The 57671-nt window shown below is 55.4% G+C and carries 48 protein-coding genes and 4 pseudogenes (2 of these 52 running past the window's edge); 21 read left to right on the top strand and 31 right to left on the bottom strand.

Features of this window, described 5'->3' with window-relative positions:
- The 3 genes in view from AC0T7J_RS10205 to AC0T7J_RS10195 are tightly spaced (at most 2 nt apart) and all read right to left on the bottom strand, a layout consistent with a single transcriptional unit that may run on beyond the window.
- Positions 1-1224, bottom strand: partial view of a sugar ABC transporter ATP-binding protein gene (locus AC0T7J_RS10205; RefSeq protein ID WP_473793863.1) — the 5' portion only. 291 nt of this gene lie to the left of the window's left edge; the window shows 1224 of its 1515 coding nt (coding positions 1-1224); it begins with the start codon at positions 1222-1224; the stop codon falls past the left edge of the window.
- Positions 1224-1823 carry a DUF2291 family protein gene (locus tag AC0T7J_RS10200; RefSeq protein WP_473793861.1) on the bottom strand — a complete coding sequence of 200 codons (600 nt, stop codon included), beginning with the start codon at positions 1821-1823 and terminating at the stop codon, positions 1224-1226. The genes AC0T7J_RS10205 and AC0T7J_RS10200 overlap by 1 nt, the downstream gene beginning before the upstream one ends.
- Before the next feature lie 2 nt (positions 1824-1825).
- Positions 1826-2767, bottom strand: coding sequence for a substrate-binding domain-containing protein (locus AC0T7J_RS10195; protein WP_473793859.1), 942 nt, complete (start codon positions 2765-2767; stop codon positions 1826-1828).
- A 183-nt stretch (positions 2768-2950) separates the two neighbouring features.
- On the opposite strand from AC0T7J_RS10195, the gene AC0T7J_RS10190 reads away from it, so the two are divergent.
- Positions 2951-3907: a sugar-binding transcriptional regulator gene (locus tag AC0T7J_RS10190; protein WP_031594568.1), complete on the top strand. Its 957-nt coding sequence runs from the start codon at positions 2951-2953 to the stop codon at positions 3905-3907.
- Between the two features lie 10 nt (positions 3908-3917).
- Here AC0T7J_RS10190 and emtA read toward each other — a convergent pair whose 3' ends face one another.
- Positions 3918-4547 (bottom strand): membrane-bound lytic murein transglycosylase EmtA, encoded by a 630-nt coding sequence (emtA, locus tag AC0T7J_RS10185; protein ID WP_010246204.1) that lies wholly within the window; start codon positions 4545-4547, stop codon positions 3918-3920.
- Between the two features lie 164 nt (positions 4548-4711).
- On the opposite strand from emtA, the gene ldcA reads away from it, so the two are divergent.
- Both ldcA and AC0T7J_RS10175 read left to right on the top strand, forming a co-directional pair.
- Positions 4712-5635: a muramoyltetrapeptide carboxypeptidase gene (gene ldcA, locus AC0T7J_RS10180; RefSeq protein ID WP_473793988.1), complete on the top strand. Its 924-nt coding sequence runs from the start codon at positions 4712-4714 to the stop codon at positions 5633-5635.
- A 22-nt stretch (positions 5636-5657) separates the two neighbouring features.
- Positions 5658-6320, top strand: coding sequence for an MBL fold metallo-hydrolase (locus AC0T7J_RS10175; RefSeq protein ID WP_010246210.1), 663 nt, complete (start codon positions 5658-5660; stop codon positions 6318-6320).
- Here AC0T7J_RS10175 and AC0T7J_RS10170 read toward each other — a convergent pair whose 3' ends face one another.
- The 3 genes from AC0T7J_RS10170 to AC0T7J_RS10160 form a co-directional block, all read right to left on the bottom strand.
- Positions 6321-6734, bottom strand: coding sequence for a GNAT family N-acetyltransferase (locus tag AC0T7J_RS10170; RefSeq protein ID WP_473793857.1), 414 nt, complete (start codon positions 6732-6734; stop codon positions 6321-6323).
- 20 nt (positions 6735-6754) lie between these two features.
- Entirely contained in the window at positions 6755-7138 is a 384-nt protein-coding gene (locus tag AC0T7J_RS10165; RefSeq protein WP_473793856.1) for a hypothetical protein, read from the bottom strand.
- A 184-nt stretch (positions 7139-7322) separates the two neighbouring features.
- On the bottom strand, positions 7323-7502 hold the full coding sequence (locus tag AC0T7J_RS10160; protein WP_473793986.1) for a hypothetical protein: 180 nt from the start codon (positions 7500-7502) through the stop codon (positions 7323-7325).
- A gap of 214 nt (positions 7503-7716) precedes the next feature.
- Here AC0T7J_RS10160 and AC0T7J_RS10155 point away from each other — a divergent pair, with 214 nt between their 5' ends.
- From AC0T7J_RS10155 to AC0T7J_RS10145, 3 genes are all read left to right on the top strand, one after another.
- Positions 7717-8046, top strand: a complete 330-nt coding sequence (locus AC0T7J_RS10155; RefSeq protein WP_473793855.1) for a hypothetical protein — start codon at positions 7717-7719, stop codon at positions 8044-8046.
- 61 nt (positions 8047-8107) lie between these two features.
- Complete coding sequence (locus tag AC0T7J_RS10150; RefSeq protein WP_191922528.1) at positions 8108-8665, top strand: hypothetical protein; 558 nt, start codon at positions 8108-8110, stop codon at positions 8663-8665.
- 23 nt (positions 8666-8688) lie between these two features.
- Positions 8689-9699, top strand: coding sequence for a Ppx/GppA phosphatase family protein (locus AC0T7J_RS10145; protein WP_473793852.1), 1011 nt, complete (start codon positions 8689-8691; stop codon positions 9697-9699).
- A gap of 20 nt (positions 9700-9719) precedes the next feature.
- Here the strand turns inward: AC0T7J_RS10145 and AC0T7J_RS10140 are convergent, their stop codons facing one another.
- A complete protein-coding gene (locus AC0T7J_RS10140; RefSeq protein WP_039391636.1) occupies positions 9720-9932 on the bottom strand; it encodes a DUF2767 family protein in 213 nt (70 codons plus the stop codon).
- Positions 9933-10150: 218 nt separating this feature from the next.
- Here AC0T7J_RS10140 and AC0T7J_RS10135 point away from each other — a divergent pair, with 218 nt between their 5' ends.
- From AC0T7J_RS10135 to AC0T7J_RS10120, 4 genes are all read left to right on the top strand, one after another.
- The gene (locus AC0T7J_RS10135) at positions 10151-10399 is read left to right on the top strand and encodes an ElaB/YgaM/YqjD family protein (RefSeq protein WP_010246235.1); all 249 of its coding nucleotides are present in this window, start codon (positions 10151-10153) and stop codon (positions 10397-10399) included.
- A 169-nt stretch (positions 10400-10568) separates the two neighbouring features.
- Positions 10569-10739, top strand: coding sequence for a hypothetical protein (locus tag AC0T7J_RS10130; protein ID WP_010246238.1), 171 nt, complete (start codon positions 10569-10571; stop codon positions 10737-10739).
- Positions 10740-11076: 337 nt separating this feature from the next.
- On the top strand, positions 11077-12138 hold the full coding sequence (locus AC0T7J_RS10125) for a glycosyltransferase family 9 protein (RefSeq protein ID WP_191922526.1): 1062 nt from the start codon (positions 11077-11079) through the stop codon (positions 12136-12138).
- Entirely contained in the window at positions 12138-12476 is a 339-nt protein-coding gene (locus AC0T7J_RS10120) for a DUF1493 family protein (RefSeq protein WP_137244640.1), read from the top strand. The genes AC0T7J_RS10125 and AC0T7J_RS10120 overlap by 1 nt, the downstream gene beginning before the upstream one ends.
- Here AC0T7J_RS10120 and AC0T7J_RS10115 read toward each other — a convergent pair.
- Positions 12470-13477, bottom strand: a complete 1008-nt coding sequence (locus AC0T7J_RS10115) for a glycosyltransferase family 9 protein (protein ID WP_473793848.1) — start codon at positions 13475-13477, stop codon at positions 12470-12472. The genes AC0T7J_RS10120 and AC0T7J_RS10115 overlap by 7 nt on opposite strands.
- A gap of 362 nt (positions 13478-13839) precedes the next feature.
- Here AC0T7J_RS10115 and AC0T7J_RS10110 point away from each other — a divergent pair, with 362 nt between their 5' ends.
- The gene (locus AC0T7J_RS10110; RefSeq protein WP_473793846.1) at positions 13840-14310 is read left to right on the top strand and encodes a hypothetical protein; all 471 of its coding nucleotides are present in this window, start codon (positions 13840-13842) and stop codon (positions 14308-14310) included.
- Between the two features lie 100 nt (positions 14311-14410).
- Here AC0T7J_RS10110 and AC0T7J_RS10105 read toward each other — a convergent pair whose 3' ends face one another.
- The 5 genes from AC0T7J_RS10105 to icd form a co-directional block, all read right to left on the bottom strand.
- Positions 14411-14590 (bottom strand): hypothetical protein, encoded by a 180-nt coding sequence (locus AC0T7J_RS10105; RefSeq protein WP_473793844.1) that lies wholly within the window; start codon positions 14588-14590, stop codon positions 14411-14413.
- Positions 14591-14604: 14 nt separating this feature from the next.
- Entirely contained in the window at positions 14605-15012 is a 408-nt protein-coding gene (locus AC0T7J_RS10100; RefSeq protein WP_473793842.1) for a hypothetical protein, read from the bottom strand.
- Between the two features lie 741 nt (positions 15013-15753).
- A complete protein-coding gene (locus tag AC0T7J_RS10095) occupies positions 15754-15945 on the bottom strand; it encodes a hypothetical protein (protein ID WP_473793840.1) in 192 nt (63 codons plus the stop codon).
- Positions 15946-16300: 355 nt separating this feature from the next.
- Positions 16301-17935: a hypothetical protein gene (locus AC0T7J_RS10090; protein ID WP_473793838.1), complete on the bottom strand. Its 1635-nt coding sequence runs from the start codon at positions 17933-17935 to the stop codon at positions 16301-16303.
- 1798 nt (positions 17936-19733) lie between these two features.
- Positions 19734-20984: an NADP-dependent isocitrate dehydrogenase gene (gene icd / locus AC0T7J_RS10085; protein ID WP_473793837.1), complete on the bottom strand. Its 1251-nt coding sequence runs from the start codon at positions 20982-20984 to the stop codon at positions 19734-19736.
- A 104-nt stretch (positions 20985-21088) separates the two neighbouring features.
- Between icd and rluE the strand changes: the two genes are divergently transcribed.
- The 8 genes from rluE (at position 21089) to AC0T7J_RS10045 (ending at position 28943) form a co-directional block, all read left to right on the top strand.
- A complete protein-coding gene (gene rluE, locus AC0T7J_RS10080) occupies positions 21089-21751 on the top strand; it encodes a 23S rRNA pseudouridine(2457) synthase RluE (protein ID WP_473793835.1) in 663 nt (220 codons plus the stop codon).
- Between the two features lie 43 nt (positions 21752-21794).
- A complete protein-coding gene (locus tag AC0T7J_RS10075) occupies positions 21795-22268 on the top strand; it encodes an NUDIX domain-containing protein (RefSeq protein WP_010246262.1) in 474 nt (157 codons plus the stop codon).
- 42 nt (positions 22269-22310) lie between these two features.
- A complete protein-coding gene (gene mnmA, locus AC0T7J_RS10070; RefSeq protein ID WP_473793832.1) occupies positions 22311-23423 on the top strand; it encodes a tRNA 2-thiouridine(34) synthase MnmA in 1113 nt (370 codons plus the stop codon).
- 42 nt (positions 23424-23465) lie between these two features.
- Complete coding sequence (gene hflD, locus AC0T7J_RS10065) at positions 23466-24107, top strand: high frequency lysogenization protein HflD (protein WP_473793830.1); 642 nt, start codon at positions 23466-23468, stop codon at positions 24105-24107.
- A 44-nt stretch (positions 24108-24151) separates the two neighbouring features.
- Complete coding sequence (gene purB, locus AC0T7J_RS10060) at positions 24152-25522, top strand: adenylosuccinate lyase (RefSeq protein ID WP_473793828.1); 1371 nt, start codon at positions 24152-24154, stop codon at positions 25520-25522.
- A 104-nt stretch (positions 25523-25626) separates the two neighbouring features.
- Entirely contained in the window at positions 25627-26295 is a 669-nt protein-coding gene (gene phoP / locus AC0T7J_RS10055) for a two-component system response regulator PhoP (RefSeq protein WP_010246270.1), read from the top strand.
- A gap of 2 nt (positions 26296-26297) precedes the next feature.
- A complete protein-coding gene (gene phoQ / locus AC0T7J_RS10050; RefSeq protein ID WP_473793826.1) occupies positions 26298-27758 on the top strand; it encodes a two-component system sensor histidine kinase PhoQ in 1461 nt (486 codons plus the stop codon).
- Between the two features lie 57 nt (positions 27759-27815).
- The gene (locus AC0T7J_RS10045) at positions 27816-28943 is read left to right on the top strand and encodes a ribosomal protein uL16 3-hydroxylase (RefSeq protein ID WP_473793823.1); all 1128 of its coding nucleotides are present in this window, start codon (positions 27816-27818) and stop codon (positions 28941-28943) included.
- An 80-nt stretch (positions 28944-29023) separates the two neighbouring features.
- Here the strand turns inward: AC0T7J_RS10045 and pepT are convergent, their stop codons facing one another.
- The 6 genes from pepT to lolC all read right to left on the bottom strand — a co-directional run bounded on the left by pepT (position 29024) and on the right by lolC (position 34610).
- Entirely contained in the window at positions 29024-30253 is a 1230-nt protein-coding gene (gene pepT / locus AC0T7J_RS10040; RefSeq protein WP_473793821.1) for a peptidase T, read from the bottom strand.
- Between the two features lie 29 nt (positions 30254-30282).
- Positions 30283-30477, bottom strand: coding sequence for a hypothetical protein (locus AC0T7J_RS10035; RefSeq protein ID WP_473793819.1), 195 nt, complete (start codon positions 30475-30477; stop codon positions 30283-30285).
- A 12-nt stretch (positions 30478-30489) separates the two neighbouring features.
- Positions 30490-31323 (bottom strand): Sir2 family NAD+-dependent deacetylase, encoded by an 834-nt coding sequence (cobB, locus tag AC0T7J_RS10030; protein WP_473793817.1) that lies wholly within the window; start codon positions 31321-31323, stop codon positions 30490-30492.
- Positions 31324-31469: 146 nt separating this feature from the next.
- The gene (gene lolE / locus AC0T7J_RS10025) at positions 31470-32714 is read right to left on the bottom strand and encodes a lipoprotein-releasing ABC transporter permease subunit LolE (protein ID WP_473793815.1); all 1245 of its coding nucleotides are present in this window, start codon (positions 32712-32714) and stop codon (positions 31470-31472) included.
- Positions 32714-33418, bottom strand: a complete 705-nt coding sequence (gene lolD, locus AC0T7J_RS10020; protein WP_473793813.1) for a lipoprotein-releasing ABC transporter ATP-binding protein LolD — start codon at positions 33416-33418, stop codon at positions 32714-32716. Before lolD ends, lolE begins: the two co-directional genes overlap by 1 nt.
- Positions 33411-34610, bottom strand: a complete 1200-nt coding sequence (gene lolC / locus AC0T7J_RS10015; protein ID WP_039392496.1) for a lipoprotein-releasing ABC transporter permease subunit LolC — start codon at positions 34608-34610, stop codon at positions 33411-33413. The genes lolD and lolC overlap by 8 nt, the downstream gene beginning before the upstream one ends.
- 248 nt (positions 34611-34858) lie before the next feature.
- On the opposite strand from lolC, the gene AC0T7J_RS10010 reads away from it, so the two are divergent.
- Entirely contained in the window at positions 34859-35068 is a 210-nt protein-coding gene (locus AC0T7J_RS10010; protein ID WP_473793811.1) for a hypothetical protein, read from the top strand.
- A 223-nt stretch (positions 35069-35291) separates the two neighbouring features.
- On the top strand, positions 35292-38735 hold the full coding sequence (gene mfd / locus AC0T7J_RS10005; RefSeq protein ID WP_052270916.1) for a transcription-repair coupling factor: 3444 nt from the start codon (positions 35292-35294) through the stop codon (positions 38733-38735).
- Positions 38736-38879: 144 nt separating this feature from the next.
- Here mfd and AC0T7J_RS10000 read toward each other — a convergent pair whose 3' ends face one another.
- The 11 genes and pseudogenes from AC0T7J_RS10000 to AC0T7J_RS09950 form a co-directional block, all read right to left on the bottom strand.
- Positions 38880-39422 (bottom strand): glycine zipper 2TM domain-containing protein, encoded by a 543-nt coding sequence (locus AC0T7J_RS10000; protein WP_473793809.1) that lies wholly within the window; start codon positions 39420-39422, stop codon positions 38880-38882.
- Between the two features lie 478 nt (positions 39423-39900).
- Positions 39901-40464, bottom strand: a complete 564-nt coding sequence (locus AC0T7J_RS09995) for an Ail/Lom family outer membrane beta-barrel protein (RefSeq protein WP_473793807.1) — start codon at positions 40462-40464, stop codon at positions 39901-39903.
- A 582-nt stretch (positions 40465-41046) separates the two neighbouring features.
- Positions 41047-41404: pseudogene (locus tag AC0T7J_RS09990) on the bottom strand (VENN motif pre-toxin domain-containing protein); the annotation flags it as partial.
- 179 nt (positions 41405-41583) lie between these two features.
- Positions 41584-42138, bottom strand: coding sequence for a hypothetical protein (locus AC0T7J_RS09985; RefSeq protein ID WP_473793805.1), 555 nt, complete (start codon positions 42136-42138; stop codon positions 41584-41586).
- A pseudogene (locus AC0T7J_RS09980) lies at positions 42125-43303 on the bottom strand (VENN motif pre-toxin domain-containing protein); the annotation flags it as partial. The pseudogene AC0T7J_RS09980 and the gene AC0T7J_RS09985, both read right to left, overlap by 14 nt.
- Positions 43304-43665: 362 nt before the next feature.
- A complete protein-coding gene (locus AC0T7J_RS09975) occupies positions 43666-44103 on the bottom strand; it encodes a hypothetical protein (protein WP_473793804.1) in 438 nt (145 codons plus the stop codon).
- A 3-nt stretch (positions 44104-44106) separates the two neighbouring features.
- A pseudogene (locus AC0T7J_RS09970) lies at positions 44107-44247 on the bottom strand (toxin C-terminal domain-containing protein); the annotation flags it as partial.
- Between the two features lie 543 nt (positions 44248-44790).
- A pseudogene (locus AC0T7J_RS09965) lies at positions 44791-49731 on the bottom strand (hemagglutinin repeat-containing protein); the annotation flags it as partial.
- A complete protein-coding gene (locus AC0T7J_RS09960; RefSeq protein ID WP_473793801.1) occupies positions 49661-54409 on the bottom strand; it encodes a two-partner secretion domain-containing protein in 4749 nt (1582 codons plus the stop codon). The pseudogene AC0T7J_RS09965 and the gene AC0T7J_RS09960, both read right to left, overlap by 71 nt.
- Positions 54410-54448: 39 nt before the next feature.
- The gene (locus AC0T7J_RS09955) at positions 54449-56167 is read right to left on the bottom strand and encodes a ShlB/FhaC/HecB family hemolysin secretion/activation protein (RefSeq protein WP_473793799.1); all 1719 of its coding nucleotides are present in this window, start codon (positions 56165-56167) and stop codon (positions 54449-54451) included.
- A 591-nt stretch (positions 56168-56758) separates the two neighbouring features.
- Positions 56759-57671, bottom strand: partial view of an NAD(P)/FAD-dependent oxidoreductase gene (locus AC0T7J_RS09950; RefSeq protein WP_074399296.1) — the 3' portion only. 392 nt of this gene lie beyond the right edge of the window; the window shows 913 of its 1305 coding nt (coding positions 393-1305); its start codon lies off the right edge, out of view; the stop codon is at positions 56759-56761.

Genomic DNA, 57671 nt, shown 5'->3' with positions numbered 1-57671 from the left:
GCCACCACTCAGTGCGCTAATGGCCACGTCCGGCGAGGAGATTTTGATCGCCAGGTTGCCCACCGTCTGGCTTACCGCCTGCTGCTCTGCCTGATGGGCAATGGCAAAGCGGTGCGACAGACGCCGCCACAGGCTGGCGATGGTGAGATTACTGGCAACCGATGAGACCGGAAAAATCCCGGCGCGTTTGCGATCTTCCGGCACCAGACTCATGCCCATGCGGATACGATCGGCGGTGGGCAGACGGGTCGGCAGCGGTTTGCTGTCGAGCCACAGCTTGCCCAGATAGTGGCGCTGACTGCCAAGCAGACACTCAAACAGCTCAGTGCGGCCTGCGCCCATCAGCCCGTAAATCCCGACAATTTCCCCGGCCCGCACCTGGAAACTGACGTCATCCACCAGGGTATTGCCGTTGGGGCTGACGCAGGTAATGTGCTGCGCCTCTAGCACCGGCGCGCCAAACTCACGCGCTTCCGGCAGGAAGGTGGTAACCGGTTCACTGCCCAGCATCTCACGCACGATCCACGGCACATCGATGCTGCTGACTGACGCTTCTGCCTGAAAGCGCCCGTCGCGCAGAATGGTGATCACGTCGCCAATCGCCATCAGCTCCTCCAGCCGGTGGGAGATGTAAATCACGGTAACGCCCTGCTGCGTCAGATCGCGGATCACCCGGAACAGGATCTCCACTTCGGTTTTGCTCAGCGCCGAGGTCGGCTCGTCGAGGATCAGGATGTCCGCATCTTCCGCCAGCGCTTTGGCAATCTCGACCAGCTGCTGCTGACCCACTTTGAGATTACCGACCCGCTCATGGGGGGAAATCGGCTGGTCGAGGCGCGCCATCAGCGCGGCGGTGCGGCGTGCCTGCTCCGCCTCGTTGATCGGGGCCAGGCCGCGCTGGATCTCCCGGCCCAGAAACAGGTTTTCAGCCACCGTCAGGTTCTCAAACAGATTCAGCTCCTGGTGCACCATGCCGATGCCGTGTCGGGCGGCGTCGCGGGTGCTGCTCAGCGTCAGCGGCTCGCCATTCAGTAACAGCGAACCGGCCGTGGGCTGCTGTACCCCGGCCAGAATTTTCATCAGGGTCGATTTTCCCGCCCCATTCTCACCGATGATGACGTTAACTTTGCCGCGCCAGACCCGATAGTCGACGCGATCCAGCGCCAGCGTGCCGGGAAACAGCATCGATATCTGTTCGGCCCGCAGAATGATCTCATCGTCCATCAGGGCGCCCCCCGCGTCAGTTCAACCGCCACCACATCATCAACGCTGTTCTGCCCGATGGTTACGGCCAGCAGCGCCTGCACCGGCTGGTTGACCCAGCGGGCATCCAGCGGTGGCAGTTGCTTCACCGCGTGACGGTTCAGCGCCCGGGTTAACTGGGCGTACTGCACCTGATTAGTAAACTCTTCGAAACGGAAACCGGCGGCATCCCGGATAGCGTTACTGCGCAGCACCGGTCCGACACTGACCGTCACCGGCTTGCCATTAATCATCAGCGTCAGCGTGCGTTCACGCGGGTTACTCTCATCAAAGGCGCTGGCTGTCCCCCCGGCTCGCACGAAGACGCTTTCGCGCCCGCCGGGTTTGACCATCTGACTTTTCGCCTCCATGTCGGCCCAGCTCAGCGCATGGCTGTTCGCGATGGTCATCACGCGCGGCTGCCAGGCCTCTTCCGCAATCTGCTGCGGTGTCTGGGTGGTATAGCTGGGTTTCGCGTGTGGATCCTTCGGCAGGATCGGCTTACCGTCCGCATCCAGATCCACCACGGTGCAGGCGCTGAGTAGCGCCATACCGGTCAATACCGCCAGCATCCGTTTCATGGTTATTTCGCCAGGTTGAAGTTTTTCAGCTTAGCGGCGTTGCTGTCGTCAATCAGCACGCAGTCCATCAGCTGCTTCTCCTGTTTCTGCGCTTTGCCGTTCTTCAGGTAGTAATCCGCCTGCGTGACCGCCATCTGCGCCTGATCCCAGCCCGGCTGCAGCACTGTCGCTTTAATATTGCCTTTGTTGAGGATCGAATCGCGGGTGTAGTCGCTGCCATCAAAGCCCACCACGATCACCGCAGTTTTCCCGGCGGCTTTCAGCGCGGCTTCAGCGCCCAGCGCCATGGTGTCGTTACCGGAGATGACGCCCACGATGTTGGGGTGTTTCTGCAGCAGGGTTTCCATGCGGCTGAAGGCTTCGGTCTGGCTCCAGTTGGCGCTCTGCTGAGCCACCATTTTCATGTCGCTGTAGTCATCCAGCACATCGTGATAGCCCTGCGACCGCACGCCCGCGTTGGTGTCAGACTCTTTGCCCAGCAGTTCAACATAGTCCCCTTTGCCGCCCAGCAATTTCGCAAATTTCTCCGCGCCCAGCTGCGCCCCCTGATAGTTGTTAGAGACGATCTGCGCCACCGCGATGCCGGTTTTGTTGATCTCCCGGTCAATCAGGAAGGTCGGGATCCCGGCATCTTTGGCTTTCTGCACCGGCCCGACGGTGGCATCGGCCCCGGCGTTATCCAGAATGATCGCTTTCGCTTTGCGCGCAATCGCGGTCTCAATCAGCTGGTTTTGCTTGTTTACGTCATCATCGTGCGACGCCACCAGCGTGGCGTAACCCAGCTCTTTGGCTTTCGCTAAGGCCCCTTCCGCCTCGGCTTTAAAGAACGGGTTGTCATGCGATGGGGTGATAATTGCCAGCAGGCCTTGCTCAGCCGCCAGCACCGTTGCAGAAAAAGCGATCATTGAAGCCAGCAGGCTCAGTTTAATCAGAGGACGAGTCATTATTTTTCTCCGCTTGAATATATATTCACACGCGATTTTATATGCATAATGACTATGCGCCCGCGCTGACGTGCCGTCCAATGCGCGATCGTTAAAAAGCGAAAACGATCACAAATTAGCCTGCGTTGTGATTTTGATCATCCTGGTTAACAATACCGGGCAGAATCAGAGAGGGAAAAACCGATGGCAAAACAGGATGAACAGCGACTGATGGTGAAGATTGCCACTCTTTACTATGTCGAAGGGTTGAAGCAGTCAGAGATTGCGCAGTCGCTGACCTTATCGCAGTCGTTTGTCTCACGCATTCTTAATCGCAGCGTGAAAGAAGGTGTGGTCAAGATCAGCGTGGTGCCACCAGCCAACGTCTACCCTGAGCTAGAAAAGGCCATTGAGCAGACCTATAACCTGCCGCAGGCGATTGTGGTGGATGTGCCGGATCAGGCATCGCCGCTGCAGATTAAGCAGGCGATTGGATCGGCGGCCGCTCACTATCTGGAGACCCGACTGCGAAACGATGAGCTGATTGGTATTTCGTCGTGGAGCGGCACAATCCGGGCGATGGTGGATGCGCTGCATCCGCTCAACAGTGCCTGCAAAGGGGTGATCCAGCTGCTGGGCGGCGTCGGGGCAAACGGCAATGTGCAGGCCACGATTCTGACGCAAAATCTGGCGGCGCTGCTGAACTGCCCCGCCTGGCTGCTGCCGTCGCAGTCGATTGAGCATTCGGTCAGCGATCGCCAGCGGCTCTCTGCTAACGCGGAGGTCGCCGAGGTGCTGAGTAAATTTGAGCAGGTCGATCTGGCGATTGTCGGCATTGGCGATCTGGAGCCGTCGGCGCTGTTACGTAATTCGGGCAATTACTACGATGGCAGAATGCTGCAAACGCTGGCAGCGCGCGGCGCGGTAGGCGATATCTGTCTGCACTATTTCGACGCCTGCGGACAGCCGGTACTGAAAGCAGAAGAAGATCCGGTGATTGGTATGGAGCTGGCACAGGTAAAACAGTGTCCACAGGTGGTCGGGCTGGCAGGCGGAAGAGAGAAAGCGCAGGCGATTCGCGGTGCGCTGCTGGGCGGCTATATCAAGGTGCTGATCATCGACTATCCCACGGCGCGGCTGCTGCTCACGCCGCAGGATTAATCATAATCGGTCAGATAGTGCGGTAGGCCGTTGTAACCTTCCAGAGATAGCGCGGGGCCTGCGCCGCCGGATGCTTGTTCTGCACATGCTGATAGAACTCATCCGGTGACATGGCATTAATCATCGCAATGGCCCGATCGCGATCGCTGGAGAAGGTCCGCAGTAACGCCCCTGCGCCGTTGGCATAAGAGACGATGGTGGCGTAGCGCAGCGTCAGCGGATCGCGGATGCCCGACAGCGCGGAGTTCTGCAGAATGCGGATATAGGCGGTGCCGATATCAATATTTTTGGCCGGATCGCGCAACTCGGCATTCGATGGCTGACCACGACGGCCCAGCGTGCGATAGACTTCGCGCCCGGCGGTCGAAGCTTTAATCTGCATCAGCCCCACCGCATTTGAACGGCTCACCACGCCCGGATTTCCACCCGACTCGACACTGATAATGGCGCTGATCAACTTCTCATCAACGCCATAATGACTGGCGGCATCTTCGGTAAACATCGCCCAGGTGCCATTGACGCTGGACGGCGGTGCCTGAGTTAACGGCGTGTTGCGCTGCTTAACGGCATGGTGCGGTGGCTCGCTGGCACAGCCGGTCAGGAGTAACGCTGAGAGTATAAGGTGTCGGATTTTCAGCAATTTTTCGTCTCGTAGCTGTTGTGGCGAATGCTATCATACCCAGGCAGCCTGAGAGCAAAATTACCGTTTATCCTAAATGCATGAAAATGCGGCGCGTACCGTGACTTCAGCGGCGCTTTTCGCCATCATCGCCGTGAGTCAGGCGCTAACAGCAGGAAAGTATGATGATTTCACGTTCAGTTCGTCTTATCTCCCCCTCCGGTTACTGTCACAATCAGCCTGCGGCGCTGCAGGGCATGGCACGACTGCGTGCGGCGGGCCATCAGGTAGAGAACGAGCAGGTGATCACCCGCCGTTTTCAGCGCTTCGCCGGAACGGACGCGGAGCGCCTGGCGGATATCAACCAGCTTGCCAGCCTCAGCACACTGCCCGATGTGGTGCTGGCGGTGCGTGGCGGTTATGGCGCCAGCCGGTTACTGGAGTCCATCGACTACATCGGCCTGCAACGCCGTCTGCTGAATCAGCCGCTGGCGCTGTGCGGCCACAGCGACTTCACTGCGATTCAGCTGGCGCTGCTGGCGCAGGTCGGCCTGATTACCTTCAGCGCACCGATGCTGGCCGGTAACTTCGGCGCCGCGACCTTATCTGAATTTACCCTTCACCACTTCTGGCAGGCACTGACTTCACCTACAGTAGAGGTGACATGGCAAAGCGAAACGCCTGATGAGGGCGAATGGCAGGGTACGCTGTGGGGCGGGAATCTGGCGATGATCTGCTCACTGATTGGCACGCCGTGGATGCCGCAGTTTGAGAACGGCATTCTGGTGATTGAGGATGTGAATGAGCATCCGTTCCGCATTGAACGCATGCTGATTCAGCTGCAGCAGAGCGGCATTCTGGCGCGACAGCGGGCGATCGTCACCGGTAGCTTCACCAGCACAGCCCTGACAGAATATGACAACGGGTTTGACTTCAGCACCGTCTGGCAGCGACTGCGTGACACCACCGGTCTGCCGCTGATTTGTGGATTAGATTTTGGTCATGCCGCTGACACCGTAACACTGCCTTTAGGCGCCAGCGCACGATTAGCGGTCAGCCAGGGCCACGCCCGTTTGCAGGCGACCGGGCATCCCGTCCTGCGGGAATAGCGTTTGTTTCAGGAGATCGACATTGAAGCCGTTGTATGACGATTTGTGGATCTCAACCCCGGAATTTCCGGTGGAAGATGCCGTTAATGACCTGATGATGCATGGCTTTATGCTGCGTCACCCGCGCGGCAATCTGTTGATTGGCCGCGTAGAAAATCCGCTCGATCATGAAGTCATGGCCGATACCGGCGGCGTGATCCGCCACTATCTTACCCACTGGCATGAATCCGCGCCTGGTGCGGCACTGATCCAGCAACGCTTCAGCAGCGCACTTTACTGCCATAGCCGATCGCTGGGGCCCATCAGCCGTTTTGCTGAGCCTGATGACACCTTTTCTCAGCAGGAGACGCACTTCGGGGATTTCCATCTGCTGCCTACGCCAGGACATACACCGGGCAGTTGCAGCTATCTCTACACTTCGCCGCTGGGGCTGACCTATCTGTTTGTTGGCGATACCGTGACGCGTTCGCATGATCGCTGGATCACGGTACTGGTGCCGGACAGTAATCCGGCTGAGCTGAGTCAGACGCTGGAGTTCTACCGCTCGCTGCGTCCCGATGTGGTGCTGATGAGTACCACGCGCGGGCATCTCTCGTGGAAAAAGGTTACGCTGCAGAGCTGGCTGGCCGCGATTGATGAAGCAGAACAGCATCCGCTGGATTTACGTCAGCAACCGCTGTTCTGATTACAGGGTTTTCGTCAGATAATGACGCTGATGATGCCGCGGATAGTTATCCAGGCTGAAGCGCAGCGTATAGCCGAGCTTTTCATAAAACGGTCGCGCCTGAAAACTGGCGGTATCCACCTGCGCAAAGCGACAGCCGCGATCCCGCGCCTCCTGCTCTGCCGCCTGAATCAGCTTGCTGCCCGCCCCCTGCCCGCGCAGCGCCTCACTGACCCACAACATATCGATCCGCAGCCAGTTTCCGGCCGTTGACCCGGTCAGTCCGGCCAGCTTTCTGCCCTGTTCATCACGAATAAACACGCCGATTGACCTGATCTCATCAACATTAATATATTTGCTGTTGAACGCAGTCAGACCCAGCCTGACTTCATCCAGATCCTGCGTCGTGACCTTGTCGGTAATCTCGGGTTGCATAGTGGCTCCAGGTGCAGGGGTTAAGTGTCGGAATGCTGACGATCGTCGTAGCGCTCCAGGCTCAACGCATCAACATCGCGTTTTTCGCTGCGGCTGCAGGGCAGCAGTGTATCGCTGTCACGGTAGACAAAAAAGGTCGCCTGGCTGCGCTGGTTCACAATCAGCTGATCGCCATTGCGAAAGCGGGTAATCGCCACCTTATCGCCCGCCTCCAGGCGGGTACGCTGCTGACCAGCGGCAATCTGGAAATGTCCCGACGGCCACATTAACGTCGTTAACCCATATTCGGCTCGCGAAACGGTCATGGTTGCCCGGCCGGGACAGTTAAGCTGAAATTCAGTCTCGCTCCAGGCGGGTGCGATGTGACAGGCCAGCAGGCCCAGGGCAATTAACACTGCCTTCATGCTGTGTCTCCGCTGATTTTATTAAGAATTTTAAGCTTAACACATCGCAGGACAGAGAAGAGGCGTGGGGTAAGCTGCAGCAAGACCAATGAAAGATAGAATCGGCGTGCGAAGAAATCTGAAAGTTGAGAAAAAATAAAGTAATCCGGCCAGCGTAACAGGCTGCCACACTGACCGGATATGATTATTCGGCTGCCACCTCGGCGGCCACTAACATCAGTGCCAGCCCGGCATTTTCGCTATCATAAGCCTGCATTACTGCACGAATATCCGCTGCACAAGCGATCACCTGTTGCTTCTTATCGGCTTCTGACTGGTCAATCGCATGGCGAATAATCATTAGACTTGCTTCTTCTTCGTTCATCATTTATCCCTGAATTTGCCTAAGTGGTGCGCAAAGGAGCCAAGAATAACGTTTATTGATAAGCAAAGTCACCCTTTTACATTCCTGTTGCTTAACGATTAAACAAATCTCAAACAGGAAGCGCAGCGTAAACTGCTATGATTGAGTAATCAGTGACGCAGCAGGATAGACTCTGCGCCACGAAACTCCCAGGGATTGAAGCAGGTAGAAAATCATGATGCGTCTCAGCATTTTTATCCTCATCGCGATGGTGACTGGATGTTCATCTGGCCCGAAAGGGGTGGAATGTCCGGGTGAGGTCTCGACTATTTATGGTCAGTCTTTGGGGCAGACCCGGGGCGAGATTTTTGATCTGGTTAATAGCTTCACCGTGACCCGGGATAAGGTCAGCATTAAGAGTGGCCCACTGCAGTCGCTTGATCGGTTTAAATATGTTCCCTCCGCCGTCACGCCTGAGGGTTACTACGCGCAGCGCCTGTCAGATAAGCAGTTCCGGCTGATCAACCCTTACCAGGACACCCAAATCACCTGGACCTGTCCATAAGGGATGAATCCTGCTGCCAGATAGTTTATTGTCAGGAAACGTCAAGCAGCAGGTCTCTTCGATGGAAAAGCGTCTGGATAACAACGGTTATATCGACTTCCCCTTCCCCGCCACCCGCAATGCGGATGGCTCAGTGAATCCCTGTGGCTTTGATCTGACCCTGGAAACCGGTCGCCTTGAAGAGATCGCGGTGCTGAACCATTCAGTGAATCTGCGGCGACTGGTCGAGGAGATCAATCTGCAGGAGGGGCTGTTTATGACGCTGGCCTGCGACTGGCAGCAGCAGGCAGATGCGGTCTGTGGCTTTATCGATGTGGCTTTTCGTCCCGACCTGCCGCAGCACGGCTTTGAGGAAGCGCTGCAGCTGGAAGCGAACTTTTATCGCTACCTGACCGGGCAGGAGCAGCAACATCAGATGCCCGCGGAGACGCTGGTCAATTATGCCCGTTCGGTACTCGACTGGAGCTGGTCGCCGCTGCGCCAGCGTCAGCGCGATTATGAAAAAATCACTATTCAGTTCTATTGCCCGCAGGCGGATGACGCCGAATGGTGTTTTGATCATCTGCGTCACTTCCTGGTGAGCGTCTACCCGGCCTGCGTCGCAGCCCGTTCACACTGATCCTTATTGTACCCGGAGTCGCTATGCGTTCTGCTGCGCTGTCTGCTGTCACGCTTTTCTGCTCACTGTTTTTTGCCGCTGCTGCCCAGGCCGATCGCTGCCAGCAAATCCGCGCCGGTCTTGATATCGGTTCCGGCACCACCAAAATTGCGGTAGCCCGCGTCAATGTCTGCCAGCTGCGCATCGAAAAGATGCTGTATCAGGATCAGCGCGCCGTGGCCTGGAACGAAGCCTTAGCGCACTCAACAGATAATCAGCTCAGCCCGGCGATGACCCATGAAGGTGCTGCTGCCCTGCACCAGCTTTTAACGCACGCACAACGCTTTCATCCACAGCGGATCAGCGGCGTTGCCACCGCAGTGTTTCGCAACGCCAGCAACGGTCAGGCGGTCATTGATCAGTTGCAGCGCCAGACCGGTGCGCAAATCAGCATCATCTCGCAGCAGCAGGAAGCGAAACTTGGGTTCCTCTCTGCCAAAGCCGCGCTTAACGATCCGGCGATCCGTGATGAGCAGTTGCTGGTCTGGGATATTGGTGGTGGCTCGATGCAGATGACCGCCTGGCGACAGCAGGCGGGTAAGCCGGTTGCGGATATCTATCAGGGCAAACTGGCCTCGGTAACGCTGAAAAACTTTATTCTGACGGTGCTGAAGAACAGCCCGGAGGCCAAATCCCCCAACCCGATTGGTTCCTGGCGGCAGTCGGTGCTGCGCTTTGTGCAATTTTATGCCACTAATGAGGTCAGCCCGCAGATTAAACAGGATGTGGCGAGCCGTCAGGTCATTGGCATCGGCGGCGTCCATGGTTTTTCTATCCGCAATCAGTTACCGGGCAAACCCCATCGCTACAGCCTGACGACATTAAGTCAGCTGTCGCAGCAGCAGGTCTGGAAAGGCGATAGTGAACTCCCGGGCGACTACCGGGCCACTGATGTCAGTAATCTGTTACTGGTTGAAGGTTATATGCAGGCGCTGAAAATTAATGAGGTCACGATTGTTGAGGCCAGTCTGATTCAGGGTGTGTTGCTGCAGTAGCGCAGCGTTTACGCACTATGCTACACCTCAGGCTTAACCAGCCGGATAGCATGATCCAGCATTCTCTGCTCATCGCGTTCACTGTGCGCGCGCTGCTGACGTATACGTTTAAGCAGGTCGTAGATTTCGCCACGGCGGGTGTCATGGCCGCGCTCCGACAGCACAATGACCGCATCGCCAATTACCCGGCAGACTTCGTCATAGTCGTCATCATTCAGTGCATCACGTTTCATTGCTTATCCTCCGGCTGTAGCTGTAGCTTTACCTATGGCTGTGGCAGCGCCTGAGTGCGCCTCTCTTTGCAAAGGCTAGACAGTAAATCCCTTACCCGCAAACGCAGCGCCATTAACAGCCAGAAATGATTTTTTAGCCCATTTTCCTCCGCTGGAGGAGCAGAATTCACTATCTTTGCTACGCTTTGAGGGTCTCACTCAAAACCAAGGAGCAATAAATGTCAGGAAAAATCGAAGATAAAGTAAAAGAAGCCGCTGGCGCAGTTCAGGAACAATGGGGTGCAGCAACCGGTTCATCTGAGCATCAGGCTAAAGGCGCAGCACGCCGTTACACCAACCAGGCAAGCTATGCTGCCCGCGATGCTGCTGACTGTATCAAGGATCAGGTTCAATCCAATCCTGTTGCAGGTCTGGCCGTTGCTGCAGGCGTTGGCGTATTTATCGGCTTCCTGCTGGGCCGCAAGTAATAGCGCTGAACGTCAACAGAACGGGAGCCACTGGCTTCCGTTTTTTTTTGCCTGGATGCTTTTCGCCGGCTGAGAAACATCTGAAAGATAAGCCTTTTCAGGTCGGATTGCGGTAAGTATCTATGCTTAGTCTGGTTTCGTCTCTTTCTGACAACATCAAGGTGACCTTATGAAAACAATTCCTGCCCTGCTGCTGGTTGCAGCGACCTTAACTTCTCTGGCGGGCTGCTCGCAGAAGAGCGACGCGATTAAAGATGATGGCCGCCCTCATGCACCCAGCGGTCAGTCGTCACCGGGCGGTACGCTGGGTTCAGGCCCGGTGGGTCAGCCACAGTCGTAATTCCCTGCCCCGGCACACGTGCCGGGTTTTTTTTATCGTGTATTTTGCAATACCTAGGGCTCATATAATAATTCTGCTAATAATTAACCTGCTATTAGTTTTCCATAGAATTACAAGCCGCAATGATTCATTAATAAAAGTGCACATAAAACACCTTCCAAATAACAAAAAATTAAAGTTCATTTTTATTTAAACCACAAAGCGAGCGTATCTCAAACAAAAACTCAATGACTGAAAAAAACATCCTGTCATAATGAACTTTCTCTGTAGCGTTAATCTCTAACACTCCATAATATTTCCCTGTTAATAGCATTGGTAAATTGAAGAGAATTCAGACGTGAAGAAAAAAAAGATTTATCTGATAGACCGACTTTTAACGCTCTATTCTCGATTTTCCAGCAGAACAAAACCGCAGGCCTTGCACGACCTGGCCCCACAAACAGTAGTGATTTACTCCACCACGGCACTGGGCGATTTTCTGATGAATACGCCGGCTATCTGGAGCCTGAAAAATCGCTTTCCCACCAGCAAGTTTATTCTGGTTTCCAGCAAGAAAAATAAAGACCTTGTCAGCCGTTATAACTGGTTTGATAAGATCTATATCTGGGATAATAAACTGGCGAATTTCCTGCCGCTCTTTTTCAAACTGCGCCGCCACAAACCTGACCTGTCAGTAACATTACACGCGCATTTCCCCTACGATATTATGAGCTCGGTTCTGACCGGCAGTAAGGTGATTGTGCGCGATCATTACGGCCGCGAGTCGCCTCTGCTAAATAAATATCTCGATCACTATTCAGGCTATTTTGATGACCATACCATCAAGCGTAAGCTGAAACTGATTGAAGTCCTGGGCGCAGAGACAGAGCAGACCCGGATGCACCTTCCAGAACTGAACAACAGTCCGACTGCAAAGGCTGACCATCGCCGTATCGGTTTTCAGTTAGGGGCATCAAAAGATATTCGCCGCTGGCCGCTGGCCTCCTTCAGCCAGCTGGCGACAGCCTTGCTTGAACGCTGGCCTGACACGGAAATTATCGTTACCGGCACCGCCGCTGAGCAGCCTCTTGAGCAGGAGTTTATTGAAAGCCTGCCACTGCACTGCCGTCAGCGTGTGACGCCGATGGCGGGGAAAACGAATCTCAGCGGCCTGATTAGCCTGATTCGCACGCTGGATGTGCTGGTTACCGGGGACACCGGTCCACTGCACATCGCCGTGGCCGCACAGACGCCGACGGTCAGCCTGTTCTCCACCGCCAATCCGCGCTATACCGGCCCCTGCCAGGACAGCGATCGCCACATCATTATTCACCGCCCGGATAAAACTGCCTCACAGCATCCGATGGCAACGATCAAGGCCGATGAGGTCGTGCAGGCCGTGGCGAAGCTGGTGGGGTAATGAACGACCTTTCTCAAGCTATCATTGCGTTGATTGAGTACCACAATCAGCCAACCGCGCTGGGCGGGTTCCGCAAAGTGGAGCGTGCAGGTTTTCATCTGCAGCAGTTACCGCTGAGTGAGGTGGATTTTGCCATTCTGATGAGTGATTTTTTTATCACTTTCGGCGTCTGTTCAGAACACTATGATGACGCCCGCTATTTTCCGGAGCCGCGCCGACGTCGCTTTGCAGTTGCAAGCTGGTTTACTGCGGGCACAGCACGGCCTTATCGTCCACTGACGGTCGCCATGCTGTGTGAAGCGGCCAGACTGGGACGCTGGCCTGAAGAGGATTACTGAGTAAGGGTATGGGCGAAGGCCTCATAGACCTCGCTGCTGCTCAGCGCATTGACCTCACGTGACGCCGGTTGCAGCACCTGATAGTTAACCTGCCACGGATGCCAGCACGCCGGATCGCTGTCGCCAAACAGCGCGACGACCGGCAATCCCAGCGCCGCACCAATGTGCATTGCCCCGCCATCACTGCTCACCAGCCCCTGACACAGCGACATTGCTGCAATTAACTGCGGCAGGCTGGTGGTTGCCACCGCCTTGATCGGCAGATGCGGGCAGAGCGCCATAATTTCACGCGCTTTTTCATCATCTCCCGGATGACGCGGATTATCACGGCTGCCGGGTGACCAGAGCAGCATAATCTGGCAGGGATGACGCGCCGCGATTTTTTCAGCCAGCCCGGCAAACCGCGCGGCTTCCCACTGCTGACTCGGCTTGCGGGCGCTGATTTGCAATGCATAGACCGGAACAGCGGGATCAATCGCACAGGTGTCACGCAGGCTGGCCGCGATTGCCGCATCCGGCAGCAGCGTCAGTTTGCCTGGCGCTGTGGCGCTGAGATTGAAAGGCCGCCCCAGGCTAAACAGGGTTTCACTGATATGACACGGCGACTGGCTGGGTGGCGGCAACAGATCGGTAATCAGCGGATGGGGATGACCCAGTGCGATCACTCTGGCGGGACGCACTGTTTTAACCCACTTCAGGCCATGCTGATCCCAGCGGCTTTTTGCCAGAATCACCACATCGTAACGCTGTTTTTTCAGCGTCAGCATCAGCTTCAGTCGCTGTAAGAGACAGGCCAGCCGTCCCTGCCCTGCCTCACGGTGATGCAGTTTGGTGTAATAGAAGAGCTGCCGGATATCGGGATTATGCTGCAAAACTGGCGCAGCGTAATTGTTGGTCAGCACATCGACCTGATGCTGGCCCGACTGCGCCAGCGCACTGATCAGCGGCGTGGTCAGTAAGGTGTCGCCAATATTATCCCGACAAATAATTAAAATCCGCATGTCTGACATCCTCTGCGCACTGGCTAAACATGAAACTCATCACGGGGTTTCCCGCTGATGGGATAAACGCGACGGCATACGTCAGCCATTAGTCAGCGTAGATTGCGGATGGTTCCCTCACGGGAATAGCAGAAATAGATCAGGCTGGGGAGAGAGAAGACAGGCGGCAGAACTGACAGAACAAGAAAAGAAGCATGCCCCATCCGGCGCTTATCTCCGGCACTCGCAATGGCTTAGCTCTTGAAGGGGCGTAAGAATCATCTCATTATGCGGCACGGCGGACTTAACAATAATTGCTGCTGTGACTATTAATCTGCAAAGCAGTTTACATCAGGTTGCCTGGTCGACAATCGCTGGGCCTCGTGTCAGGAAGCGGCTTTTACGCTTTGGTTGATATCGTATTTAGCGGCAGCCTGTCATCATCCGCGCTCGGTAAAAAACTGCGCCAGATAGAAGGAGACCCGGTGCCTTATAAGTATTTTATTTATATCATCTCCACACTGGCGATCTTGCTGAGTTATCTGACCTTACCGGGTATCCTCGATCAGGTAAGAAACAATCCGCAAATTGCCTATCTGACTGCACATCCCGACACCGCGTTTACACTGTTCAGTCAGTGTCAGCGTAAAGTGACTGATGTGGCCCGTTGTTACAATGCCTACAGCGCCGCGGTAGCGCTTGCAGACAGGCATAACTGTTCTGATGACGGTCTGAAACTCAGGTTCAGATTCAAACGGCTGACCGAACATGCCGCAGACGACGTGATTAAAGCTGAATTGAAAAAAGACTGTCCAGACCGTGACAGGTCTGATTCACGTTTCCCTGCTCCGTAACGTCAGAGATAGAAAAAATGGCACACTGTGAGGGAACCCTTCTCCTTCCGGTGTCAAAGAGTAGCGGGTTCCCTTAAAACCGGTTTAACTGACTTTTATGTCAGTGAGTGCCCGTCCAGCGCAGGCATTCGACCAGAACAATAGCGACCGCAACTAAAGCAAGCGTGACAAAGATTTGTTTCCACACCCCTACCTGCAGAAAAAACACTTCACGTTCATCACGAATCTGTTTCTCCATGGCCTGCATTGTTTCCTGATGCAGTTGGCAAATAAGTTTCAAATCTTCATCCTGTCTCACTTCATCCAGCCCTCAAATTGGCCATTTTGCATTAATGCGACTTTACCGTTTTTGTAAAAAATTACATTACTGATACCTGTCGCAAAGACCTGATTCCCTTTATTTTCTTCAGTCATTACGGCCGGTTTACCGTCTATGCTCACAATGCCCAGCTTATCGCGGGAGACGACCACGTCTTTATAGCGCCACGTTTTAGCAGCAGACTTGTGCGCTTCCTGGGCGAACTGTGCATTTTCCAGGGCCTGTTTCTCGGCTACGCCCACCATCGTAACGTGCCGGTTCTGTTCAGCCAGATAGCACGCATCACGGGTTACGCCCTGTGCTTCGCACTCGGCCATACGAGAAGCGGAAGACGAGCAACCGGTCAGCGCAAGTAGTGCACCTGCAATCAACAATTTTTTCATGTTACAGCCCTATTTTGGTTCAAACGTTAATGAAATTTCGTCAGGCATGCCCGCAGGTAATGGCAAGAGGTAATCATGCTTGTTTCACATGTTCAACAGACATTTCATCGTTCGTTTTCGTATAGCTGACACAGCCAGCAATAGGCGCGAAAACCCCGGTTTTCCGGGCGGGTTTACACAGTACGATACCGCCATAGCAATCGAAACGGCTGCAGGTCTGTTCATTCTGAACATTGCAGGGCCATAATATGCTGCTATTCAGCAGGCAAATCCCATTCGCGCCTGAGTGTGCCTTTAAGCTGCACTCAGTGAAGCCTTGCACGTTCAGCAATAGTGTGAGGGACGCCGGCCGCAACAGCCACAGCGCGGCGTTCAGTACAAACAGGACACTCGCATGGTTCCCCCCTGCGCAGGACGCTGGACGCTGCCGCAGCCATTGCCGCCACGGCTATCGCCTGGAAATCGTCGGCGACCTTCACATTAACCTTCATCGCTTCACCCTCGTCTTGCTGTGTGCAGTTCAGTACTTCAACAGCGCGCCCTTCAGCGTCAGTTGCTGTAATAACGATTTGAACGGACATCCCCTTACTCATAATCATTTGGAACCTCTGATATCAGGTGAACAGATGGCGTCAACCTATGTCGAAATAGACTTGATCATTTTTTCCGCCGCTACCCATGGAATGGCGTATTTATGCAAGCCATTTCCCCCACTCACGGTGGTGACGTTCGCAGATCACTTTACTCTGCTGGCGCCTTACTCCGGCCCAGGGTTCGCAGGTTCACCACATGACTTCCTGCTGTAGGTATCAATGGGTAAACCGTCCAGAATTTAAGTTGCGCAACTGTGAGCGCATGCTTTTTGTGCTGTGTGACTAACTCAGTGCCATTTGCATGCACCATCAACCACGCTTTTACTTTTTCAGTATTCATCACATCTCTACCTCAATTGCTTGGATAATGTCACGACGCTCAAAAAAATGAATAAACCCAGCATGAAAACAGTACATGCTGCCAGAAGAGCCCTCTCACTCCAGCGCATTAACCGTGCGCTATTAATCAATCCATGACCCTGATGAAAAATGAAAACCTGACAAACCCCTAAAGTTCTTAATAGCGAATCCTTGCGCAATAAACGATAACGTTGTTGCCAGACAGAGCGCCAGAAGCCGAATAAACCTAACCAATTATTACAGCGCCAATAAACCGGAATTAGCCCCTGATGTTCATATTCCACTTGCTCACGCTGGCAGCACCGATTAAAACAGCCCGCCGAAGCGGGCTATTTTCAGAAATCGCCGTGTATACCAGCGCCTGCCATCCAGCCACCGTAAGAATTGGTAGAAGCCTGGAAGGAGACGGCAGCGTGTTCGGTTACACCTTTCTGAATACCTGCCGCGAAGCCTGCACCTTCGCCGTTTGCAGTGCCGGTAGAAAGCGCCCAGCTGTCATGATTCGCATCAAAATGCAGTGAAGACATAGCAGCGGCATTATCGCCAATTTGCTTGATCTTCTTGCTGTTTTCATCGATACGATCGGCGTTGTGCTTGATGTTTTTCTCAGCACTATTAAGACGTGCGCTATTTTGATCAATACGAGTGCTGTTGTGCTGGATATTTTCTCGGTTTGTACTGATGCCTTGTCCATTGGTATCAATACGAGCGGCATTGTTCTGGATGCTTTCGCGGTTGGTATTAATATTTTGCCCATCAGCATCAATGCGGGCTGCATTGTTCTGGATGCTTTCGCGGTTGGTATTAATATTTTGCCCGTCAGCATCAATGCGGGCTGCATTGTTCTGAATAGCTTCGTCAGTAACTAAGCGGTTGGCTTCAACAGCCGATGTCTGTAATGGTGTTTGGGTGGCTGCTTGATCACGAGGAGGCGTGGCCTGCACAACCTGCTGCGCAGCGACAGGCACCGTCCGGGCGACCGGCACGGACTGCGGACGCGGCGGCGTGGCCTGCGGGATCAGCTGCGGTGCGACAGGCACCTTCTGGGCAACCGGCACGGACTGCGGACGCGGCGGCGTGGCCTGCGGAACCTGCTGCGGGGCGACAGGCACCTTCTGGGCGACCGGCACGGACTGCGGACGCGGCGGCGTGGCCTGCGGAACCTGCTGCGGGGCGACAGGCACCTTCTGGGCGACCGGCACGGACTGCGGACGCGGCGGCGTGGCCTGCGGGATCAGCTGTGGTGCCACAGGCACCGTCCGGGCAACCGGCACGGACTGCGGACGCGGCGGCGTGGCCTGCGGGATCAGCTGCGGTGCCACAGGCACCGTCCGGGCAACCGGCACGGACTGCGGACGCGGCGGCGTGGCCTGCGGAACCAGCTGCGGTGCCACAGGCACCTTCCGGGCGACCGGCACGGACTGCGGACGCGGCGGCGTGGCCTGCGGGATCAGCTGCGGGGCGACAGGCACCTTCCGGGCGACCGGCACGGACTGCGGACGCGGCGGCGTGGCCTGCGGGATCAGCTGTGGTGCGACAGGCACCGTCCGGGCGACCGGCACGGACTGCGGACGCGGCGGCGTGGCCTGCGGGATCAGCTGTGGTGCCACAGGCACCGTCCGGGCGACCGGCACGGACTGCGGGATCAGCTGCGGTGCCACAGGCACCGTCCGGGCGACCGGCACGGACTGCGGACGCGGCGGCGTGGCCTGCGGAACCAGCTGCGGTTGCGGTTTGGCTATTGGTGTAGCCTGCGGGATCGCCATTGGGGCAACAGAATTATTTAAATCAAAGGAATAATTCATATTTCGGCTGGCTTCAATATGTTTGAATTCCGCCTGCTGTTCAGCATTCATTGTCGTCCAGACATTGCGAGCTACATCATAATCCATCTGCCCGTCAGCAATCGTGTTATACAGGCTTTGTACTGAACCCGAAAAAAAAGCGTTCGCATTTGCATCGTTTGCCATGAATCCGCTGCAGATCGCACAAATAGCCACAGCCATAATTGATTTATTCATTAATATGAACTCGCTAAAGTTGATTTATGTCAAGATTGGTAAATCACAAATGGATATCTGTCTTCTGGCCCGCCAGCCATTTGGTCAGAATCCCTGGAAGGCCTCGTCTTAACCGACGAGGCCTTTTTACATAGAGTTGAAAACGTTTTATTAAGTCTCTGAATTTCGCCTTATAAAATTTTCATTACCGCCGGTTTTAATTTTAAAGACCTGATTTAATTTGCCTAAAGTCTGATCATCCCTTCCAGCTCACCGATTATTCAGATGAACCACAGGTTGTATCCTGACGACGGTTAAATCTTTGTACGTCATGGAAGAGAATCCTTTCCTGAGAGGCCCGACTCCGCAAGTAAAAACAGTATGTGCCTCACTTTGTAGAGCAATTCGCCCATGCTTTGATTGACGACGAGAAGCTCACTACAAATAACTGCCTCTCTGTTTTGATTTCGCTATGCTGCCCAAAAAAAGCGGAAGAATAAATATCGTCACCTTTGTTCGGCGTGAGAATAAATAAGCTAAATAATAAAGCTGTAGCGGTTTTGTAATCGATTACAGTGATATTAACAACGTGACTTCAGCAATGAAAATGTTGCATTAACTCAGTGACAGCTCTTAAAAGCTGAATAAATGATGTATGCGCCTGGCTTTTTTTTCGCTGCATCGTAAAGTGGCCAGGAAACAGCTAAATCATGTATACCGGACTGATGAATTAAGGCCAACAATGAAAAGTGTGAAAGCGATTACACATGACATCTTAGCAGCGCCGTGCAACTCATAGCGGGCAATCTACCCCTCAAGATGCCAATGAAACATGATCCCGATCAATCTTTTATATCGACCAAATGAATGCGATTACACGCATGTTTTAATCACTTGTTTTGTAAAGAGAAATATAATGCAAAAAGTGCTATTTGACACTCTTTGTTGCCATATCATAAATATCGGGTGGCACCTGTTTTATCGCTAACACGACAACACGGGTAAAGTATGGCGAGTAAAAACAGAGAGTGCAGACCTGACCATTTCTGTGCTTTTCCATTGTTTCGGAACAGTAACCTGACCTTCTCTGCATTACTGCTACGCATACGGTAACGGTAACGGTAACGGTAACGGTAACGGTAACGGTAACGGTAACGGTAACGGTAACGGTAACGGGAAATCATCACGGACAAATCCGCTTTTTTATAATCTATTCAATTATTTCAATTGGATAGATCCTATCCTGTTGTCAGTAACCACTCTCCATCACAACAGCCAGGCTTATCCTGAGGGGCGGCTCGCATCAATAATCTATGGAGCCATTGTCAACGGCTGAGAAACGCGTCGGACATATCATCGCAGAGATCTGGCATGGAGAGCGTTGAGCTCTGAAATAAGGAACTCTCAAACTGTTGCTAATAACGTGCGGCGTTAATCCATTACGGTTGTTCCAGGCACAATGACAATGATGAAAAGGTGAGATCATTACGGCGTTTCGAGGCCGGGGTCAGAGATACAGCACTGCACCTACAGCGATGCTTATCTGAACGTCCTTATTACCATCAAAGCCAGGTGCCCAAAACTGCTGGGTCACGAATCGCAGAAAATGACTGCCGGGAACAACGTTAAGCGCGGAAAGACCGGATGGTAGAAGCCGTTTAGCGTTTATTTTTAAACAGATTCAGGGGGGTTTTGGGGAAACAAGGCGTGAAATAAAAAGCCAACACGATTTTTACATTCGTGTTGGCTGTATGTTACGTAATACGGATTACATATTTTCGATGATCGCGTCACCAAACTCTGAACATTTCAGCAGTTTAGCGCCATCCATCAGGCGTTCGAAATCGTAAGTCACGGTCTTGTTAGCGATAGCGCCTTCAACACCTTTAACAATCAGGTCAGCCGCTTCGAACCACTCCATGTGACGCAGCATCATTTCTGCTGACAGAATCACTGAACCTGGGTTCACTTTATCCTGACCTGCATACTTAGGTGCTGTGCCGTGGGTCGCTTCGAACAGCGCACACTCGTCACCGATGTTGGCGCCGGGTGCGATACCAATACCGCCAACCTGCGCAGCCAGGGCGTCAGAGATGTAGTCACCGTTCAGGTTCATACAGGCGATAACGTCATACTCAGCCGGACGCAGCAGGATCTGTTGCAGGAACGCATCAGCGATCACATCTTTAACGATGATCTCTTTGCCGGTGTTCGGGTTTTTGAACTTCATCCACGGGCCGCCGTCGATCAGTTCGCCGCCGAACTCTTCTTTCACTAACTGGTATCCCCAGTCTTTGAAAGAGCCTTCGGTGAACTTCATGATGTTGCCTTTGTGAACCAGGGTCAGTGAATCACGATCGTTGGTGATGGTGTATTCCACTGCCGCGCGCACCAGACGTTTGGTGCCCGCTTCTGAACACGGCTTAACGCCAATACCACACTGCTCAGGGAAGCGAATTTTCTTCACGCCCATCTCTTCGCGCAGGAACTTGATCACTTTGTCCGCTTCGGCAGAGCCCGCTTTCCACTCGATACCGGCATAGATATCTTCGGAGTTTTCACGGAAGATCACCATGTCGGTATCTTCAGGACGTTTAACCGGGCTTGGCGTGCCTTTGTAGTAACGTACCGGACGCAGGCAGACGTAGAGGTCAAGCTCCTGACGCAGGGCCACGTTCAGTGAACGAATACCGCCGCCGACCGGGGTGGTCAGTGGGCCTTTAATGGCCACGCGATATTCTTTGATTAAGTCGAGAGTTTCCTGTGGCAGCCAGACGTCCTGGCCGTAGAGTTCAACTGACTTCTCACCGGTGTAAATCTCCATCCAGGAGATCTTACGTTCGCCGTTGTAGGCTTTCTTTACCGCCGCATCGACGACTTTCAGCATTACCGGGGAAACATCAACACCGATACCGTCACCCTCAATGTAAGGAATGACCGGATTGTTTGGCACTGTGAGCTTGCCCTGATTCAGGGTGATTTTCTGACCTTCCGCCGGAACAACTACTTTGCTTTCCATTAACCTCTCCTGGGCGTTTGTTAATGATTTGTAAGATGCGCGTCAATACTACTTGAATATTTCCGCCACGCCAATCACCGCAATTTCACGTTATAATGCGCCGAATGTTTCTGACTGCAAAGCCCATGCGAAAAACTTCTCAACGAATTCACCAGGATAAACGATTCAGCCGCCCGACGCGTGATGCGCGGCATTCCCCTGCCCGCCCTGCGGCTCCGCGCCGGGTGATTCTGTTTAACAAACCGTTTGACGTGTTGCCGCAGTTCACCGACGAAGCGGGCCGCCGTACCCTGAAGGATTTTGTCAGCGTCGCCGAGGTCTATGCCGCCGGTCGCCTTGACCGCGACAGCGAAGGATTGATGGTGCTGACCAACGACGGCGCGCTGCAGGCTGCGCTGACTCAGCCCGGCAAACGCACAGGTAAGATCTATTATGTGCAGGTGGAAGGCGAGCCACAGGAGACGGATCTGCAGCCTTTACGGGATGGGGTTAATCTGAAAGATGGGTTGACGCTGCCTGCTGGGGTAGAAAAAGTGGCTGAGCCGGAGTGGCTCTGGCCACGTCAGCCCCCCATTCGCGAACGTAAAAACATCCCGACGCAGTGGCTGAAAATCACGCTGTATGAAGGCCGTAATCGTCAGGTTCGCCGGATGACCGCCCATATTGGCTTTCCCACATTGCGACTGATTCGGTTCGCGATGGGGAGTTATTCGCTCGACGATCTGGCTCCAGGCGTGTGGCGCGAGCTCAGTGAAAGTCCCCTCTGAAAACCGGTTTTTATAACCTCAGGTTAACAATTGCGGAGAAGTGATGTTTAAACCTCATGTTACTGTCGCCTGTCTGGTTCAGGCAGAAGGTGAATTACTGGTGGTGGAAGAGACGATCAACGGTCGCCCCACCTGGAACCAGCCTGCCGGGCATCTTGAAGCGGATGAAACGCTGCTGGAAGCCGCAGAGCGCGAACTCTATGAAGAGACCGGCATCGCCACACCGATGCACTATTTTATCGCGATAAACCAGTGGATCGCGCCCGACAGTACGCCTTTTGTGCGTTTTCTGTTTGGCGTGGATCTGGCGGAAAAAGCGCCAACCCAGCCGCAGGACAGCGACATTGATTGCTGCTGGTGGTTGCCGCCAGCGCAGATTCTCACTGCCTCTAACCTGCGTTCGCCGCTGGTCGCGGAAAGCGTACGTTTATGGCAACAGGGCACGCGCTACCCGTTACATCTGGTCAGCCCGTTCCGGTGGCCGTTTCACGAGGGTGCGCGCCTGCCTTCTGCATGATAGAATGCGCCGCCTGTTTTTTTATCGTAATGCGAGCGTGTCATGTCTGACAACAGCCAGAAAAAAGTGATCGTCGGTATGTCCGGCGGCGTCGATTCTTCCGTTTCCGCCTGGTTACTGCAACAGCAGGGTTACCAGGTTGAAGGCCTGTTCATGAAGAACTGGGAGGAGGACGATGGCGAGGAGTATTGTACCGCCGCGGACGATCTGGCAGATGCGCAAGCAGTGTGCGACAAGCTGGGTATGAAGCTGCACAAAGTTAACTTTGCCGCTGAATACTGGGATAACGTCTTTGAGCATTTCCTCGAAGAGTACAAAGCGGGCCGCACGCCTAACCCCGATATCCTCTGCAACAAAGAGATCAAATTCAAAGCATTCCTGGAGTTCGCAGCTGAGGATCTCGGCGCAGATTTCATCGCTACGGGTCACTACGTGCGTCGTCAGGACGTGGCCGGCCAGAGCCAGCTATTGCGCGGTCTGGATGGCAACAAAGATCAGAGCTACTTCCTCTATACCCTGAGCCACCAGCAGATCGCCCAAAGTCTGTTCCCGGTTGGCGAGCTGGAAAAGCCGGAAGTGCGACGCATTGCCGAACAACTCGACCTTATCACCGCGAAGAAGAAAGATTCGACCGGCATCTGCTTTATCGGTGAGCGCAAATTCCGCGACTTCCTGGCACGCTATCTCCCGGCTCAGCCTGGCGAAATTGAAACTACCGAAGGCCAGATCGTCGGTGAACATCAGGGGCTGATGTACCATACTCTGGGACAGCGTAAAGGCCTGGGGATTGGCGGCCTGAAAGAGAGCAAAGATGATCCCTGGTATGTGGTCGACAAAGATGTGGCGCGTAACCGCCTGATTGTCGCCCAGGGCGGCGATCATCCGCGTCTGATGTCCATTGGCCTGATTGCACAGCAGCTGCACTGGGTTGATCGCCAGCCGATTATCGCCCCGCTTCGCTGCACCGTGAAAACCCGCTATCGTCAGACCGATATCCCCTGTGAGATTATTCCCCACGGCGACGATCGGATTGAAGTGCGTTTCGACGAGCCGGTTGCAGCGGTGACGCCAGGTCAGTCTGCGGTGTTTTACCTTGGCGAGGTTTGCCTCGGTGGCGGTATTATCGAACAGCGCCTGCCGTTAGTGGCGGAGTAAGCGGGCTCAGCCCGCATTGATGACGCGTAAACAGGAGTAACCGTGGCGAAAAATTATCAGGAAATTACGCTGGCGCTGGCAGGCATCTGTCAGTCGGCCCATCTGGTGCAGCAGCTGGCTCAGCAGGGTCACTGTCAGCCGGAGGCGCTGACCGTATCGCTGCGCAGCGTGCTTGACCTCAATCCTGGCTCAACGCTGGCGGTGTTTGGCAACAATGAAGCCAATCTGCGTCTCGGACTTGAAACGCTGATGGCGGTGCTGAACAGCAGCAGTCGCCAGGGTGCAGGTGTAGAGCTGACACGTTACACCCTGAGCATGATGGTGCTGGAGCGCAAGCTCAGCGCCAGTAAAACGGCGATGGCAACGCTGGCCCAGCGCATCAATCAGCTCGATCGTCAGCTGGCGCATTATGAACTGGAGTCAGACACCATTCTCAGCGCGATGGCTGCCATCTATGTGGATGTGATCAGCTCGCTTGGCCCGCGTATTCAGGTTACCGGTTCGCCTGCGGTGCTGCAGAATACCCAGGTACAGAGTAAAGTGCGCGCCACCCTGTTAGCCGGTATCCGTGCTGCCGTATTGTGGCAGCAGGTCGGTGGTGGCCGACTGCAACTGATGTTCTCGCGTCAGCGTTTGCTGCGTGAAGCGAAAACCCTCTTATCCCGGCTGCCACTGACTTACTAAGTCGGTGCGGCAAAACACTGCTAAATGATTCAGGAGTTGCACTGATGGAATTATCCTCTCTGACCGCCGTCTCACCTGTCGATGGTCGTTACGGCGATAAAGTCAGCCCGCTGCGTGCGATTTTCAGCGAATTCGGTTTGCTGAAATTCCGCGTTGAGGTTGAAGTTCGCTGGTTACAAAAACTGGCCGCGACCGCAGAGATCAAGGAAGTTCCTGCATTTGATGCCGACGCAAACGCTTTCCTTGATGCGATTGTCGCTGGTTTTTCCGAACAAGATGCCGCGCGCATCAAAACTATTGAGCGCACCACCAACCACGACGTCAAAGCGGTTGAGTATTTCCTGAAAGAGAAAGTTGCCGACGTTCCTGCCCTGCATGCCGTTTCTGAATTTATCCACTTCGCCTGTACCTCTGAAGATATCAACAACCTGTCGCACGCCCTGATGCTGGAAACAGCCCGCCGTGACGTGATCCTGCATTACTGGCAGCAGCTGATTACCGCTGTGAAGGATCTTGCCAGCGAATATCGTGACATTCCGCTGCTCTCCCGCACCCACGGCCAGCCGGCTACACCGTCGACGATGGGTAAAGAGATGGCGAACGTCGCTTACCGTCTGGAGCGTCAGTTACGTCAGCTGAAACAGATTGAAGTACTGGGCAAAATCAACGGTGCTGTAGGGAATTACAACGCTCACATTGCCGCCTATCCCGAAGTGGACTGGCATGCGCTGAGCGAGAACTTCGTCACCTCGCTGGGGATCACCTGGAACCCCTACACCACCCAGATTGAGCCGCACGACTATATTGCCGAAATGTTCGACTGCATCGCCCGCTTTAACACCATCCTGATCGATTTCGATCGCGATATCTGGGGTTATGTGGCGCTGAACCATTTCAAACAGAAGACCATTGCGGGCGAGATTGGCTCGTCGACCATGCCGCACAAAGTGAACCCGATCGACTTCGAAAACTCTGAAGGCAATCTGGGCCTGGCGAACGCGGTAATGCAGCATCTGGCCAGCAAACTGCCGGTCTCACGCTGGCAGCGCGATCTGACCGACTCCACCGTGCTGCGTAACCTCGGCGTGGGCGTCGGTTATGCGCTGATCGCCTATCAGGCGACGCTGAAAGGCATCTCGAAACTGGAAGTGAACCGCGATCGTCTGCTGGATGAACTGGATCACAACTGGGAAGTGCTGGCAGAACCGATCCAGACGGTAATGCGTCGTTACGGCATTGAGAAGCCTTATGAAAAACTGAAGGAGCTGACGCGCGGTAAACGCGTCGATGCCGCCGGCATGCAGGCCTTTATCGACAGCCTGGCGCTGCCGGAAGAGGAAAAAGTGCGTCTGAAGCAGATGACGCCTGCAAACTATATTGGTCGCGCTATCCAGATGGTTGACGATCTGAAATAATGCCCGCCGCAGACCGGCTCAGTCCGGTCTGCGTTAACATCTTGTTTAATACACTTCGCGTATACTTTCTGCAGGTTGACTCAAACAGAGTGTAAGGAATTCCTATGCGTGTTCTGGTTGTTGAAGACAATGCCCTGCTGCGCCATCATCTCGCCGTCCAGTTACGTGACATGGGCCATCAGGTCGATGCCGCCGAAGACGCCAAAGAAGCTGACTATTTTCTTCGGGAACATCTGCCCGATATCGCGCTGGTGGATCTCGGCCTGCCGGATGAAGATGGGATGTCTCTGATTCGCCGCTGGCGCAGTGATGCCGTGCGCCAGCCGATTCTGGTGCTGACCGCCCGCGAAGGCTGGCAGGCCAAAGTTGAGGCGCTGGAAGCCGGTGCGGATGACTACGTTACCAAGCCGTTTCACATAGAAGAAGTCGCGGCACGCCTGCAGGCGCTGATGCGTCGTAACAGCGGTCATGCCTCGCAAATTATCGATATGGCCCCGTTTCAGGTTGATCTCTCTCGCCGCGAACTGACGGTCAATGAACAGCCGGTGAAGCTCACTGCGTTTGAGTACACCATTGTCGAAACGCTGATCCGTAACGCGGGCAAAGTGGTAAGCAAAGACTCGCTGATGCTGCAGCTCTATCCTGACGCAGAACTGCGCGAAAGCCACACCATCGACGTTCTTATGGGACGTCTGCGCAAAAAAATTCTGGCGTTGCATCCCACTGACGTTATCGCCACGGTGCGTGGCCAGGGTTACCGCTTTGATCTCTGACCATGTCCTGGTTTAATCGTTATCGCCCTATTTCGCTGCGCGCCCGCTTTCTTCTGGCCTCCGCAGCGATAGTCCTCTTCCTCTCACTCTCCTACGGCATGGTCGCGGTGATTGGCTATGTGGTGAGTTTCGATAAAAACACCTACCGCGTGATGCGCGGCGAGAGCAACCTGTTCTTTACGCTGGCGCAATGGCATGACAACAAACTCACTATCGCCCAGCCGGAACGGATGACGCTCAACTTCCCGACGCTGGTGTTTATTTACGATGAGCGCGGCAAATTGCTGTGGCAGCAGCGCGACGTGCCGGAGATCCGCAAAAAGATCCGCCGTGAATGGCTGCTGAAGCCTGACTTCTATGAGATTGATACCAGCAACCGTACCAGCATGGTGGCGATGGGCAATAACCTGAATGCTCAGCAACGACTCAACGACTGGGACAATGACAGCAACGATACCTTTACCCATTCGGTCGCCGTTAATCGTTACGATGCCACCACGAATCTGCCCGCGCTCACCATTGTGGTGGTCGACTCTATCCCGCAGGAGTTGCAGCACTCTGATGTGGTCTGGTCATGGTTCAGCTATGTGCTGGCGGCCAACCTGATACTGATTATTCCGTTGCTGTGGCTGGCGGCGCACTGGAGTCTGCGGCCGATTGGCGCGCTGACACAGCAGGTGCGCGAACTGGAGACCAGTCAGCGCGAAAATCTGGCGGATAATCCGCCGCAGGAGCTGCGCAGCCTGGTGCGTAACCTCAATCTGTTGCTGACCAATGAGCGGCAACGCTATACCCGCTATCGCACCACGCTTTCAGACCTGACCCACAGCCTGAAAACGCCGCTGGCCGTGTTGCAGAGCACCCTGCGCTCGCTGCGCAACGGCAAGGAGCTGACGGTGGAACAGGCTGAGCCGGTGATGCTGGAGCAGATTAGTCGTATCTCGCAGCAGGTCGGTTATTATCTGCATCGCGCCAGTATGCAGGCCGATCACAATCCGTTGCAGCGCGATCTGCATTCCGTTTCCGGTCTGCTTGATAAGCTCTGCTCGGCCCTGAATAAAGTCTATCAGCGTAAAGGCGTGGCGATTTCGCTGGATATCTCACCGGAGCTGACCTTTGTTGGCGACCAGAATGACTTTATGGAAGTGCTCGGCAACGTGCTCGATAACGCCTGCAAGTACTGCCTGGAATTTATCGAGATCAGCGCTTTTCAGAGCGAAAATGCACTCCATCTCTATATTGACGATGATGGTCCGGGCATTCCCGAGAGCAAGCGCGATTTAGTGTTTGTCCGGGGTCAGCGTGCCGATACCCTGCGTCCCGGTCAGGGACTGGGTCTGGCGGTGGTGCGCGATATTCTTGAACAATATGAGGGCAACGTCATCGCCTCCAGCAGCGCACTCGGCGGAACACGCATGGAAGTGGTCTTTCAGCGCCAGGAAGTCGAACATCGCCGCGAGTAGAAAACCCTCAGGGCTGTTATACTTGCTGGCATTTACAGCCCTAAGCGGAACCCTTTTATGGACTATCAGCTCGATATTAACTGGCCCGATTTTATTCAGCGTTACTGGCAGAAACGCCCGGTAGTGCTGAAGCGTGGTTTTAAAAACTTTGTCGATCCTCTTTCACCGGATGAACTGGCCGGTCTGGCGATGGAAAACGAGGTGGATAGCCGCCTGGTCAGCCATCAGGATGGCAAATGGCAGGTCAGCCACGGCCCGTTCGAGAGCTATGATCATCTGGGTGAGAACAACTGGTCGCTGCTGGTACAGGCGGTGAATCACTGGCATGAACCCTCAGCCGCACTGATGCGCCCTTTCCGTTTCCTGCCTGACTGGCGTGTTGATGACCTGATGGTGTCGTTTGCCGTGCCTGGCGGCGGCGTCGGTCCCCATTTCGATCAGTATGATGTCTTTATTATTCAGGGTGCCGGTCGCCGTCGCTGGCGCGTCGGTGAAAAGGTGCCGCTGAAGCAGCACTGCCCGCACCCGGATCTGCTGCAGGTTGAGCCATTCGACGCCATCATCGATGAAGAGATGGAGCCGGGTGATATTCTCTATATTCCGCCAGGGTTCCCGCATGAAGGCTACTCGCTGGAAAATGCCCTGAACTACTCCGTGGGTTTCCGTGCCCCCAGCGGACGCGAGTTAATCAGCGGCTTTGCGGATTACGCGCTGGCCAATGAGCTGGGCAGCCTGCGCTTCAGCGATCCGGATGTGCCTGCACGTGATTGCCCGTCGCAGATTCTGCCGCAGGAGATCGACGGCGTACGTCAGTTGATGCTGGATGTGGTCAATCAGCCGGAGCAGTTCGCTCAGTGGTTTGGCGAATTCATTTCCCAGTCACGTCACGAACTCGATGTCGCGCCGCCGGAACCGCCTTATCAGCCCGATGAAATTTATGATGCGCTGCAACAGGGCGATACCCTGAGCCGGTTAGGTGGCCTGCGTGTCCTGACGATTGGCGATGCGGTTTATGTCAACGGTGAGCGGGTTGAGTGTTCACGTCCCGACGTGATGGCGGTACTGGCGCGTCACTATCGCATCACACTGAACGATCTGGGCGATGCGCTGGATGACCCGGCCGTGCTGGCACAGATTGCCGATCTGGTGAATGCCGGTTACTGGTTCTTCGGCGACGACGAATAATCCGCAGCGCTTAATCGTGCGCTACTGTTGAATCAGGCTCTCTGGCCGCTGCTGGCAGAGAGCCTTTTTTTGCGTGCGATTTAGTTCTTCTTCTGCGCCGCCAGTTCTGACAGACGCACAATCACTTCCACCGATTTCGCCATGATATTCAGCGAAGCAAACTCATGCTTGCCGTGATAGTTATAGCCACCGGTAAAGATGTTCGGGCAAGGCAACCCTTTCCACGACAACGCCGATCCATCCGTACCGCCGCGAATCGGTTTCACTACCGGTTCAATGCCGCAGTCACGCATCGCCTGTAAAGCCAGTTCGATGATGTGCGGGAACGGCTCCACTTTTTCACGCATGTTGCGATAGCTATTGGTGATCTCGACGGTGACCGAACAGTCCGGGTGCAGGGTTTTGTTGATCTCTGCGGCAATCTGCAGCAGCGTCTGTTTACGCTGTTCAAAACTCTCCGTTTCGAAGTCACGAATGATATAGAGCATCTCGGCGTGTTCAACGCTCCCTTTAATCTGATGCAGATGATAGAAGCCCTGGTAGCCGTCAGTATATTGCGGTTTTTCGCTGGCCGGGACTGCGGTATGAAACTGGTTTGCCAGATCCAGCGCATTGACCATCACCCCTTTGGCGGAGCCAGGGTGCACGTTGTTACCAACGATTTTGACGGTGGCCGAAGCAGCATTGAAGTTCTCATATTCGAACTCCCCTAAATCACTGCCATCAATGGTGTAGGCCCAGTCAGCGGCAAAGCCTTCCACATCAAAGTGAGAAGTGCCGCGACCAATCTCTTCATCGGGCGTAAAGGCAACGCGGATCGCGCCGTGCGGCGTATCGCTCGCAGCCAGTTGCGCCATCGCCGTCATGATCTCCGCGATACCTGCTTTATCATCCGCGCCCAGCAGGGTTTTGCCATCGGTGGTAATGAGCGTATGCCCAATCAGCTTGTGGAGCACCGGGAACATCACCGGTGAGAGAATTTCGTTGCCGTTACCCAGCGCAATGTCTCCGCCGCGATAATTTTCAATGATCTGCGGATTCACATGTTTCGCCGTAAAGTCTGGCGAGGTATCCATGTGAGAGATAAAACCGATGACTGGCGTCGGCCAGTCAACATTGGCGGGCAGCGTGCCCATGACGCAGCAGTGATCGCTTAAGGAGACATCGACAAAACCCAGTGCCAGCAATTCCTCCTGCAACTGACGCGCCAGCGTCCACTGCCCCTCACTGCTGGGCACCTGGCGCGCCTGCGGCTTAGCCTGTGTCTCTACTGCCACATAACTTAAAAAGCGCTCAAGTAACTGTTCCATATCCCATCCTTTAAAATTGCCATCCGGTATTATTCACAGACCAGCCGGTTACAATGTTGCGTAAAATCATTTGCAGACAGGTTAGCGCTGTCAATGACCGTTGGGAAAGCAATAAGCCCGAAAAAAGCGATTGATGACGAGATTGTTGCGGCAAACCTCGCAATGTTGATAAACACCGGGCGGCTGGAATCAGCATGACGGGCAAAAAACGGCGAGGCGGCCATAGCCGCCCCTGCTTACTTATAAAGCGCGCGCAGCAGCTTATGTACGAACTCCGGCACCTCTTCGCTCGCCAGGCCGTAATGCCGCTCGGCAAATTCGTTGCCCACCTGGCTCGGCTCCAGATTCAGCTCAACAGTATGCGCGCCCTGCAGTTTGGCTTCATGGACAAAACCCGCAGCGGGATAGACATGGCCTGATGTGCCGATAGCGATAAAGTAATCGGCCTGTTCCAGTGCCTGATAAATCTGCTCCATGCCCAGCGGCATCTCACCAAACCACACCACGTGCGGCCGCAGCGGCGAGGGAAACTGACAGCAGGTGCAGCGATCGTCCGGTGTGATATCACCGGTCCACTCAATGACCTGACCGCTGGTGACACAGCGCACTTTTAGCAGCTCACCGTGCATATGCAGCACCCGGCTGTTTCCGGCTCGCTCATGCAGATTGTCAATGTTTTGCGTGACCAGTAAAAAGTTATCGCCTAATACCTGTTCCAGCTCCGCCAGCGCCAGATGGGCCGCGTTAGGCTGAATCTCTGCCTCCTGCAATTGCTGGCGGCGCGCATTGTAAAAGCGCTGCACCAGCGCAGGATCGCGTTGAAATCCTTCGGGCGTCGCAACATCGTCAACGTGGTGTTCTTCCCACAGACCGTCAGCCGCGCGGAAGGTCCGGATGCCAGACTCCGCTGAGATGCCTGCGCCGGTCAGCACGACAACATGCGGCTGAGGATGGGCGGCCAGTTCGGCCTGACGATCGCGCTCAAAAATGCGCTGGCGAAAGCGCTGATGCACTTTTCTCCGGGTTTTCTTCAGGCGGGCAAGTCGTATGCGGCGACGTGGTGTACGCATAAAATCTCCTGGCACAGCAGCTGCGGCGAGCCGCAATAAACAGATTCCGGGTTAACATCACCCGATAGTAACGGTTGCTGAGGGCAGCGCCCAACAGCAAAGGTCTTAAACAGATGCGGCGCGAAAAAGATTCGCGCCGCATTTTATCACTGACCGCTTAATACCCGAGCCGGGTCAATACGGCTGGCACGTCTGGCGGGATACCAGCTCGCCAGCAGGCTCAGCAGAATCGCGGTAATCAGGACTGAAAACACATCAATCCAGTGCAGTTCCGACGGCAGGAAATCAATAAAGTAGATATCACCCGCCAGCAGATGATGACCGGTAATCGACTCTAGCCCGCGCACCAGTGAGGTCAGATTCAACGATACCAGCACGCCCGCGACCACGCCGCTGACGCTGCCCAGCAGGCCCGCCAGCAAACCGTACCAGATAAAGATGGCGCGGATCAGCCGGTCTTTAGCACCGAGGGTACGGAGCACCGCAATATCACTGCTCTTATCCTTCACCGCCATCACCAGCGTTGAGACGATGTTAAAGCAGGCGACGCCAATCACCAGCACCATCGCCAGATACATGATGGCGCGGATCATCTGAATGTCGCGGTACATATAGCCGTAGGTGCCAATCCAGCTCTTGATGTAGACGTAGGAGCGGGTCGCTTCACCGGCATCCCGCACCAGTTTGACCGCCTGGAACGGGTCGGTCATTTTCAGGGCGATGCCGGACACGCTGTCACCCATCTCCAGATAGTGCTGCGCATCGGCGAGTGGCACCAGCGCCAGGCTGTGATCGAGCATGCCGCTCAGTTGCAGAATACCGCTGACCTGAAGCCGGATACGTTTTGGCTGAAGCAGTTTGTTATCACCATCGTTGTTGGGGATCATGATGGTGATCCAGTCGCCCTGTTTCACATTCAGCGATTTAGCAATGCCGCCGCCCAGAATGATCTGCTGATTACCGGCGGCAAAGGAGGACCAGCCGTTATCTGCCACAAACTGTGGCAAGGCGCTGAGGCGCGGCTCCTGTACCGGATCAACGCCCTTCACCTGCAGCGCTTCCAGCCGGGCGCCGCTCTCAATCAGGCCGGTGAAGTTAACATAAGGCGCCGCCGCCGCGATGCCGGGCACCTTTTCAATCGGGGCAATCATCGATTGCCAGTGCTGGAACGGCTGATTGACCGCCTCGATCTCGCCGTGCGGCACCACCGCCAGAATGCGGTTGTTCAGCTCACGCTCAAAACCGTTCATGGCGCTCAGACCGATAATCAGCACCGCCACGCCCAGCGCAATACCGATGGTAGAGATCACCGAAATCAGCGACACCATGCCGCCACGACGACGGCCACGGCTAAAACGCAGGCCCAGCAACAGGGATAACGACGAACCCATTACAGCGCTCCTGCCATGGTGAGCTGATCGCTTAACTGACCATCACGCATCTCCATCTGACGCGTCATCCGTTTTGCCAGCGTCAGATCGTGAGTCACCACCAGAAACGCGGTGCCCTGACGGACATTCAGTTCGCCCAGTAATTCAAAAATGGCGTCGGCGTTGCGCGCATCCAGGTTACCGGTTGGCTCATCCGCCATCACCAGCCGTGGACGGTTCACCAGCGCTCGGGCAATGGCCACGCGCTGGCGTTCGCCGCCTGACAGTTCAGAAGGCCGGTGGGCGGCGCGATGGTCCAGCCCGACCGCGGCCAGCATCTCACGGGCGCGATCCTGTGCTTCCGTTTTAGCCGTTTTGCCAATCAGCAGCGGCATCGCCACGTTCTCCAGTGCGCTGAAGTCCGGCAGCAGATGGTGGAACTGATAGATAAAGCCCAGCTCGCGGTTACGCAGCTCCGCTTTGGCCGACGAGGACATCGCATTCAGTGACTGGCCATCAAACACCACGTCGCCCGATGTCGGTGCATCCAGGCCGCCGAGCAGATGCAGCAGCGTACTTTTACCGGAACCGGAGCTGCCGACAATCGCTGTCAGTTCACCGGGCTGAAGGCTGAAAGCCACATTGCGCAGCACATCGGTCTGCACGCTGCCTTCCTGATAGCGTTTGCACAGGTCGCGGCACTGCAACAAAGGAGTGTTACTCATAACGTAAAGCCTCAGCAGGTTGAACGGCGGCAGCGCGCCACGAAGGATAGAGCGTAGACAACAGCGCCACAATCATGGCGCTGAGGGCGATGGTGACCACCTGCCACACATTAATATCAACCGGCAATGCGGCACCATCAAGGAACAGGCCAATCACCGGCATTAAGTTGTTGAGCTGGCTGGCCAGCAAGACACCGAGCAGCGTGCCGAGCAGCGTGCCAATAATCCCGGCGCTGGCTCCCTGCACCATGAAGACCGCCACAATCTGCCGGCGCGTCAGGCCCTGGGTTTGCAGGATCGCCACTTCGCCCTGCTTCTCCATGATCAGCAGGCCTAACGAAGTAATGATGTTAAAGGCAGCCACGGCGATGATCAGGCTCAGCAACAGGCCCATCATGTTCTTCTCCATACGCACTGCCTGGAAGAGATCGCCTTTGCGCTCACGCCAGTCTTTCCAGACCAGGCCCGCAGGCAGTGTCTGCTGACTCAGACTGTCGACCGACAGCGGTTTATCCAGCCACAGTCGCCAGCCGGTAATGTTACCGGCCGGATAGCGCATCACGCGCGACGCATCCTGAAGATTAACCAGAATCTGATAACCATCGACTTCGCTGTTGGCGGCATAGGTGCCCGCTACGGTAAACAGACGCTGACTTGGCACACGTCCCATCGGGGTGAACTGGCTGACCGACGGCACCATCAGACGCAGCTGATCACCACGTTTTACGCCAAGCTGGGATGCCAGCTGCTCGCCGAGGATGACGTTGTACTGCCCGGCCTGCAGCACGCTCTGCCGGGTATTGACCAGGAAAGGCGTCAGCGGATCTTTTTCATCCGGCTCAATGCCCAGCATCACGCCAACGGAGACGCTGTGCGGGCTTTGCAGCACCACATTGGCGGTGGTCAGCGGCGCGATACGGCTGACACCCTGCAGATTCAGGGAGGTGGCGGGTTGCTGTTGTGGATTGAGACTGCCTTTGTCGCTGGTGATCAGCGCCTGAGGCATCAGGCCAAGAATATTGCCTTCGAGTTCACGCTCAAAACCGTTCATCACCGATAACACGGTGACCATCGCCAGCACGCCGAGCGTAATGCCAATCGTTGAGAGCCAGGAGACAAAGCGACCGAAGCGATCCGATGCTCGTCCGCGCATATAACGCAGACCGATAAATAGCGCGACAGGTTGATACATGGAATCCAGTAAGCCGTTGCCTGAAAATAGGTAGTGGGATGATAAAGGAGCGGCTGGCTTTATGAAACCTCTAACCCTCTGAGTCGGCAGCAAAGTTGCATCCGGATGCGTCACATCCCGCGCCAAAGCCGTGGAATAGCCGATAAACCCGCCGCTTATTGGCTGATTATTCAGCGCTCAGGGGGGTAGACTACAATCAGTACCATGATAACGGGTGATTTATCGCCGGGCAGTATGAGGTAGCGACCATGTTGAAATTTCTCAAAGGCAGCATCGTTAAACATAAATCCGGGGAGATCAGAGGCGAAATCATCAACGTCTTTGAGCAGGGAAACGCACCAGCTGGCTACTACGTAAAGTGGGACGACGGTAACCTCAGCTATCATCCTGAGCAGGAGTTATCCTGGGCCAATATCGACCGCCCACGCATGCATTACACACAGCAATCCATAAAATAAAATGTCCGTTTAACCCCGTCGCTGCATGGCGACGGCGGTTTTTTCTGATCTCTTGCCAGACTCCGTCTATCCTCTCTTTATCCGCACGATTACCGACCCGATAATGGCTGACCGATCCCCTGGTTCAGCGCGGCGCGGCAGGAAAATTGTGCCGCAGAGATGATCCCCCTGACATAATATGGAATGATTACGTCCTGGAAAAATGGAGCAACCCCGAGATCCCATGCCCGAACAGACTCGTTATACCCTGCCCGTTAAATCCGGCGATCACCGTCAGCTCGGCCAGCTCATCGGCGCGGCGCACGCGGTGGAGTGTGCCAGCATTACCGAACGACATGCTGGTCCGGTGTTAATGATTACACCCGATACCCAGACCGCTCTGCGTCTGCTGGATGAAATCCGCCAGTTTACCGATCTGCCGGTGGCGCACCTTGCCGACTGGGAAACGCTGCCCTACGACAGTTTTTCGCCGCATCAGGATATTATCTCCGCCCGCCTGTCCACCCTCTACCAGTTGCCGGTGATGCAGCGCGGTATGCTGATCATGCCGGTCAACACCCTGATGCAACGCGTCTGCCCGCACAGTTTCCTGCACGGCCATGCGCTGGTGATGAAGCAGGGACAAAAACTGTCACGCGACCGGCTGCGCGACCAGCTTGAGCAGGCAGGTTACCGACATGTCGATCAGGTGATGGAGCACGGTGAATACGCCACGCGCGGCGCCCTGCTCGACCTGTTCCCGATGGGCAGCGATCAGCCCTACCGCATCGATTTTTTCGATGATGAGATCGACAGCCTACGCCTGTTCGATGTCGACAGTCAGCGCACGCTGGAAGCGGTCCCCGAAATTAACCTGCTGCCTGCGCATGAGTTTCCCAGCGACAAAGCCGCCATCGAGCTGTTCCGCAGCCGCTGGCGCGAAACATTTGATGTACGCCGTGAGTCGGAGCATGTCTATCAGCAGGTCAGCAAAGGCACGCTGCCAGCGGGCATCGAATACTGGCAGCCGTTGTTTTTTGAGCAGCCGTTACCCAGCCTGTTCAGCTATCTGCCCGACAATACCCTGATTGTGAACTGTGGCGATCTTGAAGGCAGCGCCAGCCGCTTCTGGCAGGATGCCGAGGCGCGTTATGAAAACCGCCGCGTTGATCCGATGCGTCCACTGCTGGAGCCGGTCACCCTGTGGCTGCGTCCGGATGCATTAATGGGAGAGCTGAAAGCCTGGCCGCGCATCCAGATGACCAATGAGGTGCTGCCCGCCAAAGCCGCGAATACCAACCTCGGTTATACCCCGCTGCCTGATCTGACCGTTCAGGCGCAGGCTAAAGCGCCGCTCGATCATCTGCGTCAGTTTATTGAGACCTTCAGCGGCACCGTGGTCTTCTCGGTGGAAAGTGAAGGCCGCCGTGAGAGCCTGCAGGATCTGCTGGCCCGGATTAAACTGCGTCCTCAGCCGGTGCACCGTTTCGATGAGACCGGCGAAGAGCGTTTCCGACTGATGATCGGCGCCAGCGAGCGCGGTTTTATTGATACCCAGGGCAACCGGGCGCTGATTTGCGAAAGCGATTTGCTGGGCGAACGCGTCAGCCGTCGCCGTCAGGATACCCGTCGCACTATCAATCCGGACATTCTGATCCGTAACCTGGCGGAGCTGCATCCTGGCCAGCCGGTGGTGCATCTGGAACACGGTGTGGGTCGTTATATCGGCCTCACCACGCTGGAAGCCGGCGGCATTGAGGCGGAATACCTGATGCTCTCTTACGCCAACGACGCCAAACTTTATGTGCCGGTCTCATCGCTGCACCTGATCAGCCGCTACGCGGGCGGTGCTGACGATAATGCACCCCTGCACAAACTGGGCAGCGATGCCTGGTCGCGCGCACGGCAGAAAGCGGCTGAGAAAGTGCGTGATGTGGCGGCTGAACTGCTGGATATTTATGCTCAGCGCGCCGCCAAAACCGGCTTTGCCTTTAAGCATAATCGCGAGCAGTATCAGCTGTTCTGCGAAAGCTTCCCGTTTGAAACCACCCCGGACCAGGCGCAGGCGATCAACGCGGTGCTGAGTGATATGTGCGAGCCGCTGGCGATGGATCGTCTGGTGTGCGGTGACGTTGGTTTCGGTAAAACCGAAGTGGCCATGCGCGCGGCGTTTCTGGCGATTGAGAACCATAAACAGGTGGCCGTGCTGGTGCCGACCACCCTGCTGGCACAGCAGCATTACGATAACTTCCGCGATCGCTTCGCCAACTGGCCGGTTCGCATTGAGATGCTTTCCCGTTTCCGTACTGCCAAAGAGCAGGCGCAGGTGCTGGAACAGGCCAGCGATGGCAAGATCGACATCTTAATCGGCACCCATAAGCTGCTGATGAGCGATCTCAAATGGCACGATCTCGGTCTGCTGATTGTCGATGAAGAGCACCGTTTCGGCGTGCGTCACAAAGAGCGCATCAAGGCGATGCGCGCCGATGTGGACATTCTGACGCTGACCGCAACACCAATCCCTCGCACCCTGAATATGGCCATGAGCGGCATGCGCGATCTCTCGATCATCGCCACGCCGCCTGCCCGCCGTTTAGCGGTGAAAACCTTTGTCCGTGAATTTGACGATCTGGTGATCCGCGAAGCGATCCTGCGTGAGGTTCTGCGTGGCGGACAGGTCTACTACCTCTACAACGACGTAGAAAATATCGAGAAAGCGGCGCAGCGTCTCAGCGAACTGGTGCCGGAAGCGCGTGTCGCGATTGGCCATGGTCAGATGCGTGAGCGTGATCTGGAACGGGTGATGAACGATTTCCACCATCAGCGTTTCAACGTGCTGGTCTGTACCACCATTATCGAAACCGGTATCGACATTCCGACCGCCAATACCATCATCATCGAGCGGGCCGATCACTTTGGCCTGGCGCAGTTGCATCAGCTGCGTGGTCGCGTCGGGCGTTCGCATCATCAGGCTTATGCCTGGCTGTTAACGCCGCATCCGAAGTCGATGACCGCCGATGCGCATAAACGGCTGGAGGCGATCGCTTCACTGGAAGATCTGGGAGCCGGTTTTGCGCTGGCAACGCACGACCTGGAGATTCGCGGTGCCGGCGAACTGCTGGGTGATGAGCAGAGCGGGCAGATGGAGACGCTGGGCTTCACGCTTTATATGGAGCTGCTGGAGAATGCGGTCGATGCGCTGAAAGCGGGTCGCGAGCCGTCACTGGAAGATCTCACCAGCAACCAGACCGAGGTGGAGCTGCGGATGCCCGCCCTGCTGCCCGAGACCTTTATCCCGGATGTCAGTACCCGTCTTTCACTCTATAAACGCATCGCCAGCGCAGAGGCTGAAGAGGAGCTGCAGGAGCTGAAGGTTGAGATGATCGATCGCTTTGGCCTGCTGCCCGATCCGGCGCGTAACCTGCTGGATGTGGCGATTATCCGGCTGAAAGCCCGCGCTGTCGGTCTGCGTAAGATCGAAGCCAGCGACAAAGGCGGTTATTTCGATTTTGCGCCGAAGAACAATGTGGATCCGGCATGGCTGATAGGCCTGCTGCAGAAAGAGCCTCAGCAGTGGAAGCTGGATGGGCCGACGCGACTGCGGTTTACCCGTGAGCTATCGGAAAGAAAGGTACGACTTGAGTGGGTGCAGGGATTCGTTTCGCAACTGGCTCAACGGCAGGCGTAACACCCTGCCCGTGCGTTGCTGAGCTAACCGGTAAAGCGCCGGTTAGTTTGCCGCAAAAAAAGGCGCATCCTGAGATGCGCCTTTTTCATTACTGCTGTATTACGTTGTGCTGTGTGGCCGCGTGAGCGGCAAAGCTTTGCCCAATTACGCCTGATCGCCGTTGAGAACCAGCTGACCATTGCGATCCAGTGGAATACGCGTGCCGGGGTCATTTTCCATACGGATTTTACCCTGCTGATCGCCTATTTTATAGGTCACGTCATATCCCAGTTTTTTCTCTTGTTTATCATAAACAGTTTTGCAGCGCTGTTCGGTTGTGGTGTAGGTATCCCGATCCTGCAGTCCGCCCTGGACCTGATTACCGGCATAACCCCCCGCTACCGCACCTGCTACTGTCGCCACATCTCTGCCGCGACCGCCACCAAACTGGTGACCCAGCACTCCACCTGCCACTGCACCTAATACAGACCCGGCAAGACGGTTTTCATCCTGCACGGCCCGACGGTGAGTCAGAGTGACATTACGGCACTCCTGACGAGGCTGTTTAATGCTCTCTTTGATTGGCGTTGCAGACAGTACCTGAGCATATTGAGGACTGCGATCAAACACGTTCATGCCTGCTACGGCTGCAACACCCAGAGCTGCTGCCACACCAATACCGATACCCGCTAACATTGATTTATTCACAGGAAGTTCCTCCTGAAAAGTGTTACCGCGCAATCCTGCTGCTAAAGCATCCTCGTTAACTGAGGTATAACCGGCGTGCGCGACGCGCCGTGTTTGTTGAGATGAAGTTTTACAGATGGACCGAAAATGCAACATCAGATAAATGGAGGAAATTGGTCACTTTGCTATCAGGACCAGTTTTTAGGAGAGTTCTGAGGCTGGAAAAGCAGCAGCGATAACCCGGCTACAAAGAAGATAAAAACTTAAAAAACAGTCAGATAGTTGCCGCCACAATGCATTTCAGCAACTGAGGTGCGACAGGCTTATGATCGGGCTTGCCCCGTTTGCTTACCACATTTGCGGCATCGGGGAGCATGCGCCACGTATGCGGTTGTTACTGTAGGTAGGGGGGTACGGGGAGTTCGCGATTTTTTGTTGTCGGGATTGGCAAGCTAAGCATTCCGGTCAGTTAACCGGAATGCTTGAGCATCTCAACGGCTTAAAACCGATAACCTACAGCAATGTTAAAACCATTAATGGCAACATCTTCGTTATATTTTACGCGAGTACCTTCATAGCCAACACTCACAGAGAGGTTGCTGACAGGATTCACGACAACGCCAGCGCCATAGGCGAAAGAGGTTTTATTTTCGCTGTATTCTTCGGAATAGATTCCGGGATAAGTCACGTTCTCATCCACTTTGGTATGGGCAACACCAATTAATCCATAGAAGCTGACGTAGTCATTGATGCGATATGCCGGACCTGCCATCAGTGAGTAATATTTCACTTTGGTTTTTCCATCATATCCGCTGACATCGCCATAAAAATCTTCTCGTTCAGAAAAACTTTCATCGCCTTTCATGTAGCTGAATGAGCCAATCACACTGAGAGGAGACTCCCATTCATAGCGATACTGAACGTTGACGCCACGGATGTTTTTAAAATCTTCAACTTTGCTTTGTGCATATCCAACCGAGACGGTGTGATTATCAGCCAGCGCATTGCTGCCCACGAGCAGACCGCCACACAGTAATGCCAGCGTTGTCATTTTAGAGGTCATGTAATTAATTCCTTTTCATAATTTAACATTATTTCCCTGCGCTTAACGCAGGACTTCGTTCCCTGAATCACCAATACCCGACGGACAGGATAGAGTTTTTATCAATCCGTCTGTATCGGACAGGAATTTCATGTAGCGCTCCGCGCCTGATGTTCAGATCGGTCGGAGAGCATCTATTCATACCCGGATTTTTTTAAAACTGGCTGGCCTGAGTCAATGTAAAACTTAAACTCCAGCCATTATTAAATGGCACTTCGGCCATTTAATTTAGGTTAAGTAAAGAATTTAACCACAAGATTCATCCTGGCGGTTAGTTATCAATCAATTCTTAATGGCATTATTAGACCAAAAAGAATTATAGGTATCAAGACCGGGTTGCCATAAAAAAGCAAAAATCCCTGAAAACCATTATTGCGCCCACATCCAGAAAATTATCCTGCCTTATACAATCCATTAACGCAGATTATTAACTTGCCTGAAATGTTCCCAATTCTTTAAAAGACTAAGTTACAGTTCTATTTACCCCTTCCTGAATACAATGAAAATATTCGGAAAGATAACAGCTGTATTTTCCCAAAAAGCGTTATTTTCAAGCTGACTGCCAATACTGCAACCGGTGCTCATGCCCACGCTCTGGTGCTCGGTTTGTAGTCCGCGTGATTCTCAATGTTGCTGAAGCACAGCGTGTCGGTGTCGAGAAGTTCTTATCGGCGGTGGTGGTGGAACTGATGACCGCGTCGTTCAGCCGGGTGTGCCCGCCCGCCTTAACGTCAAAGCCGCCCTTCCCGGCAAAAATGCCGGTCTGTTCGGCCACGCTCTCCCAGTTGCTGTGCATCTTGTCCTGGCTGAGGTTGACGCTCGCGGAGCCGGTCATCGAGCCGAAGGTGAAGCTGCCGCGCGCGTTGGCGTTCTGCTGCTTGCTGTTGTAGCAATCGCTGTTAACTAAGTAACAAGTCTTTGTAAGGCAGCAACAGGGAGCACCTTTGCCACCCGGAGGTATTCCAAAAAATTCTCATCTATTGCATCAACGATGATTAAATAATATCAATAAGTTACAGGCAAATGTATATTAAGAGCAACTATTTATAAAAAAAACGGAACCTTGACATGAATTAAAAGTTATAAATCATCTTCTGAAATCACATCTAAAGCTCCACAGGCCTTAAATAACCACTTCAAAGCGCCAGACATAAAAGAGAAGTCAAGCGTTGTCACCTCAATTATGAAGTGGCTATTACTTAAAGGTGCGTCAAACAACACTGCATTCCACCAAAACCACTCTCGCCCATCAGGCTCAAGCCAGGATAACCATGATGCTAATGTCCATTCATTATCGGTGGAAGCTTCAATCAACTTTTGCCCATAAGATAACCTTCTCCAGCTTTCGTTCCACTTTTCTTTTTCTTCTTCAGAAAGATCTGGCAGAAAGCCATCAACAAACTGGGATGGAAGAAGACCTGACCATTCTTCAAGAGAAGGCCAGTTTTGCGAGGAATAATTATTTATAATAATCATTACATTTTTTGCTAAACCTAATACTTTAGACACATCATTGCATGACACGATGAAACGGGCGATTCCAACTCCAGTAGCTTTTTCTGTAGACTGAGGTGGGTTTTGCAACCTATTTCTCTCCAGTAATATTTGACGCAATCTTTCATCACTTACCTGCATTTCTTCCTGTCCCCTGGATAATCTTGTCTTTTAATTCTCCCAGCTTTTCTGGCCTTATACCATATTGATCCTTAGCTTTAGTTGGATCTGCAATAACAGGCTTCCCTTTGTTTTCTGGCAATCGAGCCACACTTTCTTTCACAGCAGTGTTTCTTAAATCATCCAGAACAGTGTGGGGTACCTCAAACGTTTTTATCGCTGCACCATCCATATTCTGAGAGCCACGTTTTTCGAAAAACTCTAGCGCCCTGGCTTTTTCACCAAAATTCAAATATAGCGTTGTATTGCCAGTAATACTAACCTGTCCGTTGTCTCCTATCACAACACGTGTATTTGGTGTTCCCTCTACACGATAAACAGTTACGGTGCCTGGACCTTTCAATCCCCACAGAGCACCACCAATCGCTGCAGCAGTATGAACACCAGCCATTGTGGTATAAAGGCCGTCCGCGGTTTCTTTACTCACACCCCAGTTTTCAGCAATGCGGTTGACGTTAGCATCACGCTCTGCTTTCGCATCCGCCGTAGCATACTGCCATATCAGTGCATCGACCTGGCCTTTACCTTCCTTATAGACACTTCCCATATTGCCGATGTACTGACCATCAAGTTGCTCGCTATAACTTTTACCCATTGCCGCCAGTTCCTGCCTCATACCCTGGCAGGCTGCTGAAGACAGTCCTTTACAGGCTGAGTCTAACGCTACATCGAATGCCTTATCTTTCGCATCCAGGTCACTGATTAACTGTTCTGCCTGCTGTTTCTTTTCTCCTTCCAGATACGGTAACGACCACTTCGCATCCTGACGCTTCTTTTCATCTGGTGCATGCAGCGCATTATTCTCAACCGCATTTTTACCCGCCTGCGCGCCCGCCACCGCACCGCCCGTGCTGTCTCCGGCCACGCCGCCCGCAAGGCCCGCCGCCAGCGTCCCCAGCGCGCTGATGGTCTGCCGCTGCTCCTCACTCAGGTCTTCGCGCTTAACTCCCGGATGCATCTGCTGCGCAATATATTCGCCCATCGCCGCGCCAGAAGCACCCGCAAGTGCAGGATTACCCGACGCGTATGACGTCACCGCGCCCACTACCGCGTGCGCAATCAGGTTTGCCTGAACGTTCACCACCTCTTTGCCGTCCGGGCCTTTCGTGGTCGTCAGCGTATGTATCTGCTACGCCAGGATTACCGTATCTGAACCGGGGTTATTTTCCAGGATCGCTTTAATGAAATTGGCACTTACCGGTAAGTCACCTTTCACCATCCGGGCCAGATCGGCCTGGACCAGTTACGGTGGCAGTTTCTTATCTTGGGCATATTACGCATAAGAGGTGACCGACTGACCGTAATCTATCGCTCCTGATGGCAGTATATTGTTCCACCCATCACCCAGCGCATTATTCTCAACAGTCTTGCTTAGAAGGAAAACGAAGGAGTTAGGGTTTCAACCCTACTTAACTTCATTGAAGGCCCGAATTATCGGGCCTCATTTCCTTAACTGACCAGCATTAGGCTTGGTGGTCGGGATCTTTTTTAGTCTTTAAGGCTATGATAAAAACCAATAACACTTTTTAAATCGGTATTCCATTCCGATATTTTCATGCCATCTTCATTATACGTTGTTCGCGGTTCAGTAAAACTATTTATATTTTCAGGAGTGAACTCTGGACATTCATCTAAAAATAAAATGCTATTTTGAACGAAAACAACATCTCCAGAAAAATATAATACCCAAGTAAATATAAAATTTGTATTGGCAGGCTCATACATAGAAACAGCTAAAGCAGCATGCTTTTTATTTGCCAAGCCTTCTTCAAGAGAATATCGCCAATTGTCTTTGTAATCATTTATATTCCAGTAAGATAGAGGTATATTCATCATTTCTGAAAATTCATCAATAATTATTAATGCTGGTAAGACGCATTCGCCCTCAATATCCACTGGTTTATCTTCAGGGAAGATACCAAACATATGTCAATCCTTAATCCTGTTTAGATCGCTATCATAAGTGCCCATACGTTTCCCTCTACGGTCAAACATTTTCCAACCATTGGTAACATTATGGCTGTCGACATCAGGTGTAATATATGTTTTACCATCAAAAAATACAGGTTGACCATGAGAATTGAATGGAGCCTTAGGTGCCGGAATTCTTCGGTCAAAACCTAAATTCCCAGCAGCTTCTTGAGCCTCTTTTCCTTTAAGGGCCAGATAAGCCAAATCATCCTTATTCTGCTCAGAAATCGGTGTAACCTTGGTATTGCCTCCCGTATCCGGCATACCATCCGTATTTCCAGTATTGCTGGATCCCTGCTCACCAGTCTGATCCGGCGTAACCAGCGACGTTCCTTTCTTTTCATCCTGAGCCGGATTGACCAGCTTACCACCCGTCAAATCATCATTAACCGGTACGGTTTCGGTTTTGCTGCCTGCTCCATTAGTGTGCTGCTGTGCCGTAACCACAGCCATTATCACACAACTGGTATTCGCCAGGCAGGTTGCGTCCAGCCCTGCTTTTACCTTTTTGGTCAGCGCCAGTGCCGCCTGTTCATTTGCGCCGCCCTGGCCCGCTTCGGCCACTGTCGCCGCATCCAGCAACGATTTAGCCTGCATCATCTGCAACATGCCCATGCTGACCATATTGTTGCTGATTTCGTTCTGGCCCGCCTGCGCTCCGGCTACCGTGTCCGCCGTAGTCTCTCCAGCCAGACCACCTGCAAGACCCGCCGCAACCGTTCCCAGCGCAACCAGCGTCTGCTTCTGCTGTTCGCTAAGCTGACTGACCGGCACGTCACCGTACAGAACATTTTTGATGGCTTCACCCATCGCGGCGGTGGTAGCCGCGCCCGCCGCACCTGCTGCCGCTGAATTACCCTGTGCCGCAGCTATAACTCCGGCCACCGCAGCATGTGCCATTATACGACTGGCCTCATCCGGCGCTTTCTGCTTAATCAGTTCTGCAAGGTAAGGGGCCAAACCGCCAGCCAGAGCGGCTTTCAAATCGCCCCCCGCCAGCCCCTGAATCGCCGCCATCGCCGCGCTGATACCCTGCTGCACCGAACCGCCGGTTCCCATTCCGCCGGCCAGCATCTCCCGGTTGTACAGCGTCTGATAGACCTGTCCGGTGATGTCGGCCGCGGTCGGCTCCTGACCCGGGTTCGCTTTGCGCCACTGCGCTTCGGCGTCCTTCTTCTGGTCCGGCGAGATGTTCTTCATCTCCTCAGTGGCCGCTCTGGTCGCCGCAATCTCGCCTTGCGTCCGCGCAATGTCGCCCGCCTGGCTGCCGATTTCCGCCAGCAGCTGCGCCGTCTCCATTCGCCGCTGCTCTTTCTCCTTATCGAAGATTTTATCCAGCCCCGGATTCGCACCCGCCGCGTCGCGGCTCAGCGCCGACACGTCCTGCGTCTGCTTCGATGTGTCGCGGATGACGATAGTGCCGTCGCTCACCGCCGCCTTCGTCACCGACGAGGCGCTGCCGCTGCCGTTCAGCCCCGCCAGCAGGCCGTTCGCCATGTTGCCTTCGAACTGGCTGCCGATGCTGCCGCCGGTGCTCATACCCACGCTCTGGTGCTCGGTTTTATAGTCCGCGTGGTTCTCTATGTTGCTGAAGCCCAGCGTGCCGGTGTCGAGACGGTTCTTATCGGCGGTGGCGGTGGAACTGATGACCGCGCCGTTCAGCTGGGTGTGCTCACCCGCCGTCACGTCAAAGCCGCCCTTCCCGGCAAAGATGCCGGTCTGCTCGGCCACGCTCTGCCAGTTGCTGTGCATCTTGTCCTGGCTGAGGTTGACGCTCGCGGAGCCGGTCATCGAGCCGAAGGTGAAGCTGCCGCCCGCGCTGGCGTTCTGCTGCTTACTATCGTAGCGGTCGCTGTCCTGTTCTGAGGTCAGCGTCAGGTTGCGGCCGGTATCCACCTTTACGCTGTCCCCGCGCACCTGTGCGCCCGTTAGGGTGGTGTCGCGCCCGGCGTTCAGGCTCAGCCCGTTGCCCGCCGTGAGCGTAGTATCGGTATGGGTCAGCCCGTTGCCGTTCTCGCGGCCTTTGCCCGCGTTGACGCTGGCTGAAACGCTGATGCCGTAGCCGCCCGACCCGGCGGTCAGGCCGATACCCAGGCTGCCGCCCTTGCTGCTGTTAGTGCTGTCGGTGCGCTCGCTGTTCTGCGCTGAAAGCAGGCTGATGTCGTTTTTCGCCGTCAGCCCGAGGTCGCCGCCCGCCTGAAGCTGGCTGCCCTGCACGAGGATGTCGCCCGCGCTGCCCGGCTGTGCGCCGGTGGCGGTGATGGCCAGGTTACCGCCCGCGCCCAGCGTACTGCCCTGCGCTTCACGGCTTTCGGTGCGGGTCTCGCTTTTCGACGACTGGCTGCCGTAAGAAAGACTGATGCCGATCGAGTTGGTGGAACCTTCTTCATAACCTTTGTCGCCCGGCTTCAGGCCTGCGGCGGTGTTTCTGGCGTTCGCCGCGTCGGTCTGCGCGCCGTCCATCTGGTAAGCCTGCGCGGCCTGGGCCGCCGTCAGCGCCGCTTTGGTGCCCTGCAACGCCTTCAGCCGGTCATCGCCGCTCTCATCGGCGGTACGGGCGGTCTGCACTGCCGTGTTCAGTGCCGCGCCCACCGTGCCGGACAGCGCCAGCGTCAGCCCGCTCTGCTTCTGCTCGGTTTTCGTCAGTGCGGTGTGGCTGTTTTCGGCCGCACTGAGGGTCACGTCGCTGCCTCTCAGGGAGAGATCTTTACCGGCGATTACGTCGCTGCCGTGCACGTTAAGCTGGTTACCGGCACTGAGGGTGACGCTTCCGTCGCTGCTCCCCACCGTGCTGCCGCGGCTGAGTACGCCGCTGGCGTCGGTGCTGCTCTTCTGCATCGCCTGCCCCACGGTGAAACCGATGCCGCCAGTGCCCATCAGGCCCGATTTTTTCTCCTCGCGCTGATGCACTTCATCACGCGTTTCTGTGGCGGTCGTGATGCTGAGATCGCGGCCCGCGGTCAGGGCAACATCCTGCGTACCGGCGACGTTGCTGCCTGTTACTGCAATGTCGCGGCCCGCCTGAAGCCGGACGCTGTCGCCGCTCAGCGTGGTACTGAGCGCCTCGCTGCTGTGCAGTTCGTCGTGGGTCTCCAGACTGCTGCCCGACAGCAGCCCTTTGCTTGACTGCCTGCTGTGTTCGGTGAGATCGGTACGGCTGTTGCCCGCGCTGAGCACGATGTCGCGTCCGGCACTGGCGGTCAGTGCCCCGCCCGCCGTGACGTCCGCTGCCGTAGCGCGGATATCCTGTCCGGCACTCAGTTGCAGCGCGCCGCCGGCGGTGATGCGTGACCCGGCATCGCTCTGCTGTGACAGGCGACGGTAGTTGCTGCTGTTCCAGCTGTCATTTTCAGTGTGCTGCGTGCTGAGGGTGCCGAGCGTCAGGTTATTGCCCGCCTGAATCTTCGTGGTGCTCTTCTCTCCGGCGTTGCCGATATCGCTGGCGGCCAGGGTGATGTTGTTCAGCGCGCTCAGCGTCAGCGCACCGTCGGTGCCCTGCACGTAGATACCGGCCGGACGATCTATCCAGCGGTCGGTGCCGTCGCCGCGCAGCGTTGACTGGCTGGTAATATCCCGTCCGGCCAGCAGCGACACCTGCTTATCACCGCTGATGACGCCGCCAAGGTTAGTGATATCCTGACGGGCGGTGAGACTGACCGTGTTGCCGCTGATGTAGCCGCTGTTGGTCAGCGACTGCGCCGTCAGCTGCGTCACGTCGCGGCCCTTAATGGTCCCGCTATTAGTGATGTCGTTGCGGGCATTCAGCGCCACGCTACCGCCCCCGATCAACGCGCCGTCGCCGGTTAAGTCACCCTGCTTCACTTTCGCATAAACCTGCGGTACCAGCACGGTCTGCTGTGTGCCATCCGGCAGCGTCACGGTCTGATTCACCAGCCAGACGATATCGCTGGTGAGCAGCGCCATCTGCGCCGGGGTCAGCGCCACACCGAGTTCCAGTTCGTAGGCTTTGCCGAAGGCTACCCCATTATTCATCAGTCCGCGATACTGATCTTCATCACTGCCATACCCGCTGATATAGCGGTTGCCGGTCAGCTGAATAATCTGATCGCGCACCAGTCGCTGCTCGTAATAACCATCGCCCAGCCGCTTCAGGATCCGGCTGCTGTCGGTGGTCAGGGCGTTCTGCATATAGTCGCTGCTGAGCCACTGCTTCTGATTCACAAAGCGCGGATCGGTCTCGACCAGGTAATGACTGTCACTACCAGGTTGCAGCTGGTACAGGCTGTTATCCGGCAGCCGGATATCCGGTGAGACGGCGCGGATCACCGGCGTAATCGTCTGTCCGTCGACGACCGTTGCTGGCAGTGTCAGCGAGAATTGTTGCCCGGCAGGTAACAGCAGCGGCCGGTCTTTGAGGCTGCCGAGCTTGTCCAGCGTCAGCGCACTGTCATAGCGTAATCCGGCTGGCAGTAACGCACTGCCGCTATCCGTGGCACTCAGTGCCACTGCCGCAACAGTCTGCTGGAGAGCAGGTGTGCCGATGCGGTCAGCCTGCGCGGTGACGCCCTGCTGCTGGCGGTTGCCGGTCTGATAGCCATTTCCCTGCGGCGCGGCATTCGCCTGCCAGCTTAGCGTCTGCAGATCGATGGTTTCCGTCACGGGCGCCGGGCGGTAGTTTTTCTTATCTTTGCCCTGCGACGTTTTGGTTCCACCCAGTTTCTTTTTCTTCTTCTTCGCATACCAGCGAACCGATTTCCCGTCGTCCGTGGTAACGCGCGTTCCTTTTGTCGCCTGATTATTCAGCTCGCCTATCTGACCGCCGAGCAAAGCACCCGCGACAATCTGGCTGTCGTGGTTGTTAAGACGGCCGGCGCTAAAGGTCAGGTTACCGCCCGACAGAATCTTGCCCGGATCGCTCTCCTGAATCTGAGTTTCTTTCACTATCCGCCGGTAGTCATACTCATAAAACTCGCTGCCGCTGGTGCCATCCGGCATTTTTGCCGTGTGCACGCCATATTTGTTTTTTTTGCTGGTATCCACGGCGTCCCAGTCAAAACGATCGGTGTGGCCTTTTAGCACCGCGTCGTGATGCTGGCTATCTTCGGTCGTAACGACCTGCGTGGTCAGGTGGCGGTTGGTATTGTTGATTTCCGCCATGCTGATCGTGGCATCCTGCCCGGCCTCAATTGTTGCCCCGTCATTGTTGAGCTGCTGCCCCTGTCCGGTGGCCTGATTATTCGCATCCAGCTGGCCGCCAATGTGCAGATCGCCATCACTGTAGATCAGCGCATGGTCGCGGTTGTTCAGCGTGCCAGCCGCAATATCCAGGCGCTGCCGCGCCGCAATCACCGCTGCTTTGCCCGCTTCGCTGAGGTTGTTGAGCAGCGTAGCCGCAATGGCAATGTGATCGCCATAGATACGGCCGGTGCCGCTGTTATTCAGGACGCCCGCCACCAGGTGTGTCAGTCCGCCGTCAATCAAGCCGCGATTGTTCAGGGTGTCGGCTGCCGTAATTTCGGTCTGCCCGCCGCTGATCTCGCCATTTGCCTGATTACTGATATTTTGCGCGGTAAGCAATAGCGACTGCTGAGCAGCGAGGGTGCCATCGTTGGTCACGTTTCCGCCCGCCGTCAGGCGCAGCGTACCGTTGGCTTTGACCTGAGAGGTTATGGAAATCACCTGCCAGCGTGATGCCGAGATTCCCCTGCGACAACACCTGTCCGTCGCCACTCAGGGAAGCTGCGTTGATCTGCGCCTCTTTATCAGCAATCAGCGTGCCCTGCTGATTGTTGATGGCGAGCGCCTGCCCCAGGGCTGAGTCCTGAATAGTCAGCGTATCCGCTGACGAGATCAGCCCGCTGACGTTATCCAGTGCCTGTTGCACGGTAAGCGCCAGCCTCTGTTTTGCGCGCAGAGCACCCTGACTGTTGTCCAGCGTACCGGTTTCGATGGTTAAACTGCCCGCTTCAATGCCTTTGCCGCTCTGTCGTGTATCGCGGTTGATCAGCGATGGCGTGGTGATCGTCATCTGCTGGCCGCCCTGAATCATCCCGCTACGGTTATCCAGCTGCTGGCTCAGTGACAGGGTACCGTTGCCGACGCTTTGCACCAGGCCGTCACTGTTGACCAACTGACCCGCCGTCAGCGATAGCGTGCCTGCCGAAAGGAGTTTGCCCGCCTGATTGTGCAGCGCATTTTGTCCCGCATTGAGCGTCAGATCGGTGCCACCCTGGATCTGTCCCTGCTGGTTATCCAGCGCGCCACTTTCAATATTGAGGTTACCGGCACCGGCAATAAGTCCGCGCTGGTTAGTCAGCGTCTGACCTGCCGTGGTGAGGGTGATATTCCCCGCCGACTGCAGTTTACCGTCACTGTTGTTCAGCGCCTGACCGTTGAAAGTCAGCCCGCCATTGCCTGCGACTTGCCCCTGGCTATTGTTCAGTTCACTGGCGCTGAGTGATGCCTGCTGTCCGGCGGCAATGAAACCCGTCTGGTTATCAATTGCCCTGCTGCGCAGATCCAGACTGTTGAGGGCCACGATACCGCGCTGGTCACCACTGTCGCGATTGATCAGGGCGTGACCCTGGGTGTCCAGCGTCATGTCGCTGCCAGCCTGTAACAGGCCACCCTGGTTTTGCAGCTCCCCGCTGGTGAGATCGAGCCGCCCTTTGCCGCCCGTCAGCGTGCCGGACTGGTTGTTGATATCGCCCGTCACAATCTGCGCGCCGCTATGACCGGTAATGAAGCCGCGCAGATTATCCAATGCGCCGCTGTAGAGCTTCAGCATGCCCGCACTGAACAGGCCGCCTGCGGCTCCGCTGTCACGGTTGATCAGGCTGTTGCCGTGGGTGTCCAGATGCAGATCGCCACCCGACTCAATCCTGCCTGCCCGGTTGTTGAGGAGTCCGCTATCCAGTTGCAGGGTGCCTTTAGCACCCAGTTGACCCTGCTGATGGTCGAAGGTCTGCTGATGAGTATCGATGCGAATATTCTGTCCCAGCATCACCCCGCTACGGCCATCAATCTGGCCGCTGGAGAGCAGCAGATCGCCGCCTGCAACAATGCCACCGCGTTCGCCGCTGTCGCGGTTATTCAGTTCGCCGCCCTGGGTGTTGACGGACAGCGCCTCACCCGACTGAAGCAGGCCGCGCTGGTTATCCACGCTGCTGCTTTCCAGCGTTAATTCATGATCGGCATTAATAATCCCATCGACGTTGTTCACTCCACCGCTGGTGAGCCGCATAGCGCCCGCCGAGACCAGCGAACCCGTGCCGTTATCGAGATCACCACTGCTGATATGCAGATTAGCCCCCGCAATAACGCCGCCTGATGCCGTATTATTCAGCACCTCTTCGTGTGTATTAAGCTGCATATCACCGCCGGACTGCAGTCGCCCGCCGCTGTTATCCAGCGCACCACTGCTCAGCAATAGTTCGCCCCTGGCGCTGAGCAGAGCAGACCTGAAATCAGCGGACTGGCCCTGCGTATCGATCACCAGGTTTTGTCCCTGAATGACGCCGTGATCGCCGGCTAACTTTCCGGTTGAGAGTTGCAGATCGCCGTGCGCCACAATGCCGCCGCGATCGCCGCTGGCGCTGTTGTTCAGCTGCGCGCCGTGAGTATCCAGTGAGAGCGCCTGACCCGATTGTAATAAGCCTCGCTGATTGTCGAGCGCGCCGGTCATCAGCGTCAGCGCCCCATCAGACATCAGTGTGCCGTCAATGTTGGTCAGCAGGCCGCTGCTGATGCTGGCCGCCGAGGCAGCGGCGATGACGCCGTTCTGGTTATCCAGGTCGCCACTGTTAAGGGCAAGTGCGCCACCGCTGATTATCCCTGCTTTACCGCTGTCATGGTTAATCAGCGCCTGTCCGTGGGTATCGAGCGCAAGATCGCCGCCTGACTGGATCAGACCGGTGTGATTGTCCGTTGTCCCGCTGGAAATGCTGAGATCGGTACGGGCGACCAGGTTGCCGCCAGTATTGTTCAGTTCACCCTGCTGCGTGTCGATGGTCACGCCGCGGCCGAGCAGGGTTCCACGCTGATTATCCAGCGCCTGACTGCGCAAAGTGACCTGCTGGCCCGCTTCGATGCGGCCCTGGGTGTTATCAATAGCCTCGCGGGTCTTCAGCGTAGCGTCACCACCGGTTGAGGCAATCAGGCCCTGCTGATTATTCAGGCTTGCGCTGTTGAGTTGCAGATTGCGACTGGCCTGCAGCGCACCCTGCGCGTTCGTCAGGGTCTCCTGAACATCCAGTTGCAGATCGCCGCTGCCCGCAGCCAGCAGCGTGCCACTGCTGTTATCCAGGCTGCCTGATGCAAAATGCAGATTACCGCCGCTCTCAATCCGCCCATCGCGGTTGTCTGTGTCACCCGAAACTGCGATCGCCATCTCGCCAGCACCACGCTGCGACAGCAGACCCTGACGGTGATCCAGCGTGCCCGCCGTCAGCGTCAGCGACTCTGCCTGGGTGTGTGCCTGTGAGAGATCGAGCCTGTCGCCGCTGAGCATTAACGCACCCGCTGACAGCAAATTGCCCTGATTGCCCTCCAGCCGGGTCGCATTAAGGTTCAGCGCGCCATTATTGCCCGCCAGCTGCACAGTGCCGCCCTGATTATCCAGCCATGGCGTATCCAGCTGCAGTGAGTCACCGTTACCTGCGATGAGCCCGCTGCGGTTTTCAATATGCTGCGCCTGCAGCCGGGTATCACCTTCATTGCTCAGCGTGCCCTGATTGTTGAGCAACGACCCCGTGGAGATCGTCAGGGTTTCGCGGTTTTGCTGGCGCAGCAGGCCGCGATTATTACTGACGTTTTGTGCCGCGACAGCGAGGCTGCCCGCCGCCAGTTTGCCGTCATCATTGTTAAGCGCCGTCGCAGCCTGAATCCCGAGTGTACGCCCCGCTATCGTGGCGCCCTGGGTGCTGATATCCGCCTGCGTAGAGGTCAGCGCGATAGCATCTGCTGAGGTCTGGCTCCCGGCAAGATCGACCCGGCTGCCCCGCGCCTGAATCTGGTCGTGCGCCAGGTTTTTACCCCGCGCCTTAAGCTCACCCTGGCTGGTCAGCAGCAAATTACCGGGCTGGCTCAGCGTCTCATTGCCGCCAACGCCTGCCGCCAGCGTACTTTCAGCGGTGCTCTCAATGGTGCTGGCGGAGAGTGTCGCGTTACGGCCTGCGCTCACCAGCCCGCTGTTGCGCAGCGTGCCGCTGGAGGCCAGCGAGACATCCTGCTGTGACACGATGTTGCCGCGGTTCTCCTGGTCGCCAGTGCTGGCTATCTGCAGCGCGGCCTGACTTTGCAGCGTGCCGCTGTTCTCCAGTCTGCCATCCACGGTCAGGTGCAGCTCACCCGCGCTGGCACCCAGTTCACCGGCATTACGCACGCCAACGCCCTTTTCAGTGCCGGTCAGGGTGATTTTATGGGCATACATGCCGCCAATCGCCGCGACGTCGAGCGCAAACTCAGGCGGTGTCGTCCCATTATCCGCTTTCACCGTCGTGACGGTACCTTCGGTCGCAACCTGGTTCCTGCCTGTGACCACATTGAGTTCGCGGGCATGAACTTTTGCGTTAACCGCTACCGACTGCGCAATGATCTGGGTGTAGTCAGCATCGCTGTCATTCAGGCCCTGACCTTCGATATTGATTCGGCCGCCATTAACATCGAAGCCTTTGAGCTGGCCATTTTCAATCAGCGCCTGTCCGGTGGTCAGCGTATTACGGCTGGCGTTGATAAATCCGCAGCCGTTACAGGTAATGCCTGACGGGTTAGCAATGACTACCGCAGCCCGTTTACCGGCCACTTCGATAAACCCGTTAAGCTGGCTGGGATTACGGCTGTTGACTTCGTTGAGGATGACCGTCGCTTCCTGCTTTGACAGCCAGGGGTTAGCTGCCACCATGCCACCCAGTTGAGTAGCCGTGTTCTGATGGCTGTTGTTCAGGATTGCGCCGCGCGCGTCAACGTCGAGCTGGCTGTACTGGTTGCGGGAAACACCCTGGCTATTGGGCGTCTGGATGTTGATTTGCGGCAGACCATTTGCGGTGGCCATGACGGTAGGCTGCTGGCTGCCCGGCGCGCTGCTGTCTGCCACAATGTTGGCCTGCACCGGCAGACTGACCACACCCGCTGCCAGCCAGAGTGCAAAGCTGAGCGGTGAGATCCGCACCCTCGCCTCTGTATATGAGGTGCGCTTCGGGCTTCGGGCAACACGTGAATAGCCGCTACGGGTGATGTCAGACACCACCATTAACATGCCGCGAACCCGGTTGAAGATAAGGCGATAGCAAAGTTTATTCATAATGCGCACAGTCCATTGTCAGCAATATCGATAAAAGGTTTAGTAGTTCCAGTTCACGCTGAAACCATAGGTGACAGGATCGGTTTTGAAGCCGTCCGGTTTCGACAGAGGAATCCCGGCAAAAAAGTCGTAGCTCAGGCTGGCGGGCGTGATCGCGCCGCGCAATCCGATGACGCCGCCCGCCAGATGTCGTCCCAGAGGTCCACCCTGGGAGGCGCTGTTGCCGCCCACCTCGCCATAGTCGGCACCCAGGTAAAGCTCCTGAGTGGGCAGCGGCGTCTGCCAGGCCAGCGTATTCTGAACGGTCCAGCCCCGGCTGGCGCTGAGGGTGCGCTCACCATCAAAACCGCGTACGGTCCAGCGGTTGCCAATCGCGAACTCATCCTGCGGTGTCAGCGGGGTGTTGCTCATCTGGCGACGATATTGGATGTTGTAACTTAAATGCTGATTACCCAGCGCGAACGGCGTGGTAAGGCCGGCCTGCCAGGTCAGGATTTTAGAGAGCGCGGTGGCATAGGTAGAGTCCTGATATGACTCCTCCCAGGCGGGCAGCGCACCGAACCAGCGCGTACCACGCTGATAGCTGACACCGGCGTCCAGCGTCGCCGGACCGATATAGTGCCGGTGTGACAGGCCGAGTCGCCATGCACTGGTACGGCGCTGCTGGCTGCTGATTTCGGTGTCGTTGATGAAGTTGCGCGACTCTTTAACCCGCACATCGGCGCTGACGGTGGTTTTGGCGGCGGCATTGCGGTAGATCACCCGGCTGGCCTGCACATCCAGCGAGCGGCTCTTTCCGGCGTAGAGAAAATCGCGGCTGTAACCGGCGACTGTCTGATGATAGTCGTAGTCGCTGGCGGTAAGGCCAAACAGCCAGTAGCCGACAGGTACTGAGTAATGTCCCGACAGGCTTTTGCTGCTTTTTCTGCCAGCAAATCCCAGGTCGCGACTGGCGGTCAGGTAGAAGAGATCGCTGAGGGAGGTCGGGTTATCCAGCGCCAGCATCATCCCGCTCTGATAGCGCCCGGTACTTTCGGTGCCGGAATCATCCAGCCATGCGCCGAGTCGCCAGAAACGGCGCTGCGTGCGTTCAATCACGATGTCACTTTCACCCGGATTGAGGCCAGGACGGAGCACCATATGCGCCTCTACCGTCGGCAGACGCTGCAGGTTTTCCAGCCCCTGTTCAATATCCCGTAAATCCAGCAGATTGCCTGCATGGGCGGGTAATGTCGGCCACAGGCTGACATAGCGGGATGATGAGGGTGACAGTTCCACACTGCGGATTTTGCCAGGCACGATCAGCAGGTGCAGCACGCCCTGACGCAGATCCTGCTGCGGAGCCAGCACGCGCGTAGTGACCCAGCCATGATTGATCAGCCGGTTTTGCAGCGTGCTCATTAACTGGCTGATGCCTTTTACGCCGAGACAATGACCATTGGCCTGGCTGGCCAGACGCTGCAGAGGCACCCAGTGCGGCAGCGCCTCCTGCCCGGACAAACTGACCTGCTGAATATTAAAACAGGGTGTTTCCTGCGGGAACGTCAGGTGGGAAGGTGCCGGAACCGTTTCTGAGAGACGCACATCAGGCACCTGTGGCATCAGCCGCTGCTGCCGCGCTTTTTGTTGCTCCTGCTGATGCTGTAATTGCTCATCACCCGGTGCCGCCTGCACAGTGCAGACTGGCAGGGCGTTAATCAGCAGAGCGCAAAGCAGAGGTGCCAGCGTTGTTAAAACTCCATTTTTTTGGGGCTGCATAACCGATCCATGTGGTTAAGGTGTAACAAAATGTATATGACTACTTTCCTGCGCACATTATGGCGCTGGAATCAAAAACCACAAGAAAAATTACAGAAAAACTTACACTAAACTTACAAAAGTTAGCGGGACAGGCCTTTTAAAAAAGTACCAGTAATTACCCGTAATTCAGGGGCTGCTGAGTCTGGCGAATCGCCGGGATTAGCTAAAGGCGCAGAGACGGATATTTTTAGCCAATGAATAACAAGGGATTAGCCATTCTTTCAGCGCGTCACAGAACAGATCAGTAGCCGGGCTAACGACAGAACTGAAGTAGCCGAACTCGTTACCTGAAAAGTTTTCTGGTTATAGCAAATATTCTTTCGGCCACCCTCTTGTTATGAATGGTACGCATTTCAGGCATTACCCTGATGCTACGCTGCCCTGCTCATAAAATTTTACTTAAGTCAAAGTTATGAATGCATTTTGCTTTAGCCAATATCGCACTCTCCTGCGCCAGCGTCTGTTTCAGGGGCTTCTCAAGGACATAAAAAAAGCCCCCTCAGAATCGAGGAGGCTTAAAATTAATTTAGCCAGCGTTATTGCTGTTGCTTAGTGCAGCTTCAGCCGGGGACGAATAACCCGGTTAATACTGCCGACCAGCATCATCAGACCGGTTTTGAAGTAGCCGTGCAGCGCAATCTGGTGCATACGGTAAAGCGAGATATAGACAAAGCGCGCGATACGCCCTTCCACCATCATTGAGCCGCGCATCAGGTTGCCCATCAGGCTGCCGACCGTACTGAAGCGGGAGAGCGATACCAGCGAGCCATGATCTTTATAGACATAGGCTTTCAGCGGCTTACCGTGACGCTGCGCCAGGATGTTGTCCATGGCGCGTGAGGCCATCTGATGCGCTGACTGGGCGCGCGGTGGTACAAAACCGCCGCCCGGCAAGGCGCAGGAGGCGCAGTCACCAATCGCGTAGATGTCATCATCCAGCGTGGTTTGCAGCGTCTCTTTGACCACCAGTTGATTGATGCGGTTGGTTTCCAGTCCGCCAATCTCTTTCAGGAAGTCAGGCGCTTTGATTCCTGCCGCCCAGACCATCAGATCGGCTTCGATAAACTCACCGCCTTTGGTATTCAGGCCATTACGCTCGGCGCTGGTGACCATGGTCTGCGTCAGCACGCGTACGCCCAGCTTGGTCAGCTCCTGATGTGCTGCAGCAGAGATGCGTGGTGGCAGTGCAGGCAGGATACGTTCACCCGCTTCCACCAGCGTCACATTCAGCGCTTCCCGGCCCAGGCCTTTGAAGCCGTAGCTGTGCAGCTGTTTCACCGCGTTATGCAATTCAGCTGACAGCTCAACGCCTGTTGCCCCGCCGCCCACGATGGCGATGTTAACTTTCTCGACCCGGCCTTCGCTGGCGGAGAATTTCAGGAACAGGTTGAGCATTTCGTTATGGAAACGACGCGCCTGATGCGGATTATCCAGGAAGATGCAGTGATCTTTGACGCCCGGC

It is taken from the genome of Pantoea sp. E956-1 (assembly GCF_982223955.1).
This window is presented reverse-complemented; position numbering and strand designations above follow the sequence as displayed.

What these genes read in the sequence shown, in the direction of transcription:
- AC0T7J_RS10200 (WP_473793861.1), bottom strand. Translation starts at nt 1,823, where the DNA reads ATGAAACGGATGCTGGCGGTATTGACCGGTATGGCGCTACTCAGCGCC.
- AC0T7J_RS10195 (WP_473793859.1), bottom strand. Translation starts at nt 2,767, where the DNA reads ATGACTCGTCCTCTGATTAAACTGAGCCTGCTGGCTTCAATGATCGCT.
- AC0T7J_RS10190 (WP_031594568.1), top strand. Translation starts at nt 2,951, where the DNA reads ATGGCAAAACAGGATGAACAGCGACTGATGGTGAAGATTGCCACTCTT.
- ldcA (WP_473793988.1), top strand. Translation starts at nt 4,712, where the DNA reads ATGATTTCACGTTCAGTTCGTCTTATCTCCCCCTCCGGTTACTGTCAC.
- AC0T7J_RS10170 (WP_473793857.1), bottom strand. Translation starts at nt 6,734, where the DNA reads ATGCAACCCGAGATTACCGACAAGGTCACGACGCAGGATCTGGATGAA.
- AC0T7J_RS10165 (WP_473793856.1), bottom strand. Translation starts at nt 7,138, where the DNA reads ATGAAGGCAGTGTTAATTGCCCTGGGCCTGCTGGCCTGTCACATCGCA.
- AC0T7J_RS10160 (WP_473793986.1), bottom strand. Translation starts at nt 7,502, where the DNA reads ATGAACGAAGAAGAAGCAAGTCTAATGATTATTCGCCATGCGATTGAC.
- AC0T7J_RS10155 (WP_473793855.1), top strand. Translation starts at nt 7,717, where the DNA reads ATGATGCGTCTCAGCATTTTTATCCTCATCGCGATGGTGACTGGATGT.
- AC0T7J_RS10150 (WP_191922528.1), top strand. Translation starts at nt 8,108, where the DNA reads ATGGAAAAGCGTCTGGATAACAACGGTTATATCGACTTCCCCTTCCCC.
- AC0T7J_RS10145 (WP_473793852.1), top strand. Translation starts at nt 8,689, where the DNA reads ATGCGTTCTGCTGCGCTGTCTGCTGTCACGCTTTTCTGCTCACTGTTT.
- AC0T7J_RS10140 (WP_039391636.1), bottom strand. Translation starts at nt 9,932, where the DNA reads ATGAAACGTGATGCACTGAATGATGACGACTATGACGAAGTCTGCCGG.
- AC0T7J_RS10135 (WP_010246235.1), top strand. Translation starts at nt 10,151, where the DNA reads ATGTCAGGAAAAATCGAAGATAAAGTAAAAGAAGCCGCTGGCGCAGTT.
- AC0T7J_RS10130 (WP_010246238.1), top strand. Translation starts at nt 10,569, where the DNA reads ATGAAAACAATTCCTGCCCTGCTGCTGGTTGCAGCGACCTTAACTTCT.
- AC0T7J_RS10120 (WP_137244640.1), top strand. Translation starts at nt 12,138, where the DNA reads ATGAACGACCTTTCTCAAGCTATCATTGCGTTGATTGAGTACCACAAT.
- AC0T7J_RS10115 (WP_473793848.1), bottom strand. Translation starts at nt 13,477, where the DNA reads ATGCGGATTTTAATTATTTGTCGGGATAATATTGGCGACACCTTACTG.
- AC0T7J_RS10100 (WP_473793842.1), bottom strand. Translation starts at nt 15,012, where the DNA reads ATGAAAAAATTGTTGATTGCAGGTGCACTACTTGCGCTGACCGGTTGC.
- AC0T7J_RS10095 (WP_473793840.1), bottom strand. Translation starts at nt 15,945, where the DNA reads ATGAATACTGAAAAAGTAAAAGCGTGGTTGATGGTGCATGCAAATGGC.
- AC0T7J_RS10090 (WP_473793838.1), bottom strand. Translation starts at nt 17,935, where the DNA reads ATGGCAAACGATGCAAATGCGAACGCTTTTTTTTCGGGTTCAGTACAA.
- icd (WP_473793837.1), bottom strand. Translation starts at nt 20,984, where the DNA reads ATGGAAAGCAAAGTAGTTGTTCCGGCGGAAGGTCAGAAAATCACCCTG.
- rluE (WP_473793835.1), top strand. Translation starts at nt 21,089, where the DNA reads ATGTTTCTGACTGCAAAGCCCATGCGAAAAACTTCTCAACGAATTCAC.
- AC0T7J_RS10075 (WP_010246262.1), top strand. Translation starts at nt 21,795, where the DNA reads ATGTTTAAACCTCATGTTACTGTCGCCTGTCTGGTTCAGGCAGAAGGT.
- mnmA (WP_473793832.1), top strand. Translation starts at nt 22,311, where the DNA reads ATGTCTGACAACAGCCAGAAAAAAGTGATCGTCGGTATGTCCGGCGGC.
- purB (WP_473793828.1), top strand. Translation starts at nt 24,152, where the DNA reads ATGGAATTATCCTCTCTGACCGCCGTCTCACCTGTCGATGGTCGTTAC.
- phoP (WP_010246270.1), top strand. Translation starts at nt 25,627, where the DNA reads ATGCGTGTTCTGGTTGTTGAAGACAATGCCCTGCTGCGCCATCATCTC.
- phoQ (WP_473793826.1), top strand. Translation starts at nt 26,298, where the DNA reads ATGTCCTGGTTTAATCGTTATCGCCCTATTTCGCTGCGCGCCCGCTTT.
- AC0T7J_RS10045 (WP_473793823.1), top strand. Translation starts at nt 27,816, where the DNA reads ATGGACTATCAGCTCGATATTAACTGGCCCGATTTTATTCAGCGTTAC.
- pepT (WP_473793821.1), bottom strand. Translation starts at nt 30,253, where the DNA reads ATGGAACAGTTACTTGAGCGCTTTTTAAGTTATGTGGCAGTAGAGACA.
- AC0T7J_RS10035 (WP_473793819.1), bottom strand. Translation starts at nt 30,477, where the DNA reads ATGGCCGCCTCGCCGTTTTTTGCCCGTCATGCTGATTCCAGCCGCCCG.
- cobB (WP_473793817.1), bottom strand. Translation starts at nt 31,323, where the DNA reads ATGCGTACACCACGTCGCCGCATACGACTTGCCCGCCTGAAGAAAACC.
- lolE (WP_473793815.1), bottom strand. Translation starts at nt 32,714, where the DNA reads ATGGGTTCGTCGTTATCCCTGTTGCTGGGCCTGCGTTTTAGCCGTGGC.
- lolD (WP_473793813.1), bottom strand. Translation starts at nt 33,418, where the DNA reads ATGAGTAACACTCCTTTGTTGCAGTGCCGCGACCTGTGCAAACGCTAT.
- lolC (WP_039392496.1), bottom strand. Translation starts at nt 34,610, where the DNA reads ATGTATCAACCTGTCGCGCTATTTATCGGTCTGCGTTATATGCGCGGA.
- AC0T7J_RS10010 (WP_473793811.1), top strand. Translation starts at nt 34,859, where the DNA reads ATGTTGAAATTTCTCAAAGGCAGCATCGTTAAACATAAATCCGGGGAG.
- mfd (WP_052270916.1), top strand. Translation starts at nt 35,292, where the DNA reads ATGCCCGAACAGACTCGTTATACCCTGCCCGTTAAATCCGGCGATCAC.
- AC0T7J_RS09995 (WP_473793807.1), bottom strand. Translation starts at nt 40,464, where the DNA reads ATGACCTCTAAAATGACAACGCTGGCATTACTGTGTGGCGGTCTGCTC.
- AC0T7J_RS09985 (WP_473793805.1), bottom strand. Translation starts at nt 42,138, where the DNA reads ATGCAGGTAAGTGATGAAAGATTGCGTCAAATATTACTGGAGAGAAAT.
- AC0T7J_RS09975 (WP_473793804.1), bottom strand. Translation starts at nt 44,103, where the DNA reads ATGTTTGGTATCTTCCCTGAAGATAAACCAGTGGATATTGAGGGCGAA.
- AC0T7J_RS09960 (WP_473793801.1), bottom strand. Translation starts at nt 54,409, where the DNA reads ATGAATAAACTTTGCTATCGCCTTATCTTCAACCGGGTTCGCGGCATG.
- AC0T7J_RS09955 (WP_473793799.1), bottom strand. Translation starts at nt 56,167, where the DNA reads ATGCAGCCCCAAAAAAATGGAGTTTTAACAACGCTGGCACCTCTGCTT.